54 protein-coding genes and 2 pseudogenes (1 of these 56 cut by a window edge) are annotated in these 55,768 nt (G+C 59.8%); 30 read left to right on the plus strand and 26 right to left on the minus strand.

Going from position 1 to position 55,768, the window contains the following annotated elements; translation table 11 throughout:
• The first annotated feature begins 198 nt into the window (after positions 1 to 198).
• Positions 199 to 1,388: pseudogene (locus FHT92_RS27930) on the plus strand (IS256 family transposase).
• Between the two features lie 199 nt (positions 1,389 to 1,587).
• Here the strand turns inward: FHT92_RS27930 and FHT92_RS27935 are convergent.
• Positions 1,588 to 2,586 carry an ABC transporter permease gene (locus tag FHT92_RS27935; RefSeq protein WP_183741713.1) on the minus strand — a complete coding sequence of 333 codons (999 nt, stop codon included), beginning with the start codon at positions 2,584 to 2,586 and terminating at the stop codon, positions 1,588 to 1,590.
• A 43-nt stretch (positions 2,587 to 2,629) separates the two neighbouring features.
• Positions 2,630 to 3,370: an ATP-binding cassette domain-containing protein gene (locus FHT92_RS27940; RefSeq protein WP_183831319.1), complete on the minus strand. Its 741-nt coding sequence runs from the start codon at positions 3,368 to 3,370 to the stop codon at positions 2,630 to 2,632.
• A gap of 255 nt (positions 3,371 to 3,625) precedes the next feature.
• Here FHT92_RS27940 and FHT92_RS27945 point away from each other — a divergent pair, with 255 nt between their 5' ends.
• The 3 genes from FHT92_RS27945 (at position 3,626) to FHT92_RS27955 (ending at position 6,617) form a co-directional block, all read left to right on the plus strand.
• Positions 3,626 to 4,606 (plus strand): NAD-dependent epimerase/dehydratase family protein, encoded by a 981-nt coding sequence (locus tag FHT92_RS27945; protein WP_183831321.1) that lies wholly within the window; start codon positions 3,626 to 3,628, stop codon positions 4,604 to 4,606.
• Between the two features lie 48 nt (positions 4,607 to 4,654).
• Positions 4,655 to 5,641 carry a substrate-binding domain-containing protein gene (locus FHT92_RS27950; protein ID WP_183741707.1) on the plus strand — a complete coding sequence of 329 codons (987 nt, stop codon included), beginning with the start codon at positions 4,655 to 4,657 and terminating at the stop codon, positions 5,639 to 5,641.
• A gap of 193 nt (positions 5,642 to 5,834) precedes the next feature.
• Positions 5,835 to 6,617 carry a FadR/GntR family transcriptional regulator gene (locus tag FHT92_RS27955; protein WP_183741705.1) on the plus strand — a complete coding sequence of 261 codons (783 nt, stop codon included), beginning with the start codon at positions 5,835 to 5,837 and terminating at the stop codon, positions 6,615 to 6,617.
• Between the two features lie 134 nt (positions 6,618 to 6,751).
• On the opposite strand, the gene pdxA is transcribed toward FHT92_RS27955, so the two are convergent.
• From pdxA to FHT92_RS27975, 4 genes are all read right to left on the minus strand, one after another.
• Positions 6,752 to 7,750, minus strand: coding sequence for a 4-hydroxythreonine-4-phosphate dehydrogenase PdxA (gene pdxA, locus FHT92_RS27960; RefSeq protein WP_183831323.1), 999 nt, complete (start codon positions 7,748 to 7,750; stop codon positions 6,752 to 6,754).
• 28 nt (positions 7,751 to 7,778) lie between these two features.
• Positions 7,779 to 8,912 (minus strand): iron-containing alcohol dehydrogenase, encoded by a 1,134-nt coding sequence (locus tag FHT92_RS27965; RefSeq protein ID WP_183741701.1) that lies wholly within the window; start codon positions 8,910 to 8,912, stop codon positions 7,779 to 7,781.
• 324 nt (positions 8,913 to 9,236) lie between these two features.
• Positions 9,237 to 10,421, minus strand: a complete 1,185-nt coding sequence (locus FHT92_RS27970; protein ID WP_183831325.1) for a sialidase family protein — start codon at positions 10,419 to 10,421, stop codon at positions 9,237 to 9,239.
• A 12-nt stretch (positions 10,422 to 10,433) separates the two neighbouring features.
• Entirely contained in the window at positions 10,434 to 11,339 is a 906-nt protein-coding gene (locus FHT92_RS27975; RefSeq protein ID WP_183831327.1) for a dihydrodipicolinate synthase family protein, read from the minus strand.
• A gap of 276 nt (positions 11,340 to 11,615) precedes the next feature.
• On the opposite strand from FHT92_RS27975, the gene FHT92_RS27980 reads away from it, so the two are divergent.
• The 7 genes from FHT92_RS27980 to FHT92_RS28010 all read left to right on the plus strand — a co-directional run bounded on the left by FHT92_RS27980 (position 11,616) and on the right by FHT92_RS28010 (position 19,135).
• Positions 11,616 to 13,247 (plus strand): ABC transporter substrate-binding protein, encoded by a 1,632-nt coding sequence (locus FHT92_RS27980; protein WP_183831329.1) that lies wholly within the window; start codon positions 11,616 to 11,618, stop codon positions 13,245 to 13,247.
• Between the two features lie 132 nt (positions 13,248 to 13,379).
• Positions 13,380 to 14,336, plus strand: coding sequence for an ABC transporter permease (locus tag FHT92_RS27985; protein WP_183831331.1), 957 nt, complete (start codon positions 13,380 to 13,382; stop codon positions 14,334 to 14,336).
• A 2-nt stretch (positions 14,337 to 14,338) separates the two neighbouring features.
• Positions 14,339 to 15,298, plus strand: coding sequence for an ABC transporter permease (locus FHT92_RS27990; RefSeq protein WP_183831333.1), 960 nt, complete (start codon positions 14,339 to 14,341; stop codon positions 15,296 to 15,298).
• Complete coding sequence (locus tag FHT92_RS27995; protein WP_183831335.1) at positions 15,298 to 16,302, plus strand: ABC transporter ATP-binding protein; 1,005 nt, start codon at positions 15,298 to 15,300, stop codon at positions 16,300 to 16,302. Before FHT92_RS27990 ends, FHT92_RS27995 begins: the two co-directional genes overlap by 1 nt.
• A complete protein-coding gene (locus tag FHT92_RS28000; protein WP_183831337.1) occupies positions 16,302 to 17,294 on the plus strand; it encodes an ABC transporter ATP-binding protein in 993 nt (330 codons plus the stop codon). The genes FHT92_RS27995 and FHT92_RS28000 overlap by 1 nt, the downstream gene beginning before the upstream one ends.
• Positions 17,291 to 18,352 carry a four-carbon acid sugar kinase family protein gene (locus FHT92_RS28005; protein WP_183831339.1) on the plus strand — a complete coding sequence of 354 codons (1,062 nt, stop codon included), beginning with the start codon at positions 17,291 to 17,293 and terminating at the stop codon, positions 18,350 to 18,352. Before FHT92_RS28000 ends, FHT92_RS28005 begins: the two co-directional genes overlap by 4 nt.
• A gap of 24 nt (positions 18,353 to 18,376) precedes the next feature.
• On the plus strand, positions 18,377 to 19,135 hold the full coding sequence (locus FHT92_RS28010) for a FadR/GntR family transcriptional regulator (RefSeq protein ID WP_409527178.1): 759 nt from the start codon (positions 18,377 to 18,379) through the stop codon (positions 19,133 to 19,135).
• Between the two features lie 34 nt (positions 19,136 to 19,169).
• Here the strand turns inward: FHT92_RS28010 and FHT92_RS28015 are convergent, their stop codons facing one another.
• Positions 19,170 to 20,057 carry a LysR family transcriptional regulator gene (locus FHT92_RS28015; RefSeq protein ID WP_183741687.1) on the minus strand — a complete coding sequence of 296 codons (888 nt, stop codon included), beginning with the start codon at positions 20,055 to 20,057 and terminating at the stop codon, positions 19,170 to 19,172.
• Positions 20,058 to 20,135: 78 nt separating this feature from the next.
• Here FHT92_RS28015 and FHT92_RS28020 point away from each other — a divergent pair, with 78 nt between their 5' ends.
• From FHT92_RS28020 to FHT92_RS28030, 3 genes are read left to right on the plus strand one after another with little or no spacing between them, the layout of a single operon-like run.
• Positions 20,136 to 20,918, plus strand: coding sequence for an MBL fold metallo-hydrolase (locus tag FHT92_RS28020; RefSeq protein ID WP_183831341.1), 783 nt, complete (start codon positions 20,136 to 20,138; stop codon positions 20,916 to 20,918).
• A 46-nt stretch (positions 20,919 to 20,964) separates the two neighbouring features.
• Positions 20,965 to 21,678, plus strand: coding sequence for an SDR family NAD(P)-dependent oxidoreductase (locus tag FHT92_RS28025; protein WP_183741683.1), 714 nt, complete (start codon positions 20,965 to 20,967; stop codon positions 21,676 to 21,678).
• Between the two features lie 40 nt (positions 21,679 to 21,718).
• A complete protein-coding gene (locus FHT92_RS28030) occupies positions 21,719 to 21,964 on the plus strand; it encodes a 4-oxalocrotonate tautomerase family protein (protein ID WP_183741681.1) in 246 nt (81 codons plus the stop codon).
• Between the two features lie 479 nt (positions 21,965 to 22,443).
• On the opposite strand, the gene FHT92_RS28035 is transcribed toward FHT92_RS28030, so the two are convergent.
• On the minus strand, positions 22,444 to 23,556 hold the full coding sequence (locus FHT92_RS28035; protein WP_183831343.1) for a glycosyltransferase family 2 protein: 1,113 nt from the start codon (positions 23,554 to 23,556) through the stop codon (positions 22,444 to 22,446).
• A 66-nt stretch (positions 23,557 to 23,622) separates the two neighbouring features.
• The gene (locus FHT92_RS28040) at positions 23,623 to 24,534 is read right to left on the minus strand and encodes a glycosyltransferase (RefSeq protein WP_183831345.1); all 912 of its coding nucleotides are present in this window, start codon (positions 24,532 to 24,534) and stop codon (positions 23,623 to 23,625) included.
• 256 nt (positions 24,535 to 24,790) lie between these two features.
• Here FHT92_RS28040 and FHT92_RS28045 point away from each other — a divergent pair, with 256 nt between their 5' ends.
• Positions 24,791 to 25,087 (plus strand): hypothetical protein, encoded by a 297-nt coding sequence (locus FHT92_RS28045; RefSeq protein ID WP_183831347.1) that lies wholly within the window; start codon positions 24,791 to 24,793, stop codon positions 25,085 to 25,087.
• A gap of 29 nt (positions 25,088 to 25,116) precedes the next feature.
• On the opposite strand, the gene FHT92_RS28050 is transcribed toward FHT92_RS28045, so the two are convergent.
• The 4 genes from FHT92_RS28050 to FHT92_RS28065 all read right to left on the minus strand — a co-directional run bounded on the left by FHT92_RS28050 (position 25,117) and on the right by FHT92_RS28065 (position 30,654).
• Positions 25,117 to 26,568: a hypothetical protein gene (locus tag FHT92_RS28050; RefSeq protein WP_183831348.1), complete on the minus strand. Its 1,452-nt coding sequence runs from the start codon at positions 26,566 to 26,568 to the stop codon at positions 25,117 to 25,119.
• A 131-nt stretch (positions 26,569 to 26,699) separates the two neighbouring features.
• Entirely contained in the window at positions 26,700 to 28,067 is a 1,368-nt protein-coding gene (locus FHT92_RS28055) for a polysaccharide biosynthesis/export family protein (protein ID WP_183831350.1), read from the minus strand.
• An 8-nt stretch (positions 28,068 to 28,075) separates the two neighbouring features.
• Positions 28,076 to 29,026: a glycosyltransferase family 2 protein gene (locus FHT92_RS28060; RefSeq protein WP_183831352.1), complete on the minus strand. Its 951-nt coding sequence runs from the start codon at positions 29,024 to 29,026 to the stop codon at positions 28,076 to 28,078.
• Positions 29,023 to 30,654, minus strand: a complete 1,632-nt coding sequence (locus tag FHT92_RS28065) for a Wzz/FepE/Etk N-terminal domain-containing protein (protein WP_312858797.1) — start codon at positions 30,652 to 30,654, stop codon at positions 29,023 to 29,025. Before FHT92_RS28065 ends, FHT92_RS28060 begins: the two co-directional genes overlap by 4 nt.
• On the opposite strand from FHT92_RS28065, the gene FHT92_RS29800 reads away from it, so the two are divergent.
• On the plus strand, positions 30,641 to 30,763 hold the full coding sequence (locus FHT92_RS29800; RefSeq protein ID WP_312858798.1) for a hypothetical protein: 123 nt from the start codon (positions 30,641 to 30,643) through the stop codon (positions 30,761 to 30,763). The two genes, FHT92_RS28065 and FHT92_RS29800, sit on opposite strands and share 14 nt — an antisense overlap.
• Before the next feature lie 98 nt (positions 30,764 to 30,861).
• On the opposite strand, the gene FHT92_RS28070 is transcribed toward FHT92_RS29800, so the two are convergent.
• Positions 30,862 to 31,575 (minus strand): sugar transferase, encoded by a 714-nt coding sequence (locus FHT92_RS28070; protein WP_281412831.1) that lies wholly within the window; start codon positions 31,573 to 31,575, stop codon positions 30,862 to 30,864.
• Positions 31,576 to 32,047: 472 nt separating this feature from the next.
• Here FHT92_RS28070 and FHT92_RS28075 point away from each other — a divergent pair, with 472 nt between their 5' ends.
• The 5 genes from FHT92_RS28075 (at position 32,048) to FHT92_RS28095 (ending at position 37,973) form a co-directional block, all read left to right on the plus strand.
• The gene (locus FHT92_RS28075) at positions 32,048 to 32,785 is read left to right on the plus strand and encodes a Crp/Fnr family transcriptional regulator (RefSeq protein WP_409527179.1); all 738 of its coding nucleotides are present in this window, start codon (positions 32,048 to 32,050) and stop codon (positions 32,783 to 32,785) included.
• A gap of 120 nt (positions 32,786 to 32,905) precedes the next feature.
• Entirely contained in the window at positions 32,906 to 34,297 is a 1,392-nt protein-coding gene (locus tag FHT92_RS28080) for a glycosyltransferase family 4 protein (protein ID WP_183831356.1), read from the plus strand.
• Positions 34,294 to 35,538, plus strand: a complete 1,245-nt coding sequence (locus FHT92_RS28085) for a glycosyltransferase family 4 protein (protein WP_183831358.1) — start codon at positions 34,294 to 34,296, stop codon at positions 35,536 to 35,538. The genes FHT92_RS28080 and FHT92_RS28085 overlap by 4 nt, the downstream gene beginning before the upstream one ends.
• Before the next feature lie 77 nt (positions 35,539 to 35,615).
• Complete coding sequence (locus FHT92_RS28090) at positions 35,616 to 37,097, plus strand: lipopolysaccharide biosynthesis protein (RefSeq protein WP_183831360.1); 1,482 nt, start codon at positions 35,616 to 35,618, stop codon at positions 37,095 to 37,097.
• 51 nt (positions 37,098 to 37,148) lie between these two features.
• Positions 37,149 to 37,973 (plus strand): glycoside hydrolase family 16 protein, encoded by an 825-nt coding sequence (locus FHT92_RS28095; protein WP_183831362.1) that lies wholly within the window; start codon positions 37,149 to 37,151, stop codon positions 37,971 to 37,973.
• Between the two features lie 3 nt (positions 37,974 to 37,976).
• Here the strand turns inward: FHT92_RS28095 and FHT92_RS28100 are convergent, their stop codons facing one another.
• Positions 37,977 to 38,858 carry a LysR family transcriptional regulator gene (locus FHT92_RS28100; RefSeq protein ID WP_183831364.1) on the minus strand — a complete coding sequence of 294 codons (882 nt, stop codon included), beginning with the start codon at positions 38,856 to 38,858 and terminating at the stop codon, positions 37,977 to 37,979.
• Positions 38,859 to 38,957: 99 nt separating this feature from the next.
• On the opposite strand from FHT92_RS28100, the gene FHT92_RS28105 reads away from it, so the two are divergent.
• The 5 genes from FHT92_RS28105 (at position 38,958) to ppk2 (ending at position 44,094) form a co-directional block, all read left to right on the plus strand.
• Positions 38,958 to 39,737: an SDR family oxidoreductase gene (locus FHT92_RS28105; protein ID WP_183741870.1), complete on the plus strand. Its 780-nt coding sequence runs from the start codon at positions 38,958 to 38,960 to the stop codon at positions 39,735 to 39,737.
• Between the two features lie 11 nt (positions 39,738 to 39,748).
• Positions 39,749 to 40,453 carry a ribonuclease activity regulator RraA gene (locus FHT92_RS28110; RefSeq protein WP_183831366.1) on the plus strand — a complete coding sequence of 235 codons (705 nt, stop codon included), beginning with the start codon at positions 39,749 to 39,751 and terminating at the stop codon, positions 40,451 to 40,453.
• Positions 40,450 to 41,376, plus strand: a complete 927-nt coding sequence (locus tag FHT92_RS28115) for a dihydrodipicolinate synthase family protein (protein ID WP_183831368.1) — start codon at positions 40,450 to 40,452, stop codon at positions 41,374 to 41,376. The genes FHT92_RS28110 and FHT92_RS28115 overlap by 4 nt, the downstream gene beginning before the upstream one ends.
• Positions 41,377 to 41,738: 362 nt before the next feature.
• Complete coding sequence (gene murA, locus FHT92_RS28120) at positions 41,739 to 43,061, plus strand: UDP-N-acetylglucosamine 1-carboxyvinyltransferase (RefSeq protein WP_183831370.1); 1,323 nt, start codon at positions 41,739 to 41,741, stop codon at positions 43,059 to 43,061.
• Between the two features lie 124 nt (positions 43,062 to 43,185).
• A complete protein-coding gene (ppk2, locus tag FHT92_RS28125) occupies positions 43,186 to 44,094 on the plus strand; it encodes a polyphosphate kinase 2 (RefSeq protein ID WP_183831372.1) in 909 nt (302 codons plus the stop codon).
• 63 nt (positions 44,095 to 44,157) lie between these two features.
• Here the strand turns inward: ppk2 and FHT92_RS28130 are convergent, their stop codons facing one another.
• From FHT92_RS28130 to FHT92_RS28145, 4 genes are all read right to left on the minus strand, one after another.
• The gene (locus FHT92_RS28130; protein WP_183741652.1) at positions 44,158 to 45,000 is read right to left on the minus strand and encodes an ABC transporter permease; all 843 of its coding nucleotides are present in this window, start codon (positions 44,998 to 45,000) and stop codon (positions 44,158 to 44,160) included.
• A gap of 3 nt (positions 45,001 to 45,003) precedes the next feature.
• Entirely contained in the window at positions 45,004 to 45,888 is an 885-nt protein-coding gene (locus FHT92_RS28135; RefSeq protein WP_183831374.1) for an ABC transporter permease, read from the minus strand.
• A complete protein-coding gene (locus FHT92_RS28140) occupies positions 45,885 to 46,991 on the minus strand; it encodes an ABC transporter ATP-binding protein (protein ID WP_183741648.1) in 1,107 nt (368 codons plus the stop codon). Before FHT92_RS28140 ends, FHT92_RS28135 begins: the two co-directional genes overlap by 4 nt.
• 72 nt (positions 46,992 to 47,063) lie before the next feature.
• On the minus strand, positions 47,064 to 48,239 hold the full coding sequence (locus FHT92_RS28145) for an extracellular solute-binding protein (RefSeq protein ID WP_183741646.1): 1,176 nt from the start codon (positions 48,237 to 48,239) through the stop codon (positions 47,064 to 47,066).
• A 238-nt stretch (positions 48,240 to 48,477) separates the two neighbouring features.
• Between FHT92_RS28145 and FHT92_RS28150 the strand changes: the two genes are divergently transcribed.
• Together FHT92_RS28150 and uxuA are read left to right on the plus strand one after the other, a co-directional pair.
• Positions 48,478 to 49,200, plus strand: a complete 723-nt coding sequence (locus FHT92_RS28150) for a GntR family transcriptional regulator (protein WP_183831376.1) — start codon at positions 48,478 to 48,480, stop codon at positions 49,198 to 49,200.
• A 25-nt stretch (positions 49,201 to 49,225) separates the two neighbouring features.
• The gene (gene uxuA / locus FHT92_RS28155; protein ID WP_183831378.1) at positions 49,226 to 50,413 is read left to right on the plus strand and encodes a mannonate dehydratase; all 1,188 of its coding nucleotides are present in this window, start codon (positions 49,226 to 49,228) and stop codon (positions 50,411 to 50,413) included.
• A 2-nt stretch (positions 50,414 to 50,415) separates the two neighbouring features.
• On the opposite strand, the gene FHT92_RS29705 is transcribed toward uxuA, so the two are convergent.
• From FHT92_RS29705 to FHT92_RS28180, 5 genes are all read right to left on the minus strand, one after another.
• A complete protein-coding gene (locus FHT92_RS29705; protein WP_281412830.1) occupies positions 50,416 to 50,538 on the minus strand; it encodes a hypothetical protein in 123 nt (40 codons plus the stop codon).
• A 61-nt stretch (positions 50,539 to 50,599) separates the two neighbouring features.
• Entirely contained in the window at positions 50,600 to 50,806 is a 207-nt protein-coding gene (locus FHT92_RS28165; RefSeq protein ID WP_183741640.1) for a hypothetical protein, read from the minus strand.
• 38 nt (positions 50,807 to 50,844) lie between these two features.
• Positions 50,845 to 51,213 (minus strand): response regulator transcription factor, encoded by a 369-nt coding sequence (locus tag FHT92_RS28170; protein ID WP_183741638.1) that lies wholly within the window; start codon positions 51,211 to 51,213, stop codon positions 50,845 to 50,847.
• Between the two features lie 91 nt (positions 51,214 to 51,304).
• Entirely contained in the window at positions 51,305 to 51,952 is a 648-nt protein-coding gene (locus tag FHT92_RS28175; RefSeq protein ID WP_183831380.1) for a response regulator transcription factor, read from the minus strand.
• Positions 51,939 to 53,528 carry an ATP-binding protein gene (locus FHT92_RS28180; RefSeq protein WP_183831381.1) on the minus strand — a complete coding sequence of 530 codons (1,590 nt, stop codon included), beginning with the start codon at positions 53,526 to 53,528 and terminating at the stop codon, positions 51,939 to 51,941. The genes FHT92_RS28175 and FHT92_RS28180 overlap by 14 nt, the downstream gene beginning before the upstream one ends.
• A gap of 568 nt (positions 53,529 to 54,096) precedes the next feature.
• Between FHT92_RS28180 and FHT92_RS28185 the strand changes: the two genes are divergently transcribed.
• Positions 54,097 to 54,285, plus strand: a complete 189-nt coding sequence (locus FHT92_RS28185; protein ID WP_246735581.1) for a GMC oxidoreductase — start codon at positions 54,097 to 54,099, stop codon at positions 54,283 to 54,285.
• Between the two features lie 54 nt (positions 54,286 to 54,339).
• On the opposite strand, the gene FHT92_RS28190 is transcribed toward FHT92_RS28185, so the two are convergent.
• Positions 54,340 to 54,810 (minus strand): cupin domain-containing protein, encoded by a 471-nt coding sequence (locus FHT92_RS28190; RefSeq protein WP_183831383.1) that lies wholly within the window; start codon positions 54,808 to 54,810, stop codon positions 54,340 to 54,342.
• A 217-nt stretch (positions 54,811 to 55,027) separates the two neighbouring features.
• Positions 55,028 to 55,188: pseudogene (locus FHT92_RS28195) on the minus strand (hydroxypyruvate isomerase); the annotation flags it as partial.
• 165 nt (positions 55,189 to 55,353) lie between these two features.
• Between FHT92_RS28195 and FHT92_RS28200 the strand changes: the two are divergent.
• On the plus strand, positions 55,354 to 55,768 hold the 5' portion of the coding sequence (locus FHT92_RS28200; protein ID WP_183831385.1) for an SDR family NAD(P)-dependent oxidoreductase. 374 nt of this gene lie beyond the right edge of the window; only the first 415 of its 789 coding nucleotides appear in the window; its start codon is at positions 55,354 to 55,356; its stop codon lies beyond the right edge, outside the window.

Raw genomic sequence — 55,768 nt, forward strand, 5'->3', positions numbered from 1 at the left:
GGAAAACTTCGCTTTCCCTTAGCGACACTAGCTCATCGTTCGCAAAGCTCACCATAACCTGAAGGCCGCAGGTTCAAATCCTGACCCCGCAACCAAGCCTGGTAGTGTGCTGAAGGTTCTGCAAATTCTCTGAGAGGGGCGGTCATGGCAGGCTGGTGATGTTTACGTCACCCGATTCCCTCACGAGGAATCGCCACCATGACCAAGACTGAAGGTAAGACCGCCGCCGTCAAAGACATTCTGCTTGCGAACCCCGATGGACTGCGCGAGGTGATCCGCGCCGTGATGCAGGAGGTGCTGGAGGCCGAGATAGACGAGGCGCTGGGGCACAAAAAGGCGAGCGGACGCCGGAGCGGCTCGGCTATCGCTCCGGCCATCACGACCGCACGCTGATGGCGCGGGTCGGCAAGCTGGAGCTGCGGGTACCGCAGGATCGTTCCGGGCATTTCTCCAGCGAGCTGTTCGAACGCTGTCAGCGCTTCGAGCGGGCGCTGGTGGCGACGCTGGCGGAGATGTATGTGTAGGGGGTGCCGACGCGCAAGGTGAAGGCGATCACCGAGGAACTGTGCGGCCATGCCTTCTCGGCCTCGTCGATCCCGGCGATCAACAAGCGCCTCGACGAAAGCCTGCAGGCCTTTTCCTGCCGCCCGCATAAGAACCCTTTCCCTACCTGATCCTCGACACCCTCCACGAGAAGGTCAGGGAGGCCGGCGCCGTCAGGAGCCAGACGGTGCTGATCGCCGTCGGCATCGACTGGGACGGCCGGCGGCAGATCCCTCGCTGTCGAGATGGGCAATCGCGAGAGCCGCTCGGCCTAGAGGGACTTCCTCGTCAGCCTCAAGCACCGCGGCCTCAAGGGCGTCGAAGTCGTTGTCTCCGACGACCATACCGGCCTTGTCGCGGCGATCGGCGAAGTCATCCCCGAAGCCGCCTGGCAGCGCTGCGACGTGCACTTCCTGAGAAATGCGCTCGATCATCTGCCGCGCAAGCACGGCGACGATTGCCTGCAGGAACTGCGATGGCTCTACGACTGCCGCGACCTTGAGGAGGCAAAGACCGACCTCGCCGCATGGCTCGGCAAATGGTCGGGCAAGTACCCGCGGCTGGCCGGCTGGGTCGAGGAAACCATCGAACAGACGCTCACCTTCTTGCGGCTGCCGCGCACCCATCACAAGTACCTCAAGAGCACCAACATGCTCGAGCGCCCCAACGAGGAGATCCGCCGCCGCACCTATGTCGTGCGCATCTTTCCCAACACCGACAGTTGCCTGCGCCTGGTCAGGGCGCTCGCCGTCGAAACCCACGAGAACTGGATGGAAGCCAACCGCTACATCAATATGAACGATCTCAGAGAGCACAAGAAACTGGCTCTTCGCAACGCCGCATGACTAACTCCACGGGGTCAGTTCATCTCGGAGGGCTTTTGTGTGCTTGCAGCAGGGCTTGCCCTGCCCGGACGCTGATTGTCGGTGCGGCTAGCAAATTACGAAATACGGCTGATCGTGGCGCAGGTGCAAGCCTGGAAACACTTAACGGGACACGCTCTGCAACAGCTTGATTGAGGGAGGCATCAGGAACCGCGTTCGCCTATTCATCGCGTCGCAAGTTGCGAATTCGGTCGAAAAGAACGGCAAGTACAATTGCACCGCCGATAAAGCTGCCTTGCCAGAAGGCGTTGATGCCGAGCAGGCCGAGGCTGTTGCGGATAACCTCGATGAGGGCGGCGCCGATCAGCGCCCCAAAGGCGGTGCCGACGCCGCCGGCCAGGTTGGCGCCGCCGATGACTGCAGCGGCGATGACCTGAAGCTCCATCCCGGCGCCAATATTCGTGGTGACGGCGCCGAGCCAGCCGGTTTGGATGATGCCAGCAACCCCCGCCGACAGGGCAGAAATCATGTAGACGATAACCTTGATCACCTGCACGGGAACGCCCGTCAGTGTCGCGGCGTGTTCATTGCCGCCGATGGCAAAAACATAGCGGCCGAACTTGGTCCAGCGCAGCACAAAGCCGGTAAGGAGCGCCAATACGATCATGTAGAGCACTGGATTGGCGATGCCGAAAAGCCAGGCGCCGCCACCCAGCGCCAGCAGCTTGTCGTGATCAGGCCCGAACTGGAAAACGACCGTGTTGTTGGACGCAACCATCGCTAGGCTGCGCGCAATCGACAACATTCCGAGCGTGACAACGAAAGGCGGGAAGCCGAGATAGGCAATGAATAAGCCGTTGAAAGCTCCGACCAAAAGGGCAACGCCGATCGAGGCGGCAATGCCGACTTCAATACTGTATCCCGCGTGCATGACGACCGCCAGCACCATGCTGCACAGGCAAAGCACGGAGCCAACGGACAAGTCGATGCCGCCGGTGATGATGACAAGGGTCATGCCCAGCGCGATAATTGCGACGAACGTGACGTTGCGGGTGATATTGTAGATGTTCTTCGCCGTTGCAAATGAGTCCGTCGCCATCGATAGAAAAATGCAGGCGAGAATGACCGCAATCAGAACCCAGAATGTCTGACCGCCCAAGATTGTCGCAAGCCAGCTCCGTTGCTTCTGTCCGATCGTCTGGTCAAGTGTAATCGCCATCGTCGACCTTCTTCTTTCTCGCTGCGGCAAAAGACAGCATCGATCACACCTGTTCGATGGCGCCGGTAATGAGCCCGGTCACTTCCTCAGGCGAACTCGCCGCAATTGGCTTGTCGGCTACTTTTCTACCGCGCCGCATCACGATCACACGGTCTGCGACCGAAAACACGTCGGGCATGCGGTGGCTGATCAGGACGACGACAATGCCCCGGTCACGCAATTCGCGGATCAGATTGAGAACCTCGGCGACCTGGCGCACGGAAATGGCCGCCGTCGGCTCGTCCATCAGCACGATTTTCGCTTCCGACAGCATCGTACGGCCAATCGCGACCGCTTGCCGCTGGCCACCTGACATTTGCTTGACGAGATCGCGTGGCCGCGTCTCCGATTTGAGCTCGCGGAAAATCTCGCCGGCGCGCTTGTACATGGCTTTGTAGTCGAGAATGCGAATGGGCCATATGCCGCGTCGCAATTCTCGTCCGAGGAACACATTTGCGGCTGCCGTAAGATTATTGCAGAGCGCCAGATCCTGATGAACGATTTCGATGCCATGCAGTCGCGCTTCCTTCGGCCGATGCAGGACGATCTCGGCACCATCGAGACGCATGGTTCCGTGGCTCGGTCGAAAGTTGCCGGCGATCATCTTGACCAACGTGGACTTGCCCGCGCCGTTATCGCCCATGAGGCCGACGACTTGCCCCGCTTCGAGCGAAAACGAAACGTCGTTGACGGCCTGGATGGCACCGAAATGTTTGGAAATATTGGTGAGTTCGAGAACCGCCACCAGCCTTCTGGCCTCCCAAAACTTGTCGCTGTCCGTTCGCTCCGAGCCGGCCTGTTTCGACGCGAGGCTCAGGCGAACTCGCCTTTCCAATATCCTCCCAGGAAAAGCGAATATGAGCATTTACGCAAAACCCCGCGACAGCGTCAACTCATTGTCCGAGATGCTGGACCTATTGTAACAAAAATCTGTTTTGTCAGACAAATATTAATTGACGGAAGTGGCGCGCGAATATTAGCTATTACTGGGAGAGAGAGCATGCTGATCCTTGTTACCGGTGCCACGGGCAAGGTCGGGCAGCGCTTCATTGCTGGGCTGCTTGACGATCCGAGATTTTCCAAAGCCCGTGTTCGCGCGCTTTGTCACAATCGTTTGTGCGAGGCAACCGATCGTGTCGAAGTCATCCGCGGCTCGATCGCCGATCGCGATGTCGTGGCGGCAGCACTCAACGACGTTACCCATGTCGTGCATCTTGCCACTTGCAAGGAAACCCCTGAAGACGTCATGGATGTTACGGTCAAAGGTCTCTTCTGGCTGCTCGAGGAGTTCCGCGGAAGCGTCACGGCACGTCAGTTCATCCTGATCGGCGGCGACGCGGGCATTGGGCATTTCCACTATCGCCATTCCGGTCCGATCACCGAGAACGCCCCCCATTGCGCCTATCCCGGAAGCTACGCGCTCTCCAAGGTCCTCGAAGAGGTCATGCTGGAGCAGTTTGGCATTCAGTACGGCCTTAACGGCTGTTGCCTGCGCGCGCCCTGGATCATGGAAAAGGACGATTTCAAGTATTCGCTGTCCTTTGGGGATGACGTCTTTGGTGGCCCGGACTGGAAGACGCTCGTCCCGGAAGAAGCGGCGCGACGCTATGCGGCCATGGGCACGGTGCCGCTGCTGCTCGATGCTGACAGCCGCCCGCTCAAACGCAATTTCGTGCATGTCGACGACCTGGTATCGGCAATATTGGCAGCGATCGATAACCCGCGGGCGGAGAGGCAACTCTTCAATATCTGCATGGATCGACCTGTCGACTATGGTGAAGTCGCCGCCTACCTGTCGCGTACGCGAAATCTCGCCTCGGTCGAGATACCAAGCCGCTTCCATTCCAACTGGATGGACAACAGCAAGGCGAAATACCTGCTCAATTGGCGGCCAAACTACGATCTCGAAATGCTTATCGACTCGGCGTGGCAATACGAGCGTTCGAAGGAGGAACCTCGTATCGTGTGGTATCCGGGTTGATTTCGTGTGGCGGGCACGCAGTGTCCGTCTGTTTCAAGGGAGGAAACTATGAGGAAGGCATTATTACTGACAGCCGCAGTTTTAGCATTGACCGCCGGGCAGGCCCTGGCCAAAAAGCAACTCGTCATCGTCGTCAAGGGCCTCGACAATCCGTTCTTCGAAGCGATCAATCAAGGTTGCCAGAAGTGGAACAAGGAGAACCCGACAGCGGAATACGAGTGCTTCTACACCGGTCCGGCATCGACATCCGATGAAGCCGGCGAAGCGCAGATCGTTCAGGATATGCTGGGCAAGCCGGACACTGCCGCGATCGCGATTTCGCCATCAAATGCCAAGCTCATCGCCCAGACCCTGAAGACTGCCAATCCGAGTGTTCCGGTGATGACGCTCGATGCCGATCTTGCTGCCGAGGACGCGGCCTTGCGTAAGACCTATCTCGGCACCGACAACTATCTGATGGGCGCACGCATCGGCGAATACATCAAGAAGGCCAAGCCGAAAGGCGGCAGCATCTGCACGATCGAAGGCAATCCGGGAGCAGATAATATTCTGCGTCGCGCGCAGGGTATGCGTGACACGCTCACTGGCCAGAAAGGCCTTACCGCGCTGAAAGGCGAGGGTGGTTGGACAGAAGTCGCCGGCTGCCCGGTCTTTACCAATGATGATGGTGCCAAGGGCGTCCAGGCAATGACGGATATCCTTGCGGCCAATCCCAAGCTCGACGCGTTCGGCATTATGGGTGGCTGGCCATTATTCGGCGCGCCGCAACCCTATCGTGACCTGTTCAAGCCGATGGCAGACAAGATTGCCAGCAACGATTTCGTCATCGGTGCCGCCGATACGATCGGCGACGAGGTTGCTATCGCGAGGGAAGGTCTGGTGACTGCGCTCGTCGGCCAACGGCCGTTCGAGATGGGTTACAAGGCACCTTCGGTGATGATGGATCTCATTGCGGGAAAAGCAGTTGAAGATCCGGTCTTCACCGGGCTCGATGAGTGCACGAAGGACACGGTCGATACCTGCATTCAAAAGTAGGCTTACGGCTCGGCGCACCAGGTCAGAGTGCGCCGACTGTCTTCACGTAACGGATCGAAAGATCTGCAGGGCTTGACGCGCCCTGAATTCCGCGCTTTGTGCCGGATCCAATCGCAGGCGACTTCCTCGTTATTACGATTGTTTTTGATAGTCCGTGCAGGCAGTCGAAAGAATGCTGAGGCAGTAGAAATAAATGCCTGACAAGAAATCGGGAAAGCCGACGACACTGGTCGAGGTGGCGACGGCTGACCGCTCAGCCACCACAAGGCGCCCAAATGCCGCCCGCATGACCGGAGCGAGTGTTCATCTGTCTTTGGCAGGCGAGATTGGTCTCAGGATCGTGCGCGGTGACTATCCGCCCGGTACGATCCTGCCAAACGAAGCAAAATGGTCACAAGTCTTTGACGTCAGCCGGTCGGCGGTGCGTGAAGCGATCAAGATGTTGATGGCAAAGGGCCTGCTTTCCTCCCGCCCGAAAATCGGCAGTTGGGTCGAACCCAAGGAGCGCTGGAACCTGCTGGATCGGGATGTATTGGGCTGGTATGTTGCATCTCCCGATCGTGAATCGTTTTTACGGGCGGTGCAAGAACTCAGGCACATGATCGAGCCGGAAGCGACTGCCCTTGCTGCGGAGCGCCGAAGCGAGGCGCAAATGGAGGCGATCAGTCAGGCGCTACGAGATATGGATCAGGCGACATCACTCCAGCAGCGGACAGAAGCCGATGCGCGATTTCACATCGCGATCCTGCGGGCCTCGGGAAATGATCTGCTGGTGCCGCTCGGCGTATTGATCGAATCGGCGCTGAACCACCTTTTCGCCTATGTCACGCGAGAGGAAGACGACTTGCAATATGTCATGAAACTTCATGAAAATATTGAAAAAAGCGTCCGTTTGCAACGACCGAACATGGCGCGTAACGCCGTCCGCAAGGTGCTGGCAAATACAGACCAGATCATAGCACGCTGGTCGCGATAGAAATCTGTATCCTGGCCTGTCGAGGGCAACGGCTGCAGTCCCGTGCGTAAGCTGAAATAGCGCCTGACCTTTGACGGAAAAGCCCGCCCTCAAGCGGCTCTTGCCGGCCAGGGACTGAATTGGGCTTTCGTTGCTCAAGCGGCGGGCGCTGCGGCCCGACGTGGCGATCTCGCCATCAGCCGCGCATAGGCGATGGCTGACAGCATGTTGACGTGATTGGCGCGGCCGGTTCCGGCGATGTCGAAGGCGGTGCCGTGGTCGACCGAGACGCGGTCGATCGGCAGGCCGAGTGAGACGTTCACGGCGGTCTCAAAAGCGACGAGCTTGATCGGGATGTGACCCTGGTCGTGATATTGCGCTATCACCAGATCGAAAGCGCCGTTATAAGCGCGCGCAAAGACCGTGTCGGCGGAAATCGGGCCGACCACGTCGATACCCTTGGCCTGTGCAAGTTCGACCGCCGGTGCAAGAAATTCCGTGTCTTCGGTTCCGAAAAGGCCGTTTTCGCCGCAGTGCGGGTTGAGACCGGCAACGGCGATGCGAGCCTTCCTGCCGAGGCGCATGAAGTGATTGTGGCCGGCTTCGATCGTTGCCAGCACGCGTTCGGTCTTCGCCCGCTCGATCGCACCCTTCAGCGAGACGTGGGTGGAGACGTGAATGGTATTCAGTCGCTCGGAGGCAAGCAGCATGAAGGAGCTCTTGGAACCGGTCAGGTGCGCCAGCAGGCCGGTATGGCCGTCGAAATGGTGGCCGGCGAGGTTCATGGCTTCCTTGTTGATCGGTGCCGTCACAATGACGTCGGCCTCCTTCGACATTGCAAGGTCGACGGCGCGGGCGATGTAGCGAACGGATGCGTCGCCGGCGACAGGGCTGACCTTGCCGATTTCGGGGAGGGGGGCGCCAAGCGGCACCTCATCGACGGCGATGGTATTTCCGTCTTCGGAGGCGGAGGGGCCGAATCTTAGGCTGACGTCAGTGGCGCGCGCAGCGCGTTCCAATGCTTCGGCATTGCCAACGATGACGAAATCGCGCCGTTCGGCGGCCGGCAGTGCAGCCAGTGCCTTGACAATCACTTCAGGGCCTACGCCGGCGGGGTCGCCGAGGGTCACTGCGACTTTTGCATTTCTGTCCATCAGTAAAATTCCTCTTGAAAGCCCTGCCTCAATAGGCTGCTTCGTAGATCGAGCGTATGTCAGTGCGCGTCAAGTCGCGCGGATTGTTATCGAGCAGCCTGCGGATCGCGAAAGCATCGTCGGCCATGGCGTCGAGATCGTTCTCCGGCACACCGAGGCCGGAGAGCGTCATTTCGATGCCGAGTTCGGCGCAGAAGGCATAGGCCGCATCGAAGACCGATTTGACGGTATCGGATGTGTCGTAACCAAGCGCTTCCATGATTGCCTTTGTCTTTTCCGGCACGGCCGGCGTGTTGAAGGCGAGAACATGCGGGAAGATCAGCGCATTGGCTGCGCCATGGGCGATATGCCAGCGTGTGCCGAGCGGATAGGCCAGGGCATGGCCGCCGGCGGTATTGACCGGACCAAGGCAGAAGCCGCCGTAGAGCGAGGCCAGCGAAAGCCCGGCACGGGCTTCAGCATCCGAACCGTCGCGGACGGCTCTTGCAAGATACTTGCCGACAAGCCGCGTTCCCTCGATCGCATACATGTCGATCATTGGATGCGCTTTGCGATTGGTGAAGGCCTCGACGCAATGCGCCATGGCATCGACGCCGGTTGCTGCAGTGGTTCGGGCAGGAACGGAGAAGGTTAGTGACGGGTCGATGACGGCGATATCGGCGAGCATGTGAAGGCTCTCGACTGCGAGTTTAGCTTTGGTCTCGGGATCGGTGACGAGCGCGCGGATGCCGGCCTCGCTGCCCGTGCCCGATGTGGTCGGCACTTGAGCTAGCGCTGCCTTGCGCGCCCTTTGCACTTTGTTCGGGCCGACAACCTCGCGAAGCGTCTGCTGCGAGCCGGCAAGCACGGCAGCGAGCTTGGCAAGATCCATGGCACTACCACCGCCGAAGCCGACGATAAGCTCAGCCTGTGTAGCTTCTGCCGAGGCCAGCACTTTGTCGAGATTGGCAATATCCGGTTCGGGCGTTACATCGGAGAAGACCGAAACTTCACCCTTCAGCTGCAACACATCGATGCGTGCGGCATTGAAAGCATCCGAGATAACCAGCGTTCGGGAATAACCCTTGCCGGCCGCCCAGGCGCCCAACTTCCCCGCAGTTCCGACACCGAACTCGATCAGGTGTGGCCTGACAACGGTAATAGGTGAATCCAAACTGACCATAGGCGGCCCTCCCGCTGCGCGACGGGCTTACCCGTCTATAATGTAAATTTGTTATCCTGTAGCACAGTTTTTAGCAATAATGAATGCGGATTTTTATCGTCCATTGATGAGTTTTTGGCGAGAACAGTGGGCATCGCGAACTTATAAATTTGCGTAAAGTACTGATATATTTGACAATATCTGGTATTCCGACCGGTGTCCTATCCAAATAACTCAGCTTGTCAACTGTTGTCGTGCATTTGTAAAAATCGCCTCACGCATAAGCAGGCCGAATTGTTTCAAACATTCGGCCTGGCCATACGTTATCGGCTGCTACGATGGCTTCTAAGTAATTGATTCTAATGGAATGCGTACATATTTGATGGCGCGTCGGTAGTAGGTGTAGGCCACATGAAGCGCGCCATCCGCCCCCTGCGTGATGGAGGGGTAGGAAAACTCGCGATTGAGCATGTCCCTCGAATTGTTGCTCAGGCAGTAACCGTCGCCGGTATCGAGATCGAACTTGCGTTCGAAATAGCCACCTGCATCGGCAGAGATTGCAAGGCTGAGCGGCGCGCGCGGAACACCCCAGATGGCCTTTCTGGCCGACATTCTCGAAATCTCCGCGACAGGCTCCTTGTCGCTTTCGATTTCGTCATAGAGCGAGTGGCGTCGCGCGTCGGAGGACGCAGCATTGCTGTGGTTGTAAACTATCGCGATTCTCCGGTCCGTCAGCCCTACGGCCTGGATCGAGGAATTATTGTTGGGCAGATTGGTCGGCTCCGGCGCGCTCCAGGTCTCGCCTTGGTCTAATGACAGCGAGGCGCGAATATTCTCCGAATAACGATCGCGGAAGAAGGCGATCATCCTGTCGCCCTCGAGCAGTACGATATTCATGTGCACGGCGCCCAGACTGCCTTCTATCTCCTTCATCTGCCAACTCTTTCCGGCATCGCGGGAGATCAGAACGCCTGCGGTGTCGGCATCGCCGCTCCAGCGCTGACCGGGCAGGCTGATGCAGCGGAAGATGGGAAGTAGCCAGTCGCCTTTGCCATTAACGACAATCTGCTGGCGCACGAAGGTGCCGGGAAGGTCGCAGAGAATGGTGGGCGGAGCAAAATTCTTGCCGCCATCTTCAGAGATCCGGCATTTGACAACCGCGCCGTCCTGGTCGCCAGATGTCTGTGAGGTGTAAAGCAGCCAGACCCGACCGTCTGGCGCATTAAAAATCAGGGGATTCTGCTCGGATTTTGCCGGATCATCAGACATTTTCTCCGGTTCGGACCAGCGATCCGCGCCGGGCGCCAGTCGCGACATGTAAATCGAGATGTCGCCCATGCCTTCCATCGTGCCGCCAAACCAGACACAGGTCAGCGTGCCATCGGCCAGAAAAGCGAGATTGGCGGCATGGTTCTGGATGCAGGGTGAGGGCAGATAGGCATCAAAGCGGCCAATCTGGGCGTCATTTGCCCTGAGCATACCATCCATCAACGCCGGCACTTCCTCGGGCTTCAAACCTGTCGTTTGCATCGCATTCCTCCTTTACGGCAGCTTGGCGTAGCCTTCAGCGAGTGCCGCGTATTCGGCATCATTGAGCGGGACCAGCGGCGGGCGCGTGCGTCGCCAACCGGCGTTGCCGGTCTTCAGGCCGACCATGGCCTTGATCGTCGGGATCTGGACATAGGAGTTCGACAGGGTGCGGAAGGCGTTGATGCGCGCCTGCGCAGTCTCGACCTCCGCGCTCCTGGCCTCGTCGTGAACATGGTCGTAAACCGTACGCAGCGAATTTGCGACGAGGTTCGAGGTCGCGGTAATGCAGCCGGCGCCGCCGGCCTTCAGGAGCGGCAGCAACAGCGGGTCGGCACCACAGAGTACCGAGAAACCAGGGCAGGCTGAGATGATCGCCTGCATGTTGTTGAAATCCCCTGCAGATTCCTTAATGCCGACGACCGTTTCCGGGAAGGCTTCGACCAGGCGGCTGATTAGCGGAACGGAGAGCGGAACGCCTGAGACCTGCGGGATGTGATAAAGGATCACCTGCAGCCCGGTATCGCCGATCTTTTCCAGGATCTGCGCATAGGCCGTGAAGAGGCCCTCGTCCGAGACGCCCTTGTAGTAGAAGGGCGGCAGCATGACCACCTTGGTAATGCCGAGCGAAAGCGCATGCTTCGTCAGTTCGACCGTCTCGGGAATGGCGACGACGCCGGTGCCCGGCAGCAGCTTGTCGGCTGGAATGCCAGCCTTCAGTGCCGCTTCGAGGATCATGCGGCGTTCGTCGGAAGAGAAGGAGTTGGCTTCGCCCGTCGTTCCAAGCAGTGCCACACCGTGGCAGCCTTCTTCGACCAACCGCTGGCAATGTTCGGTAAAGAGGCCGAGATCCGGACTGCCATCGGTGTTGAGAGGGGTAGTGGCGGCGCTAAAGACGCCTGTAATCTTGTGATTGCTCAAGGTATCCTCCTCGTCAGACCGGGCCTTCCCGGCACGTTCCTGGGCAGTCGTATTCATCCCAACGCGGCGCAGTTGTCAATCTTACAAATTTGAAAACTTCACATGGCTATTTTCAAGCTATTGATTTTTATTATTAAATAATCGGTATTCTTGATTTTTACCTTTCGCTCGTTCTTTTTCATTGACAGATTTACATTATCGCGCAAATGTCAACGTCATATCGCGCAGCTTCGGGGAGGTCTTTCGAAAGGCGCGCTATTTGCCAGGGAGGAGCAAATGACAATTGAGAACTTTTCGCAGATTTCCCGTCGTGAGGCGCTGAAGCTCGGGCTTGCGGCCGGTGTCGGCTTCTCGCTCTTCGGTGCGAGCGCGCGCATCGTCATGGCGCAGGACGGACAGGTCCTGAAGGCCATCAATCCCGCCTTCGATCAGGACTGGTCGCCGCTGCGCGGTGGCGGCAGAACCTTCCGCTGGAATTCCTTCTGGTGGGCATCGCCGATGTATTTCGACGCCGAGGGTAAGATCCAGCCCTACGTCTTCACGAGCTGGGACTCGCCAGACAAGAAGGTCTGGACGTTCAAGATCGACCCGAAGGCAGTCTTCTCCGATGGCAGCAAGATCACCGCGGCCGATATCAAGGGCTCCTGGGAAGTTGCTTCCATGCCCAATACCAAGAACCAGCGCGTCGACCAGGTGCTGAGCAAGGTGCAGGGCTACAAGGAAATCTCTGCCGGCTCCGCCAACGAGCTGACCGGCGTAACAACGCCTGATGAATCGACGGTTGTCTGCACACTGACGCAAGCCGATGCGATCTTCTTCATGCGCCTTGCCAACCACATTGTCCCAATCACCAAGGCCGCCCAGTCGCGCGGCAGCGATGGCGAGGAAGTGGCCGATTGGTACAAGCCTGACAGTAGCGCCGTCTACTCCGGTCCTTTCAAGCTGACGGCCCTTGATATCGATGCCGGGACCCTGACCTTCGAGCCGAACGAGAAATTCTTCGGACCGAAGCCGAAGCTTGCCCGCATCGAGATCAGCTCGATCGAAGACAATGTCACCGCGACCTCGCTGATCCAGTCCGGCGAATATAATGCTCACACAGAACTCGTCACCTCGACGATCATCCAGGATCTCGGCCCGGAATTTTCTGCCGGTCCGCTCATTCCGACCAGCCAGCATTTCTGGTTCAACACATCGCGCGCACCGATGGATGACCCCAAGGTTCGCCAGGCGCTGATCATGGCGGTCGATCGCGACGGCCTGTTCAAGGCGTCCTATCCGGATGGCCCGCATAAGAAGGCCGACCAGATCTTGAACTCGGTTCCGGGTGCGGATAATTCCGGCTTCGAACCCTATCCGTATGATCCCGCAGCAGCCAAGAAGCTGCTCGCTGAATCAAGCTATGGCGGTCCGGAGCGTCTTCCAAAGCTGCTGTTCGTCGGCATTTCCGGACCGGCGATCCAGGCGGCTGCCCAGTTCATCGCCGAGCAGTGGCGCCAGAACCTTGGCATCACCGCCGTCGATATGAAGCCGCAGCAGGACGCCTATGCGGGTCCGGACCAGAACTCGGTGCAGATCTTCCGCGATGACGTCGGCACACGCGTTCCCGACGCGGTCTCCTATCTCGCCGGCTCGATCGCCTCCACCTCGTCCAACGCCCAAAACAAGCTCGGCGGATACAAGAACGACAAGGTGGACAGCCTGCTTGCAGAAGCTGCAACCAAGGCTGCGGACGATCCGGATCGCGTGAAGCTGGCGCAGGAAGCCCAGAAGGCCTTCCGCGACGACTGGGCTTTCCTTCCGTGGTACTCTCAGGCGATGTCGCGCTGGGCAACCAAGGACGTCAAGGCAATGGAAAAGAACCTTGACTGGCAGGTCGTGGCTCCCTGGGATGTTTCCATCGGCTGAAGCCGATAGCAGGGCCGCATGATGCGGAAAAGCAGCGGCGCGAAGGCCGAAAGGTCTTCGCGCTACGTTTCAAGAAGTACCGGCGGCTGCGGCCTCCCGCGGGAACGCGCCGGGCAAGAATGGGAGGTGGCCTTGTTACGCTATGTGCTTACGCGGTTTGCCATCTGGATTCCGTCCGTCCTAGTCGTGATGATGGCCGTCTACGCGATGGCCTTCTATGGTGCCGGCGATCCGATCAAGCTGATCTTCCTTCGCGCGCCCGGTGACGTCGCTTACAACCCGCAGCGTATCGAGGCGATCCGCGAAAGTGCAGGTCTCAACAAGCCCTTCATCGAGCAGTTCGGTCTTTACATCTGGAACCTCCTGCACGGGCAGTTCGGCAATTCGCTGACATCCGGCCGCTCTGTCTGGGCGATGGTTTCGGCTGCTGCTCCCGTCTCTTTCCAGCTTGCGCTCTGTTCCATCATCCTGACGACGGTCGTCGCGATCCCGCTCGGGATGATCGCCGCTATGAACCAAAACAACCGCGTCGACTACACGATCCTCGGCACGGCGCTTTTCCTTTGGGCAATCCCCGCTTATGTCGCAGGCCCGCTCCTGATGGTGGCGCTGATCGTCCTGATGCCGATGATCAAGGTGCCCTATGGCTGGGGCGGCGTCTTCGACGTGCGCATCATTCTGCCGCTCATCGTGCTCTCCTTCCAGCCGATCGCGCTGATCGTTCGCCAGACGCGCGCGGCCGTCATCGAAGTGCTGTCCGAAGATTTCGTCCGCACGGCGCGCGCCAAGGGCGTGCCGGAAATCGTGGTGGCACTGAAGCATATCCTGCGCCCGGTGCTGACACCTGTGGTCACGCAGCTCGGCCTCATCATGATCACCATTGTCAACGGCGCCATCTTCGTCGAGCTCGTCTTCGGTCTGCCGGGCCTCGGCCGGTTGACCGTGCAGGCGCTCACCAATTCCGATTATCCCGTCATTCTCGCGATCACTCTGATCGGATCCTTCCTGGTCATGGTGTCGAACCTGCTGGTCGACGTGCTCTACCCGCTGCTCGATCCGCGCGCCAATGATTCCAGAAGGAGCCGCTGACGATGTCCGCTATTCCTCTTTCGACGATCGACACGGCCGAGGAGCCGCCAGTCAACCTGTGGCGCGATGCCTGGCATCGCCTGAAGCGCAATAAGCTTGCGATCTTCGGCCTGATCGTGATCGTAATTCTCGCCTTCACGGCAATCTTCGGCCCTGCGCTGACGCCTTATGACTATCTCAGCCAGGATCTAGCTTCGCGCAACGCGCCGCCGTCACTGGCGCATTTCTTCGGCACTGACGATCTTGGCCGCGACGTCTTCAGCCGTATCGTCTTCGGCACGCGCACGGCCTTTCTCGTTGCCGTCATCGTCACGTTCATCGCGGTGCTGATCGGGCTCCTGCTTGGCGCCATCGCTGGGTTCTTCGGCAATCCGTTCGACCGCGCCATCATGTGGCTGACGGATGTGACGATGTCGGTGCCGAACCTGCTTCTCGTCGTGGTCATCAATGCATCGCTGAAGACGCCGATCACCAGGTGGATGGAGGCGCAGTATCTGGCGACCCTCAATCCCTTCTATCGCCAGACGGTCTGGGTGGATTTCATCCTGGTCTTCGGCTCAATGGCGCTGATCTCCTGGCCGCCTTATGCACGCCTCGTCCGCGCCCAGGTTCTGTCGATCCGCAACCGCCCATACGTCATGGCGGCACAGGCGCTCGGCCTTTCCAACTGGATCGTCATCCTGCGTTATATCGTGCCGAATGCGCTCGGGCCGCTGATCGTTTCCGTCAGCGCCGGCCTCGGCACCGCGATGGTGCTGGAAAGTGCCTTCAGCTTCCTCGGCGTCGGCGTCAATCCGCCGACCCCCAGCTGGGGCAACATGATCTCGGACGGCCTGCGCGTCTGGCAGCATTATCCGCATCTCCTTGCCGCTCCGGCGGCCGTGCTCGGTCTTGCCTCAGTTGCCTTCAGCTTCCTCGGCGACGGCCTCAACGACGCACTCAATCCGCGGGGCAGCAAGTGATGAACGCAACAAGCAATGAACGCCTGCTGGACGTGAAGGATCTCACCATCGAGATCGATACGCGCCGCGGCCCTGCCGTCGTCGTCGATGGCATCGACCTCTACGTCAATAAAGGCGAGACGCTCGGCGTCGTCGGTGAATCCGGCTGCGGTAAGAGCCTGACGATGCTGAGCCTGATGCGGCTCCTGCCGAACAAGATCAAGGTGACGAAGGGTTCGGCGACATTTGACGGGCGCGACCTGCAGAAGATGTCGAACGGCGACCTGCGCAAGGTACGCGGTGGCGATGTCGGCTTCGTCTTCCAGGATCCGATGACCTCGCTCAATCCGGTCATGCGCATCGGCGACCAGATCTGCGAGCCGCTGATCTATCATCGCAAGATGTCGAAGAAAGAGGCACAGGCTCGCGCCGTCGAACTTCTGCGCCTCGTCGGCATTCCAGGTCCCGAAGAGCGGCTGATGGCGTATCCGCATGAGCTTTCCGGTGGCATGCGCCAGCGTGTGATGATCGCCATCGGCCTTGCCTGCAATCCGAAGCTTCTGATCGCCGATGAGCCGACGACCGCGCTCGACGTGACGATCCAGGCGCAGATCGTCGATCTGGTGAAGGATCTGCGCGCTAAGCTCGGCATGTCCGTCGTCTGGATCACCCATGACCTCGCGCTGATCGCCGGCCTCGTCGATCGCGTCGCCGTGCTCTATGCCGGCACGGTCGTGGAAGATGCGCCGGTGGACGCGCTCTATGCTCGTCCCAGCCATCCCTATACGCGCGGCCTGCTGTCCTCGATCCCGAAGCTTTCGGATGCGCCGGCAAGCCGCCTGTCGTCGATCGGCGGTACGCCGCCGGAGCCAGGCCGCCGTCCGAAAGGCTGTCCCTTTGCGCCACGCTGCCCGCTGGCCGAAGCCGTCTGTCACGAGCGTGTGCCGCGGCTGGAGCCGATTGCCGGCAACAGCGCGCATCGCGCCGCCTGTTTCGTCGTCCAGAAAATGCAGGAGGCTGCGTGATGGGTGCTCAAACGCTCCTGAAGGTCGAAAACCTCGTCAAGCATTTCCACGTCAAGCTCGGTGCTTTCGGAGAACGCTCGGCGACCGTCTATGCGCTCGACAATGTCAATCTCGAGATCATGGAAGGCGAGACGCTGAGCCTTGTCGGCGAATCCGGCTGTGGCAAGTCGACGACCGGTTTCACCATCCTCAATCTCTACAAGGCGACAAGCGGCAAGGTGGTCTACAAGGGCCAGGATCTTGCCACGCTCGATGAAAAGCAGATGCGGCCCTTCCGCCGCGACCTGCAGATCGTCTTCCAGGATCCCTATTCGACGCTGAACCCACGTATGACCGTGGGCGAAGCGATCGGCGAGCCGATCCTCTTCCACAAGCTTGCCACCAAGGCTGAGCTCAAGGATAGGGTCGCGGCACTGCTCACCGATGTCGGCCTGCCGACGCGTTTTGCCCAGCGCTATCCGCACGAGCTCTCGGGCGGCCAGCGCCAGCGCGTCGTCATTGCGCGTGCGCTTGCCTGCCAGCCGAAATTCATCGTCTGCGACGAGGCGATCTCGGCACTCGACGTGTCGATCCAGGCGCAGATCATCAACCTGCTGCTCGACCTGCAGGAAAAATACGGCCTGACCTATCTCTTCATCGCCCATGACCTGGCCGTCGTGCGCCATATCAGCACGCGCGTCGGTGTCATGTATCTCGGTCGTTTGGCCGAGCTTGCGACGCGCGAAGAGCTTTTCGACAATCCGCTGCATCCCTATACGAAGGCGCTGCTGTCGGCTGTTCCCGAGACCGATCCGGAGCTCGAGCGCACCCGAAAGCGCCAGATCCTGCAAGGCGATGTGCCGAGCCCGCTAAACCCGCCGACGGGCTGCCGTTTCCACACGCGCTGCCCGATCGCCATGGAGGTTTGCAGCAAGGTCATTCCGGAATGGAAGGAAGCGAAGCCCGGCCATCTGGTTGCCTGCCATGCCGCCAATCCGGGGCAGACTTCATGACGCTGAAAGTCGCCATCATTGCCGACGATCTGACCGGCTCGCTTGATACGGGGACACCCTTCGTAGAGGCCGGGTTGTCAGTCGCTGTGGCGATCGATGTCGAAGCGGCCGGCAAGGCGCTGGAAACCGGTGCCGAAGTCGTGGTGGTCAACACCGACTCGCGCAGCCTGCCGGAGGAAGAAGCGGCCGCGCGCGTGCGAGCTGTTGCCGAGATCCTGCGCGCCGCCGGGTCGGCCATCTTCATGAAGAAAATCGACTCGCGGCTGAAGGGCAATGTCGCGGCCGAAAGCATTGCGCTGGCCGATGTACTGGGCCTCAAGACTATCCTCATGGCGCCGGCAATTCCCGATCAGGAGCGGATCACATATAGAGGCTGCGTGGTCGGGCGCGGTGTGGAGCATCCCTTGCCGATAGCCGACCTTTTTACCGGATCTGGTTGCGACGTGACGGTTGCCGATGCCGAAGACGATGCCGATCTCGATATTGTCGTCGCGGAGAACGACTGGCTTTCCACCCTTGCCGTCGGTGCCCGTGGTCTGGGTTCGGCGCTCGCGCGCCGGCTCGGCGGAACTGCACGGCTAGTGCCGGAATTTCATAAGACGCGAAAAACACTCTTTGCTTTCGGCTCGCGTGATCCGATCACTGTCGGGCAGATGGATCGTCTGGAAGATTCCGGTGCGCTGCGGGTTGTCGTTGATGCGCCGATGGGCGCGGTCGAAAGCGGTGAGGGGCTGGCACTGCCGGTACTGATGCGTTGCACGGGCGAAATGACGGATGATGCTGCACTCGTTGCCGCTCGCTTTGCCAAGGGCGTGAAATCAGTCATAGCTGATACGAATCCGGACTTGATCATGGTGGGCGGCGGCGATACCGCGCTTGCTGTATTCCGGGAACTGGGCGCTTCGGTCTTGTTGCCGAAGGGTGAAATCGAGGCCGGCGTGCCGTGGCTCGACGTAATCGGCGTCAACGGGCGGCAATTCCGGTGTGGCGTCAAGTCGGGGGGCTTCGGCAATTCCGATAGTTTGCTAAGACTGATCGTTCGGAATCAGGCGGCGTAAAGAATGCCAGCAGGGAGAATGAGAGTGGACGAAGCGAGTGGCGGATCGGTGAAGCCGGAAGCGGCGTCGGCAGCCCGGCCTGGCAGAGCCGTGAAGCTGGTCGACCGTGTCTTCGATCAACTCATGGAGCGTATCCGCGCCGGCAACTATCCGCCGGATTCACGCCTTCCGGGCGAACACGAACTTGCCTCGATGCTCGGCGTTTCGCGCCCCATCGTGCGCGACGCGCTGGCGCGCCTGCGCGAGCAGGGGATCGTCTATGCAAGGCAGGGGGCGGGTACCTTCGTCAGCGCGCATGGCTCGCCGACGGCGCAGCTTGCCTATTCGCCGGTGAAGACGATTGCCGATATCCAGCGCTGTTACGAATTCCGCCTGACGATCGAGCCGGCTGCCGCCTATTTTGCCGCCAAGCGCCGCGACGATGCGGCGATCCAGAAGATCGCTGCAGCCCTTGCGGATCTGCGCGAGGCGACGAGCCATCAACTGCACCGGGTGGACGCCGACTTCCTCTTCCACCGTGCCGTCACCGAGGCGGCCAACAATCACTATTACACCGCCTCCATGGATGCGCTGAAAGCGCATATCGCCGTCGGCATGCATCTGCATGGGCTTTCGCTGCTTGGTCCACGGCCGGGCTTGGAGCAGGTGTATCAGGAGCACAACGAAATCTACAAGGCGATCGCCGAGGGCAGGGCGGAGAATGCCAGCGACCTGATGCGCGCTCACCTGGAGGGTTCGAGGGATCGTCTGTTCGAAGGACGCGTGCTCGACCTGTCTTTCTGAATGAACCCCGGTTTTGGAACGGAAATTGGGGATTTCAGTCTTCGAACAAGGCACTTTCCGTCGCGAATATTTTGGTGATGTATTCGGCGACGGTCCGGATCGGCAGATCCTTGCGTTGCTGCCGTCGGGTGAGAAGCCAGGCTTCCCGCGGCGGCGGCGCTCGTTCGAGTGGGCAGGGATAGAGGCTTCTTTCCAGACGACCGATGTAATGCGGCAGGAGTGCCAGACCTGCGCCTGACTTGGCAGCCATCGCTTGGGAAACCTGATTGTTGGCGCGGAAACACACACGCGCATACGGGAACTGGCGGGCCAGCCAGATCGCCTCCGGCACGTAGCCGTTCACCTCGTCAAATCCGACGAAGACGGGTTCCGCGCCGTTTTCGACTTGCCGGCAAACCTCCTGCGTTCCGTAAAATCCGTATCCGATCGTCGCGAGCTGCTTGGCCATCAGATCGCCGTCCTGCGGTTTTCCTAAGCGTATGGCGATGTCGGCCTCGTGGCGTTCAAGGCTTATGGTGCGCAGGTCAGTCGCAAGGTCGATATCGAGGCCCGGATATTGTTTGGTGATTTCCGCCAGACGGGGGATGAGGAAGCCCTGTGAGAGTGCGGGCGAAGCGTTGATGCGCACCAGGCCTTTCGGCGTGTCGTCCTTCCAACCCCGTCCAAGTGTCTGGACGGAGGCTTCCATGTCGCTTGCTGCGGTGAGTGCGCGGGTTCCGGCGGGTGTGAGCACATAGCCATCGGGGCGGCGCTCGACCAGTTTTTCGCCGAGCGTTTCCTCGAGCGAATGAAGGCGGCGGGCAATCGTTGCGTGGTTGACGCGCAATGTGCGGGCCGCGGCCGAAAGGCTGCCGTGGCGTCCGAGTGCGAGAAAAACCCTGATGTCCTGCCAATCGGGCTCTGTGCGTTTTTTATCAGCCATTGGCAAAGAATAGCGAATTTTTCGCAGAAGGGAACGGGGCTAGATAGGAGGCGACCTCGAAACAGAAAGGTTGCCGATATGACCTCTTCCCATCTCAATCTTACGCTGATCGGCGGGCCAACCGTGTTGATCGAATATGGCACGCTCCGGCTTCTCACCGATCCTACCTTCGACCCGCCGGGCCTCTACAGGGAAAAGCCCGTTCGCTTCGAAAAGACTTCCGGACCTGCCCTGTCGGTCGAAGAGATCGGCCGGCTGGATGCTGTCTTACTCAGTCACGATCAGCACCTCGACAATCTCGACAGTGCCGGCCGGGCAATGCTGCCGACAGTCCGCACCACATACACAACAAAAGCTGGCGCCGAGCGGTTGGGCGGCAATGCGCTGGGCCTTGCTCCTTTCGAGACCGTCACGCTGGAAGGCGCTGGTGGCGAGAAGCTGCTGGTAACAGCAACACCCGCCCGCCACGGCCCCGTCGGCATTGAGCCGATATCAGGCGATGTCGTCGGCTTCGCGCTTGGCCGCGAAAAGCCGGGCGATCTTCTCTACGTGACCGGTGACACGGTCTGGTACGAGGGCACGGCAGAGGTCGCCAGGCTATTTTCTCCCAAAGTGGTGCTGCTGTTTACAGGTGCTGCCGAGCCCCGTGGCCGTTTCCACATGACGATGGGTAGCGAAGACGCTCTGGAGGCGGCGCATGCCTTCCCGAACGCGCTGCTCGTATCCGCGCACAACGAGGGCTGGGTGCACTTCCGCGAAACGCAGGACCAGCTCGCGCACGCATTCTCCGTCTTCAACCTCGAGGATCGCCTGAAGCTCTTCGAAAGAGGCAAACCGCTCGCCGTCGATCTGACGGCCTGATCACCTATCAAACATGGCAAAGCGCCATCTTCCAAGGAGACATACCATGAGCAATGAACAGAAAGTCGCAATCATCACCGGTGCCTCGCAGGGTATCGGTGCAGGCATCGTCGAGGCCTATCGCAAGGAAGGCTATGTCGTCGTTGCCAACTCCCGCAACATTCAGCCGTCATCAGATGCAGGTATTATCGCAGTACCCGGCAGCATCGGCGAGCGTCGTGTGGCCGAACAGCTCGTCAAGACGGCCGTCGAGCGTTTCGGTCGTGTCGATACGCTGATCAACAATGCCGGTATCTTTATCGGCAAGCCGTTTACCGATTACACGGTCGAAGACTTCGACAACGTCGTCAACGTCAACGTTGCCGGCTTCTTCCACGTCACGCAATTTGCCATTGCCCAGATGCTAAAGCAGGGCCATGGTCACATCGTTCAGATCACCACGGCCCTTGTGGATCAGCCCATCGCCGATGTCCCTACGGGCCTCGCGACGCTGACCAAGGGCGGTCTCGATGCCGTCACCCGCGGGCTTGCCATCGAATATGCCAAGAGCGGTATCCGCGTAAATGCGGTGGCGCCCGGTATCATCAGGACGCCGATGCATGCGCCGGAAACGCACGATTTCCTTAAGGGTCTGCATCCGGTCGGCCGCTTGGGTGAGGTGAGCGAAGTCGTAGACGCCGTGCTCTATCTCGAGCGTGCCGGCTTCGTCACCGGCGAGGCGCTGCATGTCGATGGCGGTCAGCACGCCGGTCGCTGGTGATCATGAAAAGGGGAATGGACCGTCATCAAGGAGAACGACAATGCCTTATGTGAATATCAAAGTAACGCGCGAAGGCACGACCCCGGGCGCAACGAGCACCACGCCTGAGCAGAAGGCCGCCTTGATCAAGGGTGTCAGCGATCTGCTCTTCGACATCATGGGCAAGCCGCATGACAGCACCTTTGTCGTCATCGATGAAGTCGAGATGGAAAGCTGGGGTGTCGGCGGCCTGCCCGTGCCTGAATATCGTAGGCAGCTTGCAGAAAAAGCAGCAAAGCAGAAATAGTGTCGTGGCGGCCGCAAGGCCGCCATTCGCTTTACGATCAAGCGCAATGCATAGAGTATCGTGTCATGGGCAACTGGCAGGGCAATCGTATCATCGGCCTATTCGGAGTGAAGCTTCCCCTCATTCAGGCGCCGATGGCGGGGCGACCAGGCGAAGCGAGGCCTTGGTCGCTTCCAGCCGCCCTACTGACAATCGAGCAGACGAAAGCGGCGCTCGCCAGGGTGGGCTGGGCAGGTTGCAAGCCTTGCACGCGAGGAGTGCGGAACTAACGCGGTATCTCGTCGAAGCCGATTAATTGGCGGTGTCGCTGTTATAGGCACAGCAGCCGTTTTGCTGTCGGGCCGAGGTGACTGGAGGAGAGAGGCAGGCCGCTTGCGACGGGTAGCGGAATGCAGGCCGGAGCCAGCACAGGCAAACCTTGAAGGCGACTGCCGCATCGCGAAGATCGGAAGCGATTTTCGAAAGGCCGATGCGCAGATTCAAAAGGTTAGAGCGCCATGCGTCGCTTCGCCTGAGATGACGGCGCCTGTCTGGGCCAGGGAGGACCTGTTCTCCGATGCTGCCGAGCTCTTCTGCTGCACCTCAATGTCGGATGCGCTGTGCCAGAGTTGCCAGCCTTCGCCCTGTATGAGACCGCTGTCGGAGAGATCTTTCCAGTTTCGATAGGTGCCGGTGCTCGTGGAGACGAAGTTGCGCGCATCTTCGGGGGAAGAGTACATCGTGTACTCGGCCGTATGCTCTAAACGGTTGACGGGATCGGCGACCTTGTGAAGAAAGCTCGACAGGAATTTGAAGTGCAGAAGGGCGCTGGTGACGCTGACGGCGCCACGAGTTTCGCCGAGATTAAGAGCGAGAGGCCAGACCTGATGCGCGGATTTGAGATAGAGGCGCTCACCGGATACGTAGATCAGCGGGATCTTATTGAGCGCCGGGCCATCCCAAATGCGGCCACGGAAATAGACACGGCCGCGCACGCCGCCCTTGATCCAAATGGTGCGGCTGCTCTTGTCGAAATGCGATTCATAGCCTGAGCGGTCGAAGAGGTTACATGCGTCGAGCGGATCGCAGCCGGGCTCGCAGACGTTTTCGCTGACGGGATTGCGGCTGTACATGTCGATCATGACCGAGCGCAGCGAACGAGCGTCAACCGATTCCATATAGGCGGTCAACTGGCCGATCGAATGCGTGTCGCAATGCGGATAGACGAGAAACTCATCTGCATCGACATAGAGAACCCATTTTTCCTGGCAATGACGGTTCATGACCGCATTGATCCAGTCATTGCCGAAGCGCGCTGCCTTGTAGGAGCCGGTGGCCGAAAGCAGCGAGACATCCTGCATGCCGGACAGGAGCTCGGCGGTGCCGTCGCTCGAACCGTTGTCAATGCAGATGAAATGCTCGACACCCAGATTGCGATAATATTGCAGGAAGAACTCCATCCGGTGTCCCTCGTCACGGATCACGCAGATCAGCACATGGCGCGCCTGCTTGAGGCTGTCGCGCAGCCCGCCATAGCCGACCTGTCCGGCCTTCAGCGAGCGGCGCAGCCGGGCCTTGGCATAGTGCGAAATACTGTTGGTCAAAACACTCATTTCTGCTCCTGAACACTCGCGCCGGCTTAAAGACCGGTTCTGCCTGCAGGGCCGGGCCGATTTTCGTCAGACGACATAGTCGCCGGCGAGCAGGGTCTGGACACGCGGATTGGGCATCTCATTCTGAAGGGCATGTCGCACGCGCTCACGCATCGAACGGTATTTATAGACCACCTTGCGGTCGAAGCTGATGCCCCGGTAGAGCGCATTGTAGGCCGGATGTGTCTTGCGCAGATCGATATAGACCTGGCTTTCGGTATCGCTCCACGGGAAAAACGTGCCGTGCCAGGGCTTGGGGTGCGCCATGTAGTGGACGATAGCGAGCGAGGACATGTCCACCAGATGCAGGAACTGCTTGGGAAAGTTCCAGCGGTTCGACACCAGGATGAGCGAGGAACCGCAAACATAGTTCAGCGCGCCCTGATCATGCTTGCCGTCGCATGCCTCCGGATTCGTGGCAAAGAGCTGCAGCGCTTCTGGCCCGATCCAGCCATCGCGATGGAATTTCAGAACGCCGGCATTGAAGTAACTGCTGTCCTTGCCGTTTTGCAGCAGGCCCTGAATGGACGTGTAGTCGCGGGCCGCGAAGAACTTTCCAGGGGGCGCGAAGGCATTTTCGAGATCGGCAAGGCTGCTGACGATCTGCGTGTCGCCATCCAGGTAGATGATCTGGGTATAATTGTCAGGCAGGATCTGGGCGAGTACCAGCTTGGCCATGGTGCTGACACTGATACGGCCCATGAAATGCGAACCGTCGAGCTTGCCGAGGGATTGGTGCAGTGCTTCTGTCGCATCCATCAGCTTGACACCGCTCAATGCCAGCAGGCTCTTCAACTCCTCGAAATTGTCCAAATGTTCCGACATAAGAACACAGACATCCGTCTCGGAACTTGCAAATTTTCGGGCCTGCAGCGCCGAGAGAATAGTCGGAAAGGAATATTCGACATCCGTAACGTAGGCCACGCACTGATTACTCATGGTACAATCCTTCTCGTAGTTCTTCGTCGGCAAGTGTCTTTGTCGAGATGCTGTCCTGCATGTGTTGCAAGCGGGTATATCCCATTCGATCGGGAGCCAATCGTGCCGCGTCGGCATTTTGTTCGCGGCGGATTGTGAGAAAATTAGCTATTGCTATCGCTCCGCTACCGAAAGCTGGGTGTTGTGGATTTAGCCCTGTGATGTGAAGATCGGCATGGGGCGCATGTGGGACGATAGAAAGGAATAAGGCATCGCAATGCTGAACGGCACGATCATTGTGATACTGATTTCGCTCGCAGCCGGTGCGGTCATTCGCGCCTGGGCCTTCGCTATTTTCGCGATCGCCGTCGCCCTCGGTTTTGGAATCGTAGCTCATCAAAACGCGTCGCTGCTTGAAGCCGCACTTTACGGTCTCGGTATCCTCGTGCTGATGCAGGTCTGTTATGTGACGGGTGTCTTCGTGGCCGGGCTTTGGCGCCGCAACCGTAAGCCATCCAGGGAGAGCGCAATGGTCGACCCAGCGCCCGTGCCGAGCAAGCAGCGGCAAAGCTGACATCGTCGACATTTTTTCCGCCCGGCACATCATCGCGACGAAAATACCGGCGTGCTCATCAGAGATGCCGGTGTCCTCTGCAGACGGGCCATACGGTTCGGCAGCGGGTAGGGCGCGGCCAGGCAACCGCTTGCAAGCCCCGCCGTGATGCTGAAAAGCAGGCCGAGGTCGGTGCTGCTTCCGGAAATCGTCGCCGAGGCGATCTGCGCAATGGAGGCGAAAACGGCGGCCATCCCAATTGCTCGATTTTCACGGTTCACCAGTTTGCTACGAGCCGCAGCCTTCACTAGGCTGCAGAGGAAGAGCACGAATAGAACCGTCCCGGTGACGCCGACGTTCGACAGAAGTGCGGCGGCGAAGCTCGATGCGCGCACGGTGCCGAGGCCTGCCCCGAAAGTGGCCGTCTCCACGAACGAGACCAGTGCCAATGTGTTCCAAGCGGTGCGCTCCTCGCCGGATTGCGATTCGAGCTTGTTGGCCAGGGTGATGTTCGCCAAATCGCCGACGGCATTCCAGGCGCTCGGGATTAGGGCTACGGCCATGATCACGCACGGCACCATGAGTAGAGTGATCAGAAGGAAGGTCGCATAGGGACGTGTGGCCTGGCCGCTTAAGAGTCGCTTGAGGCTAAACAGGATCGCAACACCAATTATAAAGAGGCCGGCGACATAGGCAGTCGTCGAAGTGCAGAGGATCAGGGTCAGGCCGATCGATACCGTTGCAAAGCCGGTGAAGCGGCTCGGGAAGCGTTCAAGCCAGAGGATGAAGGTGAAGCTGAAAAACACCAGAGCCGCCGCACCATAAGCACTTGCCTCCGGGAAGGATCCGACGATGCGCTTGAAGCCACCGATGACCTCGGCTGTGTGCATTGTATAGTTGGCGTTGCGGATGAAATCGAGCAGGTTGGGCTGGCCTATCGTGAAGGTCGCAATATCGAGAAGGGCGAAACCCAGGCAGACGAGTGCCGTGACGATGAGCTGGCGGGCGATGAAGCGTCCCTGTCCAAGGCGGGCAAGACCGCAGACGACGGCGAAGCAGACGAGGTCGCCGAGCAGGTAGACGGATTGCGTGAGATTGGAGGAACCGGGCGCCAGTGGCGATGCCATAATCGACATCACGCCGGAACTGCTGCGTGCGGATGAATAAACCAGGGTCGCGCCGGCGAAAATGCGCGGCAGGAAGAAGGCTGATACCGCTGAGAACAGGACATAGGCAGCAAACCAGAATCCGGGACCGGGATAGGCTAAGCTTACCAACGCCGCCTGTTTCTGACGCGGACGCAGCAGCACACCGATCGTGACGAAGAGCAGCAGGAGGTGGCTCGGCTGGATGCTGCTGCCGCCGAGCGCAGGAAGCTGGAAGGCTGCGGCTGCACCGAGCAGTGTGGAGATGCAAAGCGCCGTGATCGCAAAGCGGGATCCATAGTAGACGAGCGCCAGGCCGAGCAGGAGGACGATGAAGCCAATCGGTTCAATTGTCATGCCGCAACCTCCGACCCGCATCGAAGATTTCTGTCATGACGCCAAGCAGACCAGCGTCGCGGCACGATGAGACAGCGACTGCAGACATGAACTCAACCCCGACGCTAGCTGGCATATTCCTCCAGTGTCCCTTAGTTCGATCCCGTCTGCGATACCCAGTTCGGACCGGGCGCCTCGCTTCGGGCTACATTAGGAGCGAGGCCGGCCGGCTGCTGAGGCCGTTGGGCCTGAGACGCGGTCGACGACGCAGCTGCCTCGACGCTGATTTCGATGATGTCGTGCGGCAACAGGGCCGTGTTCTCATCCGCTACGATATTGCTGTAACTACCGTCCTCGTTGCGGCGAACGATCTTGAAGTTCTTCTTCGTCGTGCCGAGCAGCGCCGACTCTGCACCCATGCGGGCGAGTTCGGCGCTGTAGCCGGCCTGATCGCCGAGAAGCTGCGCCACCTGCATATCGATCCCCGCCTTGTTGATGGCGAGGTTGATCGTGTTCAATTCCTGCTGGTTTTCAGCGTTGCGCTTGTTGATGATGGTTGCCTTTTCACGCTCGCTCTCGTTCAGCCCCTGACGCGACTTGGTCAGCGCGATCTCGAGGTCCAGCAGTTCGCTCTGGGCTTCGGCCAGGCCGCGGTCGACTGAATATTGGCGGGTGTTGCTGGTGAGGCCCTTGCTGACGAGGCTGTTGACGTTGTTCAGTTCCTGCTGGGCAAGATCGATCTGCCGCTTCTGTGAGATGATCTTGGCTTCGAGCGATTGGATTTCCTGCGTGTAGAGGCGGTTCAGATCGTCTGCAGCCTCAATCTGGCTGTTGGATTCGACAGCGCGCAGGCGCATCAGGTTCAGTTCCTCTGCCTTGAGCTTGTCGATATCGGGCGCGCCGGCGATCTCCGAGGGAATGTCGAAATCGGACTGGCCGGCGATCTCGGCGCGCAGGCGTGCTGCACGCATCAGGAGATCGCGGCGATTGAGGAGGGCTGTGCGGTAGTCACCGGCCGCCTGAACGCGGTTCCGCTCGTAGTAGCTGTTGTCGTCGCGCGCCCGCATATAGCCGCCTGCAATGCTGACGGCTTTGATGACGGTCATATTGGCCTCGAAGGGATAGCGTCCGGGCCGCTCGATGCTGCCGTTGATGAAGATCGGGGCGTGTTCGTCAATTTCGACGGCGATGAAGGGCCTTCCGGGAAGGTCGGCCTTTTCGGCCAGTGCGTCCGAAATGTCGTTCGACAACTGCTCGGTCGTCTGACCGGAGGCCTTGATCTGACCGGCGATCGGAATTGAGAGATTGCCTGCGTCATCGACGCTGTAGGTTCCATCGAGAGCTTCCCAGCTGGCATATTTGGAATCAGTCGAACGCCATTCCACGATCCGCAGCTTTATCTTGTCCTCGGGAACGAGCGTGTAGCTGTCGGCACGAGCTGCGCTCCATCCCATTGCGCAGGTGAAGACGGCGGCAAGGCCAACGAGCGTAAGGCGATCAGGGAAAGACATGAGCCTCATGGCGTCTGTTACCTCCGTTTTGCCGCGATGGATGTGGAGGACATCTCGCGATTTGAGGACTGGCTGAGCTCGAGAATGCGCATGGGAGATGCACGTCCCACCAGAAGATCGGACAAAGCCAGGAAATTGCCGTTCAGCCGACCACGACGGTCGACCGCGGGATCATTCAGCAGGGTACCGCGGGCGTTCGCCAGAATATTGCGGCCGATCTGCGCCAGCGCACGGGTCAAGGACATGGTGCCCTTGCGCATCAGATGCACGGGATTTGCGACTTGCGAATAGCCCAGCCGCTTGCCGGGCTGGCGTCCGGTCTTGACGCCGAGATGGACGCCGCAGGCGCCCGAAATACGCACCGACCGTCCGTAACGAGCCATTGCCCGGCTGAAATCGACATCTTCGAGCCAGCCGTAGAGCGGCAGCTCCTCGTCGAAGGCGAGCCCGTGGCCGGCAATTGGCGCCAACCGAACCGCCATATTACATCCATAGGCATTATAGACTTCGGTGACCTGTTCGCCTCTTTCGCCTGCGGTCTCAATGACGTGTATGGCTTCAGATTGGGTCATCCCCTTGCCGAGAATGCCGTCGGCGAGGACGTCGCCGGTCGCGATGACCACATCCGGATTGTCGGCAAAGACCGCTGCCATGCGCGGAATGAAGCCGGGCGCAGGAATGAAGTCGTCGTCGAGGAAGATCAGCACGTCCGCGTCCGCGCCTGCGGCTTCAATGATCCGGTTGCGCTGGCAGGTCAGCCCGCGGGGGCCGACCATCAATTCCACACCCTCTCGGTTGGAGAGCCCGGCAGCGTCATCCAAGTTGGGGACGCAGACGATGATGCGATCTGGATGAGGCTGAAGGCTATCGATATAGGTCACCGTCTCCAAAAGCGTCGTCGGCCGGCCCGCCGAGGCAATGCCGACGGCGATCTTCAGTTTCGGTGCCTGGGGGGTCGGAGCGGTCATGTCCGAACACTCGATGGTGTGTTGTTGACGATCGCGCCAAGGATTTCGGCGCCGACATTGCGCATGCTGTCAATCACGCGAACGGTTTCGTCAATCGAAGTGCGGCCGTAGGAGGTTACGAGGAGAACGCCGTCCAGCTCCGGCGCGATCGCATTGGCGTCCGGCGACGAGGTGAAGGCGGAGATATCGACGAATATGGCGTCGAATTCCTTCTTCAGATCATTGAAGTTGAGTTGAGTGCGGCGTGAACTCAGGCGGATGGCGGGCGTCACAGCGCGGACCTTGCCCAGAGGCAGGAATTTCAGTGTCGGCGTCAGTGACAGGGTAGCGGTGCGCATCGCCTCGATATTGTCGAGCACGTCGATTAGGCCGGCCGAACTGTTCGGCGCGATGGATTTGCTCAAAGAAGGTTTGGTCGCTGCAGCGTCGATCAACAGGGTACGCGAGCCTGACATCGCCGAGAGCACGGCAAGCTCGCAAGCGATGGTGGATGCGCCGCCGCCCGGGTCGACGGCCACGAGGCCGATCACCACACGCCGTCTGCGGCGAAAGCCGGTGACAGTCGCACCTAGTTCGGCCATTCCGGGGATTATCGGGTAGGCAACGGTGCCGCTATCGTTGGCAGTAGACAGCGCCGCGGCGCGGCCAGCCCTCTTTGCGCGTCCGAGAGGTGTGACGAAAGACAGGCCAGCCGCCTGCGAGAGCTGCTGGGTGCGCATGATGCGCCGATCGCTGACATGGCGAATCATGGCGAGGCCGAGGCCGGAACCGGCGCCGACAACCAGCGCGAAGGCGAGGATCAGCGAATTGTTCGGCTGCGCCTTGGAGACCGGCGAAGTGGCCCGCGAGACGATAGTGGCGTCGGAGACGGGATAGGAAATGCGCTGCTTGGCCTCCGTGTATTGAGTCAGGGTATTTTCGAAGAGGGTGCGGCGGGCGTCAGTCGCGCTCTGCAATTCGGCAAGCTTGAACTGGTCGCGCGGATTTGCCTTGAAGGTGGCAAGCGCGTTTGCTGCGTCGGCAAGCCCGCGCTGCTGCTCATTGACGAACTGTTCCAGCCATTCACTATACTGCTGGGCCGCAACGGCCTTCATCTGGACATTCTTGTGGATGTATTGCTGGGCAACCGCGTCGGCGATCTCCACCGCGCGCTGCGGGTTGGATGCAGATGCGGATATTTCGAGGATCGTCGACTGGCCGATGCGGCGCATCGCCACAATATTGCGCAGCCGCGCGATGACCCGATCGGTCCGACGTACTTCCTGGCCCGCCGTTGCGGGCTGGGCGTTCCCTGAGATCACGTCACCCTGTGCCGTCTCGGGCTGGGCGCTGCTGGCTGGGTTGCTGGTCAGCCAATCTTTCACCTTGTCCTGCAGGGAAAGGGTCTGATCGGAGAAGGCCGGATCGTTGGCGAGGTTCAGCGCGCTGGCCACGCCGCCGAGAACATCGCTAGACTTTGCTATTTCAAGCTGCGCATCGATGAAGGCGTCTTCGGCGAAGGCCCTTTGAGCCTCCGAGCCGTTCGCTTGCGGAAAAACCATAAGCTGGGTACTGGCCACATAAGTCGGCTTAGCAACGAAGAGATAGGCGGCGGCGAGTATCAGAAAGACTAAGGTGGTAAATACCATCCATGGCCAACGCATCCTGACGAAAAAGGACATATCCCGCAGCGTCAGCGACGAACTATCGCTGGCAGTGGCCGGCAAAGATATCGGGGAGACGCTGCTGAAGACGTGATTTGAGTTCATAGTGTCCTGATCCAAGGGGCGAGAGTGTCTCTTCGTTGATATCCTGCAGGTGCGTATGGCCCGCTCGGGTCATACGTCGTTTTGGGACTAGTAGCAGCCGCGCTGCGAGAACAGCGCTGGAACGGTCTTCGCGACGATGATGAAATCGCGCGTGAGCGACCAGTCGCGGACATATTGGACATCGAGCGCGACGCGATGCTCGTAGCTGACATCGTTGCGCCCGCTGATTTGCCACTGTCCAGTCAGACCCGGTCTGGCGGCCATGTAACTCGTGACATGCTCGCCGTAGCGAGCCAGCTCCTCAGCTGTCACCGGCCGCGGACCTACAACGCTCATTTCTCCCCGCAGGATATTGATGAGCTGCGGGAGCTCATCGATACTGGACCTCCTCAATATCTCGCCGACAGTGGTGATGCGCGGATCGTTCTTCAGCTTCCGCGTTGCTTCCCATTCGGCCCGCGCTGACGGATTGGTGCGCAGCAAGTCGGCAAGCTGGGCGGCTGCATCGGTCTTCATGGTGCGGAACTTGAGGCAGCCGAAGGCGACGCCCCCATATCCAATACGCGTATGTGAATAGAAGACCGGCCCTTGATCGCTCAACTTTACGATGAGTGCGGTGATCAGCATTAGAGGCGACAGCAGAATCAGAGCAGTCGTTGCAATCACAATATCGACCGCCCGCTTAGATGCCCTGCCGACTACGTGAGGGCGCAATACTGCGTGACGATCGTTGTTCATCCCGAACTGGTCAACCTTCGGCCAGGATTCACGAACTTTGATACTCTGTACTTCCCAAGTCATCGACCGACTCCAAAAGTTTTCGGTTAGAACCTTACGAAGTTTGGTGCAGCGCAATGTGCTTGTCTGTGACCGCGGTCATAATGATTAACAAATTCTTTATGCTAATACTGTGATGCTTCGAAATTCTGTCCGAATTTGGCGGCAGGGGATTTCTACATCCTAATTCTCTTCGATAATTCAACTTACGCGAGGTCTGAGCGCAACGGCTTGCATAGATGAAGCCGGGCGTTGCAGCCATTTTTTGAACAATTCTGAATTTGATCGCCCCAAAAATAGGCACTTTGGCTTAATACCTCTCCTGAATTCGACGGATACTAGAAAAAATATAATCTATATAACTGGTGGTATTGTCACTATTATTTGAGATGCTCCTGTCATCTTCGATTGTTATTTGACTCTCAAGTTAGGACAATATAAATGATGCAGTGCAGCATCAGCTACGGCCAATTTGTTTTGTTGGGGAGTTATGCGCATGGACGGAGCTACACAAACGAGAGACTATAGGGTCGCTATGGGCAATGCGGCTATTAGCGTTGTTCCGGATACATCTTTGAACAACCGCATCTCAAGTGATGACGACTTCCCGTTCTGCCGCGCGACTATACGCAACTTCCGCCGCGGTGAACTTATTGCAGGCGCTGGAGTCTTCGTAGACATGTTCGCCCGGGTGCAGCGCGGGCTGGTCAGTGCCAGTACAATGCTGCCAGACGGCAGGGAGTTCATTGTCGAGATCATTCCGAGAGGAGGGTTGATCGGCGAACTCGAAGTATTGCGCAGGCAAATGCTGAACCTGGAGTATAGAGCCAGTTCTGATTGCGAGCTATACTTCTTCGAAGGCCGGCTGTTGCGGGAAAGGTACGCAACCGATCCGCAGTTTCAGGAAAAGGTCTTTTCGAGAACGCTTGCGCGCGTCTCCGAACTGGAGCGGCGCATCATTTCGAACGCCGGATCGAGCCTGCAGTCGCGGCTGGCGGCAATGCTTCTGCGACTCTCTTCAGTCTACGGAAAGGACACGCCAGCCAACCGCGATGTGCTGGTCATTTCCCAAAACGATCTGGCAGCGACGCTTCCGGCTTCCCGTGAAAAAGTCAACCAGTGCTTGCGGCGACTGCGTGAATGCAAGGTGATCGACGGAGCCCAGGGCAGGATCCGTATTCTCAACCGTAAGGCGCTGGAAGCCTATGCCGACGGTGCAGCGTCGGCGAAATAATGCGCTTCGTCACGATCCGGCCGCCTTGGGCGGCCGGCCTGTGATCACTTCACCCGTTATGGGCGGCATAGGGTTCCAGCCGTCAAGAGCGTCCATTGTGTTTGTCGTTGGAGAGCTTCTATGAACGACACCGGCCAACTGCGTCCCGATGAAAAAGGGTCCGCCGTTTCGACGTTGCGGTGGCCGGCTTCCGGACGCTACGCCAAAATTTGGAGGGACGGCATCGCTGCGCGACCGGTGCTCGACCGTGTGGTCATAATCGATGACTATTCGACGGCGAGGGGCGGGGCGACCGCGCTTGCGGTACTGTCGGCGAAGCTCTTCCGCGGACTCGGCATTGCCGTCACTTACATCTGCGGCGACGATGGCGCCAGTGAAGAGCTTGTTTCTCTCGATGTCTCGATCGTTAAGCTCAATAGCCGCGACCTTTTGAGTTCCAACCGGGTGAAGGCCTTCGCGACCGGCATTCACAATCCTGCAGCCGCTAGCATGATTTCCGCCTGGTTGCGTGCCAACGATACGCCGAGGACCGCCTATCATGTCCACGGCTGGCATCAGATCCTGTCACCGGCCGTCTTTGATGCGCTTACACCTGTTGCCGATCGATGCGTCGTTCACGCCCACGACTTTTTCACCGGCTGTCCCAATGGTGCGTTTTTCGATTATCGAGCGCAAGATATCTGCCGGCGACGTCCGCTCGGGGCGAGCTGTGTTGCCACTTCCTGCGACAAGCGCAGCTATGCGCAGAAACTGTGGCGGACGGCCCGTGGCGCCAATCTCTTCCGCGCGCTCAGAAGCCGCCCCGCCTTCGGCAGGATCATCCTGCTCCATGAAAAGATGGCTGAGTTCCTTGTAAGCTCCGGCTATCGACCGGAACGGCTGATCACCATCCGCAACCCGATCGCGCCGCTGACGCCTGAGCGTGTCGCAGCCGAGGATAATGACGAGTTCGTCTTCATCGGGCGGCTGGATGAGGAAAAGGGTATCGAAGACGCGCTTGCCGCTGTGCACAGAGCCGGAGCAAGGCTTTGCGTCATCGGCGATGGGCCGCTGATGCCGAAGGTCGTCGCGGCTGGCGATCATGTCCGAGCCATGGGTTGGCAGTCGCATGCCGAGATCGGCCGGATCATCCGCACTGCAAGGGCTCTTGTCATGCCGTCCCGCTATCCGGAGCCGTTCGGCCTTGTGGCGATCGAGGCGGCGCGCAGCGGCCTTCCCGTCATCATGAGCAAGGGCGCCTTCCTTGCCGAGGAAATGGAGAGGGCCGGAATGGCGATCTCGTGCAACACGATGGACGAGGAAGTCTTTGCCGCAACGCTGACGGCCTTCCGCCAGATGCCTGACGAGGATGTCCGTTTGATGAGCGAACGTGCCTTCCAGCTGTCGCCCAATCTGGCAACGACACACGAAGAATGGCGTGATGCCCTTCTCGCACAATACCGCAGTCTGATTCCGACACATGTGGTGCCTGAGCCGAAGGGCGGGGCAATTGTACAAGGAGCGTTCAGATGACTGTTAAAGCAGCAAGCTCTCTCCCCGATGCAATGGCATTCCGAAGCGACGCGCCCGTCGTGGCAAGAAGCCGGGCCGTCGAAGCCGGCAATAGGGCCGATGCGAAGCCGCTTCGCGTCGCAATCGTCCACTACTGGCTGGTATCGATGCGCGGAGGCGAAAAGGTGGTGGAAGAACTCTGCCGTATGTTCCCGCAGGCAGATATCTTCACGCTGGTGCACAATCCCGATCGTACCAGCGATTTCCTGAACAGCCGCAAGATTCAAACGTCCTTTCTACAGAAGATCCCGCGTTCGACGCGTCACTATACGAAGATGCTGCCGCTCATGCCGTTTGCGCTCGAGCACTTCGACCTTCAGGACTATGATCTTGTCATTTCAAGCGAATCCGGACCTGCTAAGGGCATCATCACGCGGGCGGATGCCCTTCACATTTGCTACTGCCATTCGCCGATGCGCTACATCTGGGATCAGTTTCACGTCTATCGGCGCGGTGTTTCCTGGATCGGCAAGGCAATGATGTCGCTCACGGCTCCGATGCTGCGTGCCTGGGATGTAACCACCGCCTCGCGCGTCGATATGTTCGTAGCGAATTCCAGCTATGTGGCGGGCCGTATCCGCCGCTTCTATGACCGCGATGCCATCGTCATCTATCCCCCGGTCGCGACCGACGATTTCGCCATCGGGCAAGGTAAGGGCGAATTCTATCTCTATGCAGGCCAACTCACCGCTTATAAGCGGCCGGATATTGCCGTGAAGGCCTGCACGGAAATGGGCCGCAATCTGGTCGTGATCGGCGAGGGCGAGCAGGAGGACTATCTCAGGTCCATCGCTGGACCGACGGTGGAGTTCCTCGGCCATCAGCCGTTCCCAGCTCTGCGTGATCATCTGTCGCGCTGCCGCGCTCTGCTGTTTCCCGGCATTGAAGACTTCGGAATTCTGCCGGTGGAAGCAATGGCAGCCGGCCGGCCAGTTCTGGCTTTCGATGCGGGCGGTGCACGCGAGACTGTCTGCGCACCCCATGTCGGTTTCCGCTTTGCCGAGCAGAGTGCGGAAGCTCTGATGGAAACGATGGCAGCCTTCGAAGCGGTCGAGGAAACGCTCGATCCGGTGGCGATTCATAACCACGCTCTGAAATTCTCCGCAGCAGTGTTCCGCGACCGCCTCGGCTCGCTCATCGATGAGCAACTCGCCAAGCACGGCCTTCAGGCCGCAAGCCCTGTCAGGAGGAAAGTAAGCTGACACGCACAAAAACCCCGGAGCGGCAGCACCCGGCGCTTCCCAGAAGAGGTTCGTTGCTCATGGCCAAGGAATAGATCGTGTCAAGCGTATCGCATAGAACGGCGACAGCAAGCATCTGGACAATCGGCGGAAAATTCCTGGCGCGGCTGCTCGATTTCGTGAGCCTGCTCATTCTTGCAAGACTTTTGAGCCCGGCCGATTTCGGGATCGTCGCCATTGCCACGTCGGTCCTCGTCATCGTCGAGGCGATCCTCGATCTGCCGCTCACCCAGGCGTTGGTGCGTATTCCTTCGCCATCCGAGCGGATGTTTGCTACGGCCTTTACATTGAGCCTCATTAGAGGAACGGCGATCAGCCTGATAATGATCGTCGTCGCCTGCCCGATGGCTCTCATCTACAATGATCCGCGGCTCTTTTCGCTGATTGCCGTGATTTCGATCGCGCCTGCGATGCGCAGCGTGATTAGCCCGCGCTTGGTGCTTTTCATGCAGCGCTTCGACTTCCGGCGCGAATTTGCCCTCGACATCATCGCCAAGGGATCGACCCTGATCTTCGGCGTCGGTATCGCGCTTGCGACCGACAGCTACTGGGGGCTGGCGATTGGCGCCGTTGCCGGGCCGACGACGGCGACCATACTTTCCTATATCTTCGCGCCGATGCGGCCAAGGCTCAGCCTTTCTGAATGGAAGCATTTCCAGGACATGATCGGCTGGAACACGGTTTCGCAGGTTCTCAACTCGCTCAACTGGCAGATGGATCGGCTGCTGCTGCCGCGCTTTACGAGCCTTTCCACTTATGGTGCCTTCAGCGTCGCGGACAATCTTACTGGCATTCCCTATCAGACGTTCGTCGGCCCACTCATGCGTCCGCTGATGGCGGCCTTTTCCAATGTCAGTGACCGGGGCAAGCAGATTACTGCTTATCTGAAGGCCACAAATGCGATCATGGTCGTGGCGGCGCCCGTCCTGCTCGTGATCATTCTCCTGGCCGATCCGATCCTGCGAATCGTCGTCGGCGAGAAGTGGGCATTTGCGGCGCCGATCCTGCAGTGGCTCTGCACCGTCAGCCTGATCGGCCTGCCGACGACCATCATGCCGCCGCTCGTCATGGTTCTCGACAAAACCCGATACGTGGCGCTCAGAATGTCTGCTGAATTCGCAGTGAGGGCGCCGGTTACGGTGCTCGGCGTGGTGATGTTCGGGCTTGACGGTGCGCTGGCAGCGCGCGCTATCTCCGCAGTCGTTGCCTATGTCGTCTGCCTCGTCATCACGCAGCGGCTGATCGGTGCCTCAATCGGGGCGCAGCTTTACGCGTTCGTCCGGCCGCTTGCGGCCTGCCTGCCGATGATCGGTTTCCTGCTCTGGGTGCAGCCCGTTCTCATTGCCACGCCGCTCGGCATCGAGCTCGTCGCTGGCGTTAGTCTCTGCAGCGGTGCCGCGCTTGCGATCTTCTGGGCTTTCTCGCTGCTCTTGTGGCAGGCCGTAGGACGGCCCGACGGACTAGAAGCCATCGTCATGAGGAAGATCACGCCCTGGCGAAACGGAGCCGTCGTTTCATGATCGGCTCGCAAACCCCGCAACGGGTTCGAAAAATCTCCTGGAGGGAGCACAATGCGTCACGTTAAATTTGCCGGAAGATTTGCGCTTCTGATCGTCATCGGTCTTTTCGGCCCGCCAGGCCCCCGGCCCAGTGAGGCCGAAGAGCCACTCAATCTCGATGATTTCCAGCTGACCTTTGCCGAAGACTTCAACACACTTGACGTTTCGGCCTGGGGTGAAAAGGGATCGCGCTGGATCGCGCATACACCGTGGAATGGCGATTTCGGCGACGCCCAGTTTACCGACCCAATGGACGGTTTCCCTTTTACGGTCAATGATGGCATCTTGCGGATCGAGGCTCGCAAGGATGCGGATGGTAAGTGGCGCTCCGGTCTGCTCGCCTCCACCAATCCGAAAGGCGAGGGCTTTTCCCAGAAGTTCGGTTATTTTGAAGCGCGCATGAAGCTGCCGCCCGGCAAGGGCGTCTGGCCAGCTTTCTGGCTGATCGGCCTCGATCGGTCCAAATTCACCTCGGAAATCGACGTGATCGAATATTACGGTCGTGCGCCCGGCGAGTTCAGCATGGGCTATCATGTCTGGCGCCCGAGCAACCAGCACACGACGGATGGCCATCTGACGAATGTGCCCGAAGGCTCGCTCAGCAGCGACTACCACACTTTTGGCGTCGATATCGGCCCGCGGAAATCGAGCTTCTATTGGGACCGCAGCCCGATCTGGAGCTTCGATACGCCGCCGGAATTCCAGATGCCCTTTTACCCGCTGGTCAATCTTGCCCTCGGCTCAGGCTGGCCGATCGATGAAACGCCGGACCCCTCCTATCTGCTGGTCGATTATATCCATGTCTATCAGCGCAAGAGCCTGATTTCCGGGGAATGACTGTCAGGACCGGTTGCCTGCCTGCGAGCGTTTCAGCGCGTCAAGGACGATGCCGGTCAGCCGGCGCGACGGCGAACTGCGGGGCCAGAGAATGCCGACCTCGCGGGGCGGGAAGGGGAGCGGCAGTTCCAGGACAGCGACATTGAGGCCTTCCGGCCAGGGTCTTGCCCAGTCCGGCACAAGCGAGACGCCGAGCCCGTTGGCGACCATGACGGAGATTGCTTCCAGAGCGTCGAGTTCCAGACGCTCGGTGGGCTTCAGGCCCTGTTTCTGAAGATACTCATCGGCAAGGCGGCCGCCCCAGTTGTTCCGGTCGTAGCGGATGAAGGGGCGGGTCTTCAGGAGATCGTGCGGGTCCGCGTCACTGCAATCGCCGGGCGCGATGAGGACAAGACGCTCGGTTCGCAGAAGCTCCCATTCCAATGTCTTTGGTATCGGAAATGGCGGCTTTACGATGATCGCCGCGTCAATGTCCCTGTCCATCAGCCGCTGATAAAGATCGGTGGAGGCGCCGGGCAGCAGGAACACTTCCACAAGCGGCATGCTGGCAAAGACCTCGTGCAGTGCGGCTGGCAACAGCCCGGTCAATGCCGTGGTGATCGCTCCGAGGCGCAGTTCGCCGGAGGGAAGGCCGGCATTGGCGAGGCTGCGCAGATCGCGGACCTCTGCCAGTATCCTGCGGCTCTTTTCGATGATGGCATGGCCCGTATCGGTGGGTCGAACGCGACGCCCGACGCGGGTTAAGAGCGGCACACCGACATCATCTTCCAGTGCCTGCATGCGTTGGGCGACCGCGGCTGGCGTAATGCCGAGGCGCCGGGAGGCTTCAGCCAGCGACCCAAGCTCGGTAACCAGCAGGAAAGTATCGAGAAAACGCGTTTCCATAAGAATAGAATTCTTATCTTCTGAAAGCATAAAAAGCGAGATTTTTCTTCTTTCCGTGATCGCCATAATGCGTGCGAAACCGGAGTATCTGCTTTGGATATGCAATTGGACGGAAAGACCGCATTGGTATTCGGCGCGGGTGGTGGACTGGGTGGCGCTATTGCCCGCTCGCTGGCTTCGGAGGGCGTTCGCGTCGCCGCTGCGGATATCGATGACGTTGCGGCTGCAAAGACGGCGGATGGCATCGTTTCCGCGGGAGGGCAAGCGATCTCCATCGGCTGGGATATTGCCGATCTCTCCGTCATCGACGCAAGGCTCGCTGCGATCGCGAAAGCCTTCGGACCTGTCGATATTCTCGTCAACAATACGGGTGGCCCGCCGCCAACGCCGGCGTCCGGCCAGACGGCGGAAACCTGGTCGAAATATTTCGACATGATGGTTCGCTCGGTGATTTCGGTGACGGATGCCGTGTTACCCGGCATGAAAAAGCGCGGCTGGGGTCGGGTCATCACCTCCACGTCGTCAGGCGTCGTGGCGCCGATTCCCAATCTAGGCATCTCCAACAGCCTGCGCCTGGCGCTTGTCGGCTGGTCGAAGACGCTCGCGCGCGAAATCGGCCGCGACGGGATCACGGCCAATATCGTTCTGCCGGGCCGTATTGCGACCGGTCGGATCACTTTCCTCGATGAGCAGAAGGCCAAGCGCGAAAACCGGCCGGTGGAAGAGGTAACGGCGGAAAGCACCGCTTCCATTCCTGTCGGGCGTTACGGGCGGCCGCAGGAATATGGCGATACCGTAGCTTTTCTGGCGAGCCAGCGTGCATCCTACATCACTGGCTCAGTCATCCGCATCGACGGTGGCCTCATCCAGAGCATATGAAGGTACGATCCATGTCTCTCAATCCGTCAATCATCGAAACCCTGAAAGGCGTCTCCACGGCGACGCTGACTACCGTGCTTCTGAAGAAGGGGCTCAGGAACGTCTGGATGCGTGGTAGCAGGCCGCTAAAGGCCGGCCAGGAGCGGGTTGTCGGCCCGGCCTTCACGCTGCGTTTCGTGCCGGCGCGCGAGGACCTGGCGACGCCCGAAAGCTGGGCTTCGCCGATCTCCACGCGAGCGGCGATCGAGGATATGCCGGAAGGGTGTATCGCCGTGGTCGATGCCATGGGCGTGCAGGATGCCGGCATCTTCGGCGATATCCTTTGTGCCCGGATGATGAAACGCAAGGTCGCGGCCTTGGTCAGCGATGGTGTGGTGCGCGATCTCGAGGGCGTGCTCGCAAGCGGGCTGCCTATATGGTGCTACGGCATGGCGGCGCCGCCTTCCGTTGCCGGGCTGACTTTCGTCGGCTGGCAGCAGCCGATCGCCTGCGGCGGCGTTGCGGTTTTCCCCGGCGACATCGTTGTTGCCGACAAGGATGGCGCCGTGCTCATCCCGGCCGCTCTCTTGGATACCGTGCTTGCCGAAGCACCGGAACAGGAACGCGTGGAAGGTTGGATCATGGGTGAAATCGACCGGGGCGTACCGCTGCCCGGTCTCTATCCCATGAATGCTGAAACGAAGGCACGCTATCAGGCGTGGAAGGATGCACAATGAGCTTCGGGACTGACGCTAAGGGCGTCTACGCTATCGCAACCACGCCATTCCTGCCTGATGGTAGTCTCGATACGCCGTCGATCGACCGGCTGACCGAGTTTTATCAGGACAGCGGCGTTACAGGCATGACAATCCTCGGCATCATGGGCGAGGCACCGAAACTGGAGCCTGCGGAATCGCGAGCTATCATCCGCCAGGTCGTCGGCCGTTCAAGGGTGCCGGTCGTTGTCGGTGTCTCCGCACCCGGCTTTGCAGCCATGCGTTCGCTCGCCCGTGATGCGATGGACATGGGGGCTGCCGGCGTGATGATCGCTCCGACGCCGCTGCTTCGCACCGATGAGCAGATCGTCCAGTATTTCGCACAGGCTGTCGACGCTGTTGGGGCCGACGTTCCCTGGGTGCTGCAGGATTATCCGCTGACGCTGACAGTCGTGATGTCCTCGGGCGTGATTGCCAAGATCATTTCCGATCATCCCTCCTGCCTCATGCTCAAGCATGAGGACTGGCCGGGATTGGAGAAGATCTCGAAGCTGCGGGCAATGCAAAAGGCGGGCGATCTCCGCCCCTTCTCGATCCTCTGCGGCAATGGCGGAATGTTCCTCGATTTCGAGCCGGAGCGTGGTGCTGACGGCGCTATGACCGGCTACGGTTTCCCGGACATGCTGGTCGAACTGATCAATCTGTTTGCCGCGGGAAAACGCGACGAGGCGCATGATCTCTTCGATGCCCATCTGCCGCTGATCCGCTACGAGCAGCAGCTGGGTGTCGGCCTTGCCGTCCGCAAGCATGTCCTCATGCGCCGGGGAGTCATTACTTCGGATGCGCAGCGCAAGCCTGGAAGCGCGCTCAGCGCCACAGCGCGGGCTGAGGTCGATTATCTCCTGCGCCGTCTTGCGCGGCTTGATCCGCGCGCAGTTTTCTGAGGGAGCTGGCACGCCGCGACATAGAAGGGTTCCCTGTCAGAATGCCGGTCCAGCTTCTATCCGCATACAGTGGCAACGATGTTGCCGGCGGCCTGAAGTTCGGTCCGCCTGGCCGCGGCAATCGCCTATGAGGGAAAGTGCCGTTCAGGACGACGTTCAGCCCCTTCAGCAGCGATTCTCCCGCCGATTGACTCTTCTGCGAACTGCGACCGGCAGCGCCGCCTAACGGGCTTTGTTCTGTGGACTTGCATCTGGCAGTTCAGACAGGGCAACGTTAAAAACAGTCGCACTCCTCAATGGGTGACACCTCGATGTCACAATGACAACGCAGATATCCTCCCAAGAAATCGAATCGAACAAGGATGACCAGAGTGGCACAGGCACAGCCGCATGAGCGGATTCAATACATTGTTGAAGGCGGCCATCGTCTTGCCGGCGAGATCCAACCGAGCGGCAACAAGAACGCTGCCCTGCCGATCATCGCCGCCTCGCTGCTGACCGATAAACTCGTGCATTTGACAAATGTGCCGCGCATCCGCGATGTCGAAGCACTGGTCGAGCTGATCCAATCTGTCGGCGCCAAGGCACGCTGGCTCGGCCGCAACGAACTTCAGATCGAAGCAAGCGACCTGAAGCCGGCCGATCTCGATCCCGGCCTCTGCGCACGTATTCGCGCGTCCATCCTGCTTGCCGGCCCGATGCTGGCGCGCTGTGGTGAAATCACCTTGCCGCCGCCGGGCGGTGATGTCATCGGCCGCCGCCGCGTCGATACTCACTTCCTTGCATTGGAGCAGCTTGGCGCCGAGATCAGTGTCAACGGCTCCTACAGCTTTCGCGCAAAGTATTTGCGTGGTGCGGACGTGTTCCTCGACGAACCCTCGGTCACGGCGACTGAAAACGCGCTCTGTGCGGCTGTCGCTGCCGAAGGCAAGACGATCCTGCGCAACTGCGCATCCGAACCGCATGTTCAGGATCTCGCGCATTTCCTCATCGCGATGGGCGCGAAAATCGAGGGTATCGGAACCAATACGATGACCATCCACGGCGGCCAGCCATTTGGCAGCACGTCGCACCGTGTCGGGCCTGACCACAACGAGGTCGGTTCGTTGATCGGCCTGGCTGCCGTCACCGGTTCCGAGATCGTTATCCGCCGAGCGGGCGTGGAGCATCTGCGTTCGACACTGATGACCTTCGAGCGTCTCGGCATCCGCTGCCGTATCGAAGGCGATGATGTCGTGGTGCCGGCAGGGCAGGAGATGAAGATCCAGCCGGATTTCGGCGGGCATATTCCAAAGATCGAGGATCAGCCCTGGCCCGCATTCCCCGCTGATACGATGTCGATTGCCATCGTCACCGCCTCGCAATGCGACGGCGTGGTGCTGATGTTCGAGAAGATGTTCGAAAGCCGAATGTTCTTCGTCGACAAGCTGATCGCGATGGGCGCCCGCATCGTGCTCTGCGACCCGCATCGTGCGATCGTCGCCGGTCCTTCCAAGCTTCGCGCCGCGCAGGTGGAGAGCCCCGATATCCGAGCCGGCATGGCGATGCTGATCGCCGCGATGTGCGCTGAGGGTACTAGCGTCATCAACAATGCCCAGCAGATTGAACGCGGCTATGAGCGGATCGAAGAACGCCTGAATGCACTCGGCGCGCGCATCACCCGCGTGCCGCCGCGCGAGGCTTAAGCCGTTCTATCGGCTTCAGACGCTGTGATTTGCGTTTTGCCAAAGCAAATTTTCGATCGTCGCAACTCTGTCATATAGCTATGGCGAGAACGTGCTTTATCGAGCAGATTGAAGGGAGCGTGCCATGATCGAAAACACTCAGCTCGACCGTATCAAGAACGAGATTGCCGACAGCTTCGATGAGGAGCTGGAAATGCAGATGGAGGAGGACCGACTCGATGAGCTTGTTGCCGAAGGGATGTCCGGCCCGGCGGAACAGACGCTCGACCGCAAGCTCTATTTCCGCGAACTCTTCCGCCTGCAGCATGAGCTCGTCCGCCTTCAGGACTGGGTTCAATACAAGAAGCTCAAGGTCGTCGTGCTTTTCGAGGGCCGCGACTCCGCCGGCAAGGGCGGTGCGATCAAGCGCGTGACTCAACGTCTCAATCCGCGCGTCTGCCGCGTCGTGGCGCTTCCGGCACCAACCGAACGCGAGCGGAATCAGTGGTATTTCCAACGCTATACGCCGCACCTGCCGTCGGCAGGCGAAATGGTGCTCTTCGACCGCAGCTGGTACAATCGTGCAGGTGTCGAGCGCGTCATGGGCTTCTGCACAAAGGACGAACTTGAAGAGTTCTTTCGCTCCGTGCCGGAATTCGAGCGCATGCTGGTCCGCTCCGGCATCATTCTCATCAAGTACTGGTTCTCGATTACCGACGAGGAGCAGGAATTCCGCTTCAACATGCGCATTCACGATCCCCTGAAGCAGTGGAAGCTGTCGCCGATGGACCTGCAGAGCCGTGTCCACTGGGAAGAGTATACCAAGGCCAAGGAAGAGATGCTGGACCGCACTCATATTCCGGAAGCTCCGTGGTGGGTCGTCCAGGCCGTGGACAAGAAGCGGGCACGCCTCAACTGCATCGCACATCTCCTGACCCAGGTTCCTTATGAGGACGTTCCGAAGGAAGCAATCGTGCTGCCCGAGCGCGTGCGTCACGACGATTATCACCGCGTCGCGGTTCCGCCGGAAATGCATGTTCCTGAAGTTTATTGATTAAGGATGCTGCTGCCGGGTTCCGGCAGCAGCATCCGCAAGGGGCCTTCCCGTTGGAGGGCCTCAATGCGCCGATTGCTGTTTGGCGCGAGCGACGATCTGTGTCGGATTGACGAATTGCAGCGCAATGACGAGCCAGAAGAGTGTCGTCACCATATAGACCACTGCCATCGCGTCGATCGACTGGCCGGCGCGCACGCCTGAAGCAAAGACAGCATAATAGAGTGAAACGACGAGCGTCTGAGTCTGCGGTCCCGCGATCAGGAAAGTCAGCTCGAACATGGCGAGCGTGCGCACCAGGACGAGGAGAAGTGCTGCCAGCATGCCGGGCAGCAGGAGCGGCAGCAGAATGCGGATAAAGAGGCTGGTGGTGCCGGCGCCGAAGACACGGGCGGCTGCTTCGATACGCGGGTCGATCTGCTCGATGAAGGGGATCATGACCAGCACGACGAAGGGGAAGGACGGCACGAGGTTGATCAGCACCACGCCCCAGAAGGTACCGCCGAGGCCGAGCTGGTACAGCACGGTCGCCAGCGGAATGCCATAGGTGAGCGGCGGGATCAGCAACGGCAGCAGGAAGAGCAGGATGATGGCGCGCTTACCGGGAAAGTCGCGCCGCGCGAGTGCGTAGGCGGTCATCACGCCGAGGATGCCTGAAATGATGACGACGACGAAGACCATCTCGAAAGTGACGATTAGAACGTTGGAGAGCTGAAACTCACTCCAGGCGCTGAAATACCAGCGGTCGGTCCAGCCGCGCGGCAGCCAAGTGCCGAGCCAGCGCGTCGCAAAGGAATTGAGGATGACGGCTGCGATGACCGCCAGCAGATTGAGGACGAAAAGGGTGGCAAGCGCCCAGACGGCGATGCGCCAGATCTTCGAGGTAAGGCCCTGGTCACGGATCATGGCTCAACCTTTCGTGCCGCCGGCCGGGCCGCGGTAGAAGAAGGAACGTGCGCCAAGAACGGCGACGACGACAATGAGTTCGACCATGCCCATGATCAGGGCGATCGCTGTGCCGTAGGAATGGTCGTATTGCTCGAAGGCGGCCTGATAGGCGGCAATTGAGATAACGCGCGTCGGACCGGCCGGCGCGCCGAGCAGGACGGCTGAGGGGAAGACTGCAAAAGCCTGGACGAAGGACAAGCAAAAGGTCACGGCAAGGCCGGGTACCAGGAGCGGCAGGAACACGCGTATGAAGCGCTGCCGCGGATTGGCGCCGAGGGTTGCTGCGGCCTGTTCGATCGCCGGGTCGATGCCAGTAATGTAGGAGAGCGTCAGCAGGAAGGCGAAGGGGAAGCCGGTGATCAGCAGCGAGGCGAAAACGCCCCAGTAGTTGTTGGTGAGCTTGATCGGCGATTCCAGAATTCCGAAAAGGATGAGCGTCTGATTGAACCAGCCGCGCGGGCCGAGATAGGTCAAAAGGCCATCGGCGACGAAGACCGTGCCGAGAGTGATCGGCAGCACGAGGATCGTCGTCAGCAGCCGCTGGCGGCGCATCAGGCGGACACGGAAGGCGACGGGGATTGCGAAGGCAAGGTTGACGATCGTCACCGGCAAGGCAAGCCACATCGTGTTGGCGATGGTGCCATATTGGAACTGATCGGAGAAGAACTTCGCGTAGTTCTCGTACCAGACGCCGCCATCCTTCGGCATCAGCGAATCCGCAACGCCGTAGACGAAGGGGTAGATGAAGAGGGCGATCATGAAGATCAGCCCAGGCAACACAAGCAATGTTGTGCCATCAAGGCCTTGAGCGGCAAGCCGGGTTTTCAGTGAGGGACCGCCGTTCATGCGGGCACCCCTTTGAAGACAAGCGAGCGGCCTGCGACCGGCTGCAGAGTGGTGGCAGAGCCGCGTGGCAGCGCATCATCGGAGCGGAAATATAGCTCCGATCCCTCCGCTGAGCGGGCCATGCCGAAGAAGGCACGGCCGCGATATTCGGTGCTCGCGACAATGACGGGAATGCCGCTACCGTCGGTGGCAACCAGATCTTCCGGGCGCACGGAAAGCATTGCGGCATCGCCGACCCTCAATGTATCGCGCATGGTGCCGGTCAGCCGCGCGCCAGCGGCTTCGATTTCTGCTTCGTCGCCGGAAACGGAGACGACGCGGCCGGGAATGCGGGTGCGGAAGCCCATGAAATCAGCGACGTTGAGGTTGACCGGGCGCTGGTAGAGATCCTGAGGTGTGCCGATCTGCTGGATATGGCCCTGGCTCATGACAACGATGCGGTCGGCAAGCGACAGAGCTTCGTCCTGGTCGTGGGTGACGTAGATGGTCGTCGAGCCGATCTGGTCATGGATGCCGCGGATTTCGGCGCGCATTTCCAGGCGCAGCTTGGCGTCGAGGTTGGAGAGCGGCTCGTCCATCAGGACAATCGGCGGGCGGATGACAATGGCGCGGGCAATGGCCACTCGCTGCTGCTGGCCGCCTGAGAGCTGGCCGGGCAGTTTGTCTGCCTGGCTTTCGAGGCGCACGAGCGCCAGTGCATCGATGACGCGCTTGTCGGCCTCTGCACCACGAATGCCCTGCATCGCAAGGCCGAAGCCGACATTCTTGCGCACGCTCATGTGTGGGAAGAGGGCATAGCTCTGGAAGACCATGCCGAAGCCGCGCTTTTCCGGCTCCAATTGGTCGATGCGATTGCCGCCGAGGCGGATTTCGCCGCCGGACAGGCCAAGCAGGCCGGCGATGCAGTTCAGCGCCGTGGACTTGCCGCAGCCGGAAGGGCCGAGAAGTGCGATGAATTCGCCAGGTTCAACGGTGAGATCGATCCCATCGAGGGCATTATAAGCGCCGAAGGACCGCTTGATGCCATCAAGCTCAAGGCGCGCACTTTTCCGCGATGACGCTGCTGCTGCGTTTTGAACCGGCAAAGTCAATGCAATCTCCATTTATCGGCAATCATGGCCGTTAGAAATCCGGCGCCGAGATACCCGGCGCCGGTTCAATTCGATCACCAACAATCAACCCTTCTTGGCGCCGATCTTCTCGTCCCATATGCGGAAGGCCTGGACGAGTTGCTTGGGCTCGAGCGGCACTTCCAACGGGTTGCCGGCGATCCAGTCGGCATATTCCGGCCGGCCGAATTCCTTGATGGTTTCCTGGCTTTCTGCAGGCGCCATCTCGAGAGCGACGTCCTTTACCGCCGGACCTGGGTAGAAGTAGCCGGCATCATAGGCGATTGCTTGCTGCTGCGGCTGATAGATGAAGTTCAGCACGTCCAGCAGAACGCCGACCTTCTCATCGGAGACGCCCTTTGGGATCGCCGCATAATGCGCATCGGTGACCCAGTGGAAGCCTTCGAGCTTGCCGACCTTGGCTTCCTCAGGAACGATGCCGAGGGCACGAGGGTTGATGTCCCAACCGGTCGTCGTGGCGACGATGTCGCGCGTACCTTCGCCGAGTTCCTTGAAGACCACGGCGGTGCCGGTCGGGTAGTATTCGATGTTTTCGCCGAGCGCGGCCAGATATTCCCAGGTCTTGGACCAGCCGTTGACCGGGTCGCGCGGATTGCTGTCGCCGAGCAGGTAGGGCAGGCCCATCAGCAGCGTGCGGCCCGGGCCTGAGTTTGCAGGGCGGGCATAGAGGAACTTGTTCTTGTTCTGCTTCGTCCAGTCGAGCAGTTCCTGCGCCGACTTCGGCGGGGTCGCTACCTTGTCCGGCATATATTCAATCAGCGGGCCGGACGGGTAATAGGTGATGACGACACCCTGGTCCTTGGCAAGTGCCTGCATCTTGAATGCCTGTGGCTGCAGGATGCTTTCAAGATTTGGAAGGGCGGACTTCTTGCTGGACAGGTCGACCCAGAGACCCTGGTCGACACCGGCCGAAAGCGCGTCGGTGCCGGTCAGCACGAGATCGATATCGACCTTGCCGGCAGCCTGCTGGGCCTGGATCTTGGCCGGCAGTTCCGGAGCAGGCGCCTTGGTGAAGGAAAAGCTGGCGACGAATTCGGGCTTTGCCTTGGCGTAGTTCTCGAACATGCCTTGCGTCAGCGCCAAGTTGCCGGCGACATCGACGATGGTGATGGTTACCGGGCTTGCCGGCGCTTTTGCCTGAGCGAAAGCGCGAAGCGGCAGCATTCCGGCCGCGGCGACGCCGGCAGCTCCGCCGACGAAGGTTCTGCGTGTGATCTTCATTCCGTCCTCCTCCTCCTTTGCGCGGTGCCGGCCTTTGCCCCGAGCGCCGCTCGTTTGCATCGCGATGCACGTCTCATGCCTCGATGCCCCGGTTTTCCGGCGCATCCGAATGCTCGCAGCTCGAAGCGTTCCTCCGGGTGCAGCGCCATGCCGGCGTTCTCCTCCGCGGCATGGCTTGGCAACAGAATTCAATTGATATACTAGTATGCACGAAAGTGTCAACGTCTTGAGATCATGCATGCGGCAGGCCTCCGACTCTGAAATCCTTGCCTTTCCGGCGCCGCGCGATGCCGGCGGAAAGATCCGCCGCGTGACGACGGCGGCGGCGATCCACGAGCGGCTACATGCCGATATTGTGTCGCTGAAAATCCCGCCGGGCACGGCGTTGCAGGAAAAGCGGATCGCCGAGGATTTCGGTGTGAGCCGCACGCCGGTGCGTGAGGCGTTGTTGAGGCTCTCCGAAGGTGGGCTCGTCGACATCTATCCGCAGTCCGGCACGGTGGTTTCGCGCGTGCCCGTTTCGGCCATCCCGGAAGCAGTCGTTGTGCGCAAGGCGCTCGAGGGAACGACGGTCGAGACGGCCGCCAAAATTGCAACGGAGGGCGATATAACGCGGCTCGATGCGATCATCGCCCGGCAGAAGACGCACGCAGCCCTCGGCAATGCCTCGGGCTTTCATGAAGAGGATGAAGCCTTTCACGAGGCGATCGCGCAGATTGCCGGTTATCCCGGTATCTGGACCATTCTCAAGGCCGTGAAGGTTCAGATCGACCGGGCGCGGCGCCTGACGCTGCCGGTACTCGGGCGCATGGACAATGTCGTGCGCGAACACATGGTGATCCGCGACGCCATCGCGGCGCACGATATCGCCGCAGCGCGCGAAGCCATGGTTCATCACTTAAGCGCCGTCATACCCGACGTGGCGGAGCTGCGCTCGCAGTTTCCGGACTACTTCTGCTAAGAAAACGAGAGAGGAGACAGACGAAATGCGGCAAGGTTGGAGATGGTTCGGGCCGGAGGCACCTGTCACGCTGGACGAGGTGCGCCAGACAGGTGCAACGAACATTGTTTCGTCGCTGCATCAGGTGCCGATCGGCCGCGCCTGGACCAAGGCGGAAGTACGAGAGCGTCAGTCGCTGATCGAAACCACGCCGGCAGGCCGTTCGCAACTGACCTGGAGCGTCGTCGAAAGCATCCCGATCCCTGATGCCGTTAAGCGCAAGGGCGGGGAAGCGAAAGCCGAAATCGAGGCCTGGATTGCCAGCCTCGAAGCTGTCGCCGCCTGTGGCATTCCGATCGTTTGCTATAATTTCATGCCCGTCGTCGACTGGACCCGCACCGATCTCGACTATGTAACGCCGACCGGCGCCACGGCAATGCGTTTCGATCATGAGCGTTTTGCCGCCTTCGAATTGTTCGTTCTGCAGCGGCCGAGCGCTGCAGCCGAATATTCCGACGAGGATAGGGCACGGGCGAAAGTCGTCTATGAAAGCATGACGGAAGCGGAAATCGCCGAGCTTACTCGCATTATCACTTCGGCTCTACCAGGCTCCACGACCGAGCCGCTGACCATTCCGGCATTCCGCGAAAAGCTCATCGCCTATGAAGGCATCGATGCGAAGAAGCTTCGCCAGCATCTCGTCGAATTCCTCGAAGCCGTCGTGCCTGTCGCGGAAGCGCGTGGCGTAAAGCTGACGTTGCATCCGGACGATCCGCCGCGCTCGCTTTTCGGCCTGCCGCGCATCGCATCGACGGCTGAAGATTATGCAGCGCTGTTCGATGCCGTGCCGGCGGCCGCAAACGGCATGTGCTATTGCACCGGCAGCCTCGGCGTACGCGCCGACAACGATCTGCCGGCGATTGCGCGGCGTTTCGCCTCGCGCATCTACTTCGCGCACCTCCGCGCCACGACCCGCGAAGGCGACGGACGTACCTTCCATGAAAGCGCACATCTCGAAGGTGACGTGAACATGGTTGCCGTGCTGAAGGAATTGGTTGCCGAAGACCGCCGCCGCAGCGCCGACCAGTCGATCGTCTTCCGCTCGGATCATGGCCACCGCATGCTCGACGACCTGCAGAAGAATGTCACGCCCGGCTATCCCGCAATCGGGCGCCTTCGCGGCCTTGCCGAGCTGCGCGGCATTCTGCACGCGCTCGACGCGCCGCCGGCCTGATTTCAGATCCGGCTTGCCGTCGAAAGCTGCCGCAGCGCTTCGACGGCCCGTCCGGCATCGACGGCAGGTACGAAAATCTTGTCAGCGGCCTGCGAGGGACGTTTGCCGTATTTTCTGAGAGCCATGGATCGGCAAATGCGCTGACCGGCGGGGAGGGAACCCGGTTAGCGCCAGAAGAGGGGGCGATCAGAAATGGTTCCGGCCGATTTCGTCCGGGCGGCGTGGCGCAGCAACGCGGACCGGCTGGTATTCGTAGATCGGATTCTCCGGTCCCAGGCGCAGAAGCGCGCAGTGAAACTTGTAATTCGCCCCGGCCACGATGTTGGAGAAGATCACGTCCATCAGTATGTTCTTCCCGACGCTGATAAAAATTGGGCGCTTGAGCTTTATCATAGCGCTCACCTCGCTTTCTCAGCCGACACGATTAAGCCTTATGGCTTTAGAGCCAATTCCAGATAGTTGATGAGGGAATCGAATTCGACCGGCTTGCCCAGAAAGGCCAGCGCACCGCCTTCAATGGCGGCCATGCGGGTCCTCTCGTCACGATAGGAGGTCATGAAGATCATCGGCGGCTTTTCAGGTTCGCGGTTGAGGATCTCCTGCAGTTCGATGCCGCTAAGTCCAGGCATCTTAACATCGACCAGCATGCAGTCGATTGCCGCCCTGTCGTCAAAGGCGAGAAACTCTTCCGCAGAGGCAAAAAGCTTGCTCTGGTAGCCGCAGGACTGGATCAGATCGTCAAGCGCCTCCCGGATGGCCTGGTCATCGTCGACGACCGCGATTGTGGATATATGTGACACGAGATTGGTAGCCTTGCTTATTCTTGCATTTCGTTGACTTATATTATGGCTGGGAACCGTGTCGCGGTACCATACAAGGGTCTAGGTTCCACTATCTGCCTTCCAACATTTCCGCCTTGCGGACCAGATCGGCCACCGATCGGACCTGCATCTTGCGCATCACATTGCCACGATGCAGCTTCACAGTAATTTCGCTGATGCCGAGGTCGTAGGCGATCTGCTTGTTCATCAGACCCTTGACGACGGCGGCCATCACTTCCCGCTCGCGGGGTGTCAGCGTATCGACAAGTGAGGCGACGGCATCGCTTGCCGCCATTTCCCGTCGGCGGGTCATGTCCTTTTCGATCGCGACGCCGACGGCATCGATGATATCCTGGTCACGGAAAGGCTTGGTGAGGAAATCGACAGCGCCGGCCTTCATCGCGCGCACGCTCATCGGAATATCGCCGAAACCGGTCATGAAGACGATCGGCATCCTGCTGCCGATCCGTTCGAGATGAAGCTGGAAATCCAGCCCGCTCAGGCCTGGCAGGCGCACATCGAGCAGAATGCAGCCCGGCCGGCGCAGGTCTGCGGTATCGAGAAAGGCGGTTGTGGTCGCGAAGGAGGCGGCATCCATCTGGATCGACCGGAAAAGATCGACAAGCGACTCGCGGATGGATTCGTCGTCATCGACGACATAGACGATCGGTGATGCGGACTGCGAGGCTGCCTTCGATGCGGCGCTAGTGTCTTTCATGGTCGTCCTCGATCGGTATGATCATTTCGAAAATGGCGCCCCCTTCGGGATGATTGCCGGCAATCAGCTGGCCGCCTCTGGCTTCCAGTGTGCTGCGGCAGATCGAGAGCCCCATGCCCATTCCGGAGGGCTTGGTCGTGAAGAAAGGGGTGAAAAGCTTCGCCATAGATTCCTCGCTGATACCGGGGCCGAAATCCCTGACGGAGAGGGTGACGAATATATCATCCTTCCTAGCGAGCGAGATCAGAATCTTGCGCCGGTCGATAGCCGTTTCGCGCATGGCCTGCACCGCATTGGTTACAAGGTTGATGAGCACCTGCTGTAGTTCGATGCGGATCGCTTTCACCGTGAGCGGCTCTTCGGCCGGGATCACGTCAAAGTCGACCATGTCGCGCTGGAAGTCGTGCTCCATCAGGGCGCCCGTTTCCTCGATCAGCGTTTCGAGATCGACCTGTTCGGGCGTGCGATCTGTCTGTGTCAGCATCGAGCGGGTATTGTGGATGATTTCGCTTGCCCGCTGGCTGTCGCGGATGATGCGCTCGGCCGAACGCCGCACGGCAGCAAGGTCCGGTGGCTCGCGATTCAGCCATCTGAGCAGCGTCTGGGCGTTGACGACGATGGCGCCGAGCGGCTGGTTGAGTTCATGGGCGAGCGATGCGGAAAGTGTGCCGACGGTTGCTGCGCGTGAGGCCAGGGCCAGTTCATCCTGAGCCTCGCGAATGGCTTTCTGCATCATTTCCCGCTGGGTGATATCCACCATGCCGACAACCACTCGGTTGAAGGCAGTGGGATCTTCCGGAAAACTCATGCTCATGATGACGAGCCTGGTCTCACCGTTTTCCGCGACCAGATTGCCCTTACCCTCGAAATGCCGTTCCCCACAGAAGATGGCATTCATGAGGTCCAGAAAGGTATCGTCATCGGGAGCGATGTAGCGCCGCATCGTGAGCGCCGGCGGGCCGTCACCCACGTGGCCGAGCAGTTCCAGGGCTGCGTCGTTGGAGGCGATCGTTCGAATGAGGCCTGTGCAGGTGGCGATAATGCCTGGATTGGTGCGGTAATATTCTTTGAGATCGGCCACGCCTTCGGCTTTCAAGGACATCAGGAAGGCGCGCACCGCAGAATAATCTCGTTCCCATAGGGCGATACGGCTGTGCTCGAAGATGTAGCGATAGCGTGTTTCGCTGTCGCGCAGGTGCAGGTTGGCTTCGATCAGCCCCGCGCGTGCCGCCTCGTTCCGGAGAATGAGGGCGCAGGTGATGGTGATGGCGGCGAGAGAAACCGCCAGTCGCAACTGGGCTGGAATATCCTCACCGAGACCATGCGAGTAGAAATAGGCAAAGAGGGTAAGGGCGGCACAGACAACGGCCAGGAGCGTGGTGCCCATTCTCGTCAGCATTTCTGCCGACAGCAGGAGCACGATGACATAGAGAACGGCGATGGCGCTTTCGATCTCCGTGAAGGCATCGACATAGAGCACGGCGGCGCCGAGCACCAGTGCGATCAAGCTAAGCGTGATCTCATGCGAGAGCGTTCCCCGGCGATTGACGAGTTTCGATACAATAGATGGTCCCATACCCCCTCGCTATTGGTTCCGGTCTTCTACCCATACCGGCTGGTGTGCGCCACCTTAACGGCGTGTTTATTGGCGCAAAACTATACCAAAGTGTTGAAAGCTTAGGCGAATTGTCTCTACGCTTGAAAAGGAAAGACCGTCCCGGGCGGCGGGACGGTCTCTGGCGGATGGGAGGATCCGCGGGGCTTCGGCGGAGGGGCGCGCCTGCCCGAGGGTGGCAGGGGCGATGCCACCAGCCTGGAACCATCGATGGTCGGGTCGGTTCCGAGCTACGACTACAGGTTAAATCCAAACGTCCTGCGACATAACTATACTTAGGTTTTGGTCCGGCCATACGAACGGCTGGTCGGGTTTCCTGAACGAACAGCTCTGAAGCTTCCCAGCGTGTGGAATAAAACCGCCATCTCATTTTGAGATGGCCGCATCGAATAAACCTATTGTCACAATAGTTTCGCCACGGCGTAGTCTTGGGAGGGAAAACATTTTAGGACATTGCTGTTGAATATGTGCGCTTTGGCCAGACCGGCCTGAAATGCCGCCTTCAGCATAGGCCCAGACGGATGAGGAGTTGCTCAGCTATTTCCGCGGCAATTCCGGTTCGATCTATCACCTTTGTGGATCGGCTGCGGTGGGTCCGGATGCCACGACGTCGGTGGTCGATGCGTCGCCGAAGGTGCATGGGATAAGTGGGCTGCGGATCGTCGATGCCTCGATCTTTCCGAACATCACGGCAGGTAATATCAATGCGCGACGATGATGGTGGCGGAGAAGGGCGCGGCGGCGATCCTCGCCGCAGCCTGAAAGCTGACACTTAATGACGATGGATCGGGTCGATCCACGGTACGTCTTCGGGTTTCTCGACCGGTTCGATATCGAGATTCACGACAACCGGTTCATGGCCTGAGCGCACGACCACGCATTCCAGCGTCTCGTCGCGGTTGGCGTTGATTTCCTGATGCGGCACGAAGGGCGGCACGTAGATGAAATCGCCGGGGCCGGCTTCGGCGGTGAATTCCAGGTTTTCGCCCCAGCGCATACGGGCCTTGCCTTTCACCACGTAGATGATGCTTTCGAGATCGCCGTGGTGATGGGCACCGGTCTTGGCGTTGGCGTTAATCGTTACCGTGCCGGCGCAGATCTTTTCGGCGCCGGCACGCGCGTTGTCGATGGCGGTTGCTCGGTTCATGCCCGGGGTCTGCGCCGTATTCGGATCAAGCGCATTGCCGGGGATGACCTTCACGCCATGTTCGCGCCAGTCGATATGCTTGTGATCGTCGCTCATGCCGCTCCTCCTGCTTTCGAACTCAATCTAGGCAAGGGGGGATCGGTGGCCAAGGGGCGCCTCTCGGATTCGTTGCCGGCAATGGCCCGCTTCCCTTGGGGCGGGCAGCAGCGGGCGGAACATCCTCAGGCATTTGTTGGAGCGATGAAGCGATGTCGGAGTAGCATGTGCCGTCGCGAGGGTCGGGATTGAGAACGGCGGAAATAATGCTCTCAACGGTATCGAGAACAGCGATCATCGGCTCGGCGACGAGGTTTGTCGTCAGACGCCTGAACTCGATGGCCTGAGGCCGGCGGCATCGGCGCGGCGGATGCGATCGGCGAAATGAGCGCCTTCCTCGGCAGACAGCCATTCAATGCAAGCTAAATAAAGACGCATGAAAACTCCTCCACTATGCCTGCAGGCATGGGACAGATCGCGACCTGCGGCAAGAGGGATCAGCTAACGGCACGGATGATTTTCCGCCACGGCTTGACGGGCAGAACCAATGCCGGAAGAGTTGGCGGATCGGCCGGAGCCGCAGGCCGCATTCGGGAGGATTTCATGGATCTGGGATTGAAGGGAAAGACCGCCGTCATCACCGGTGGTTCGGTCGGTATCGGACTTGCCATCGCCGAAGGGCTGGCAGCGGAGGGCGCCAACCTCATTTTATCTGCGCGTGGACGCGAGCGGCTCAATGCTGAAGCTGTGCGTATCGCCGCAAAATATGGTGTCAGCGCCACTGCGGTTGAAAGCGATGTGGCGACCGTCGAAGGCACGGAGGCGATCATCGCGGCGGCAGCCGAACGTGGCGGAGCCGATATTCTCATCAACAATGCCGGCACCGGCTCTAACGAGACGGTCATGGAGGCGCCCGACGAGAAGTGGCAGGCGTATTTTGATCTGCATGTGATGGCCGCCGTGCGCCTTGCGCGCGGAATTGCGCCGCAGATGAAGAAGCGCGGCGGCGGGGTGATCC

Origin of the sequence: Rhizobium sp. BK377 (genome assembly GCF_014193935.1) — a bacterium.
Classification (GTDB): Bacteria; Pseudomonadota; Alphaproteobacteria; order Rhizobiales; family Rhizobiaceae; genus Rhizobium.

What these genes read in the sequence shown, in the direction of transcription:
- FHT92_RS28045 (WP_183831347.1), top strand. Translation starts at nt 24,791, where the DNA reads ATGCTGAACGGCACGATCATTGTGATACTGATTTCGCTCGCAGCCGGT.
- FHT92_RS28030 (WP_183741681.1), top strand. Translation starts at nt 21,719, where the DNA reads ATGCCTTATGTGAATATCAAAGTAACGCGCGAAGGCACGACCCCGGGC.
- FHT92_RS28065 (WP_312858797.1), bottom strand. Translation starts at nt 30,654, where the DNA reads ATGGTATTTACCACCTTAGTCTTTCTGATACTCGCCGCCGCCTATCTC.
- FHT92_RS28040 (WP_183831345.1), bottom strand. Translation starts at nt 24,534, where the DNA reads ATGAGTAATCAGTGCGTGGCCTACGTTACGGATGTCGAATATTCCTTT.
- FHT92_RS28080 (WP_183831356.1), top strand. Translation starts at nt 32,906, where the DNA reads ATGAACGACACCGGCCAACTGCGTCCCGATGAAAAAGGGTCCGCCGTT.
- FHT92_RS28130 (WP_183741652.1), bottom strand. Translation starts at nt 45,000, where the DNA reads ATGATCCGTGACCAGGGCCTTACCTCGAAGATCTGGCGCATCGCCGTC.
- FHT92_RS28150 (WP_183831376.1), top strand. Translation starts at nt 48,478, where the DNA reads ATGCGGCAGGCCTCCGACTCTGAAATCCTTGCCTTTCCGGCGCCGCGC.
- FHT92_RS27950 (WP_183741707.1), top strand. Translation starts at nt 4,655, where the DNA reads ATGAGGAAGGCATTATTACTGACAGCCGCAGTTTTAGCATTGACCGCC.
- FHT92_RS28140 (WP_183741648.1), bottom strand. Translation starts at nt 46,991, where the DNA reads ATGGAGATTGCATTGACTTTGCCGGTTCAAAACGCAGCAGCAGCGTCA.
- FHT92_RS28110 (WP_183831366.1), top strand. Translation starts at nt 39,749, where the DNA reads ATGTCTCTCAATCCGTCAATCATCGAAACCCTGAAAGGCGTCTCCACG.
- uxuA (WP_183831378.1), top strand. Translation starts at nt 49,226, where the DNA reads ATGCGGCAAGGTTGGAGATGGTTCGGGCCGGAGGCACCTGTCACGCTG.
- FHT92_RS28100 (WP_183831364.1), bottom strand. Translation starts at nt 38,858, where the DNA reads ATGGAAACGCGTTTTCTCGATACTTTCCTGCTGGTTACCGAGCTTGGG.
- FHT92_RS28165 (WP_183741640.1), bottom strand. Translation starts at nt 50,806, where the DNA reads ATGATAAAGCTCAAGCGCCCAATTTTTATCAGCGTCGGGAAGAACATA.
- FHT92_RS28035 (WP_183831343.1), bottom strand. Translation starts at nt 23,556, where the DNA reads ATGAGTGTTTTGACCAACAGTATTTCGCACTATGCCAAGGCCCGGCTG.
- FHT92_RS27970 (WP_183831325.1), bottom strand. Translation starts at nt 10,421, where the DNA reads ATGCAAACGACAGGTTTGAAGCCCGAGGAAGTGCCGGCGTTGATGGAT.
- FHT92_RS27995 (WP_183831335.1), top strand. Translation starts at nt 15,298, where the DNA reads ATGAACGCAACAAGCAATGAACGCCTGCTGGACGTGAAGGATCTCACC.
- FHT92_RS27935 (WP_183741713.1), bottom strand. Translation starts at nt 2,586, where the DNA reads ATGGCGATTACACTTGACCAGACGATCGGACAGAAGCAACGGAGCTGG.
- FHT92_RS28015 (WP_183741687.1), bottom strand. Translation starts at nt 20,057, where the DNA reads ATGGCTGATAAAAAACGCACAGAGCCCGATTGGCAGGACATCAGGGTT.
- murA (WP_183831370.1), top strand. Translation starts at nt 41,739, where the DNA reads ATGACCAGAGTGGCACAGGCACAGCCGCATGAGCGGATTCAATACATT.
- FHT92_RS28145 (WP_183741646.1), bottom strand. Translation starts at nt 48,239, where the DNA reads ATGAAGATCACACGCAGAACCTTCGTCGGCGGAGCTGCCGGCGTCGCC.
- FHT92_RS27980 (WP_183831329.1), top strand. Translation starts at nt 11,616, where the DNA reads ATGACAATTGAGAACTTTTCGCAGATTTCCCGTCGTGAGGCGCTGAAG.
- FHT92_RS28175 (WP_183831380.1), bottom strand. Translation starts at nt 51,952, where the DNA reads ATGAAAGACACTAGCGCCGCATCGAAGGCAGCCTCGCAGTCCGCATCA.
- FHT92_RS28050 (WP_183831348.1), bottom strand. Translation starts at nt 26,568, where the DNA reads ATGACAATTGAACCGATTGGCTTCATCGTCCTCCTGCTCGGCCTGGCG.
- FHT92_RS27965 (WP_183741701.1), bottom strand. Translation starts at nt 8,912, where the DNA reads ATGGTCAGTTTGGATTCACCTATTACCGTTGTCAGGCCACACCTGATC.
- FHT92_RS28075 (WP_409527179.1), top strand. Translation starts at nt 32,048, where the DNA reads ATGGACGGAGCTACACAAACGAGAGACTATAGGGTCGCTATGGGCAAT.
- FHT92_RS28095 (WP_183831362.1), top strand. Translation starts at nt 37,149, where the DNA reads ATGCGTCACGTTAAATTTGCCGGAAGATTTGCGCTTCTGATCGTCATC.
- FHT92_RS29705 (WP_281412830.1), bottom strand. Translation starts at nt 50,538, where the DNA reads ATGGCTCTCAGAAAATACGGCAAACGTCCCTCGCAGGCCGCTGACAAG.
- FHT92_RS27955 (WP_183741705.1), top strand. Translation starts at nt 5,835, where the DNA reads ATGCCTGACAAGAAATCGGGAAAGCCGACGACACTGGTCGAGGTGGCG.
- FHT92_RS28020 (WP_183831341.1), top strand. Translation starts at nt 20,136, where the DNA reads ATGACCTCTTCCCATCTCAATCTTACGCTGATCGGCGGGCCAACCGTG.
- pdxA (WP_183831323.1), bottom strand. Translation starts at nt 7,750, where the DNA reads ATGGACAGAAATGCAAAAGTCGCAGTGACCCTCGGCGACCCCGCCGGC.
- FHT92_RS28105 (WP_183741870.1), top strand. Translation starts at nt 38,958, where the DNA reads ATGCAATTGGACGGAAAGACCGCATTGGTATTCGGCGCGGGTGGTGGA.
- ppk2 (WP_183831372.1), top strand. Translation starts at nt 43,186, where the DNA reads ATGATCGAAAACACTCAGCTCGACCGTATCAAGAACGAGATTGCCGAC.
- FHT92_RS27945 (WP_183831321.1), top strand. Translation starts at nt 3,626, where the DNA reads ATGCTGATCCTTGTTACCGGTGCCACGGGCAAGGTCGGGCAGCGCTTC.
- FHT92_RS28190 (WP_183831383.1), bottom strand. Translation starts at nt 54,810, where the DNA reads ATGAGCGACGATCACAAGCATATCGACTGGCGCGAACATGGCGTGAAG.
- FHT92_RS27990 (WP_183831333.1), top strand. Translation starts at nt 14,339, where the DNA reads ATGTCCGCTATTCCTCTTTCGACGATCGACACGGCCGAGGAGCCGCCA.
- FHT92_RS28180 (WP_183831381.1), bottom strand. Translation starts at nt 53,528, where the DNA reads ATGGGACCATCTATTGTATCGAAACTCGTCAATCGCCGGGGAACGCTC.
- FHT92_RS28135 (WP_183831374.1), bottom strand. Translation starts at nt 45,888, where the DNA reads ATGAACGGCGGTCCCTCACTGAAAACCCGGCTTGCCGCTCAAGGCCTT.
- FHT92_RS28060 (WP_183831352.1), bottom strand. Translation starts at nt 29,026, where the DNA reads ATGACCGCTCCGACCCCCCAGGCACCGAAACTGAAGATCGCCGTCGGC.
- FHT92_RS28070 (WP_281412831.1), bottom strand. Translation starts at nt 31,575, where the DNA reads ATGACTTGGGAAGTACAGAGTATCAAAGTTCGTGAATCCTGGCCGAAG.
- FHT92_RS28000 (WP_183831337.1), top strand. Translation starts at nt 16,302, where the DNA reads ATGGGTGCTCAAACGCTCCTGAAGGTCGAAAACCTCGTCAAGCATTTC.
- FHT92_RS28115 (WP_183831368.1), top strand. Translation starts at nt 40,450, where the DNA reads ATGAGCTTCGGGACTGACGCTAAGGGCGTCTACGCTATCGCAACCACG.
- FHT92_RS28005 (WP_183831339.1), top strand. Translation starts at nt 17,291, where the DNA reads ATGACGCTGAAAGTCGCCATCATTGCCGACGATCTGACCGGCTCGCTT.
- FHT92_RS28085 (WP_183831358.1), top strand. Translation starts at nt 34,294, where the DNA reads ATGACTGTTAAAGCAGCAAGCTCTCTCCCCGATGCAATGGCATTCCGA.
- FHT92_RS28025 (WP_183741683.1), top strand. Translation starts at nt 20,965, where the DNA reads ATGAGCAATGAACAGAAAGTCGCAATCATCACCGGTGCCTCGCAGGGT.
- FHT92_RS28055 (WP_183831350.1), bottom strand. Translation starts at nt 28,067, where the DNA reads ATGAGGCTCATGTCTTTCCCTGATCGCCTTACGCTCGTTGGCCTTGCC.